The organism is Bacillus sp. PPSBB_11 (assembly GCF_038023285.1).
GTDB classification, from domain to species: Bacteria; Bacillota; Bacilli; order Bacillales; family Bacillaceae; genus Bacillus; species Bacillus altitudinis.
This window is the reverse complement of sequence record NZ_CP150633.1, coordinates 229,377-287,047: the sequence shown is the minus strand read 5'-3', so window position 1 is coordinate 287,047 and position 57,671 is coordinate 229,377. Positions and strand designations below refer to the sequence as shown.

53 protein-coding genes (1 of these 53 only partly in view) are annotated in these 57,671 nt (G+C 41.2%); 37 read left to right on the top strand and 16 right to left on the bottom strand.

Going from position 1 to position 57,671, the window contains the following annotated elements; all coding sequences use genetic code 11:
* From thiI to V7L95_RS01420, 4 genes are all read left to right on the top strand, one after another.
* On the top strand, positions 1-57 hold the end of the coding sequence (thiI, locus tag V7L95_RS01435; protein WP_213406942.1) for a tRNA uracil 4-sulfurtransferase ThiI. Its footprint begins 1,149 nt before the window's first position; the window shows 57 of its 1,206 coding nt (coding positions 1,150-1,206); the start codon falls outside the window, past its left edge; its stop codon occupies positions 55-57.
* A gap of 89 nt (positions 58-146) precedes the next feature.
* A complete protein-coding gene (locus tag V7L95_RS01430) occupies positions 147-359 on the top strand; it encodes an alpha/beta-type small acid-soluble spore protein (RefSeq protein WP_003216385.1) in 213 nt (70 codons plus the stop codon).
* A 221-nt stretch (positions 360-580) separates the two neighbouring features.
* Entirely contained in the window at positions 581-2,161 is a 1,581-nt protein-coding gene (locus V7L95_RS01425; RefSeq protein ID WP_340967833.1) for an acyl--CoA ligase, read from the top strand.
* A 136-nt stretch (positions 2,162-2,297) separates the two neighbouring features.
* Positions 2,298-2,912, top strand: a complete 615-nt coding sequence (locus tag V7L95_RS01420) for a LysE/ArgO family amino acid transporter (protein WP_116307263.1) — start codon at positions 2,298-2,300, stop codon at positions 2,910-2,912.
* 420 nt (positions 2,913-3,332) lie between these two features.
* Here V7L95_RS01420 and V7L95_RS01415 read toward each other — a convergent pair whose 3' ends face one another.
* Positions 3,333-3,767 carry a MarR family transcriptional regulator gene (locus tag V7L95_RS01415; protein WP_223255648.1) on the bottom strand — a complete coding sequence of 145 codons (435 nt, stop codon included), beginning with the start codon at positions 3,765-3,767 and terminating at the stop codon, positions 3,333-3,335.
* A gap of 116 nt (positions 3,768-3,883) precedes the next feature.
* On the opposite strand from V7L95_RS01415, the gene V7L95_RS01410 reads away from it, so the two are divergent.
* A complete protein-coding gene (locus V7L95_RS01410) occupies positions 3,884-4,471 on the top strand; it encodes an NAD(P)H-dependent oxidoreductase (protein ID WP_048002746.1) in 588 nt (195 codons plus the stop codon).
* Between the two features lie 105 nt (positions 4,472-4,576).
* Entirely contained in the window at positions 4,577-5,929 is a 1,353-nt protein-coding gene (locus tag V7L95_RS01405) for an amidohydrolase family protein (protein ID WP_039964107.1), read from the top strand.
* Between the two features lie 39 nt (positions 5,930-5,968).
* Here V7L95_RS01405 and V7L95_RS01400 read toward each other — a convergent pair whose 3' ends face one another.
* Together V7L95_RS01400 and V7L95_RS01395 are read right to left on the bottom strand one after the other, a co-directional pair.
* Positions 5,969-7,936, bottom strand: a complete 1,968-nt coding sequence (locus V7L95_RS01400) for an ABC transporter permease (protein WP_046344210.1) — start codon at positions 7,934-7,936, stop codon at positions 5,969-5,971.
* Positions 7,926-8,687, bottom strand: coding sequence for an ABC transporter ATP-binding protein (locus V7L95_RS01395; protein WP_017358290.1), 762 nt, complete (start codon positions 8,685-8,687; stop codon positions 7,926-7,928). The genes V7L95_RS01400 and V7L95_RS01395 overlap by 11 nt, the downstream gene beginning before the upstream one ends.
* Before the next feature lie 298 nt (positions 8,688-8,985).
* Here V7L95_RS01395 and V7L95_RS01390 point away from each other — a divergent pair, with 298 nt between their 5' ends.
* Together V7L95_RS01390 and V7L95_RS01385 are read left to right on the top strand one after the other, a co-directional pair.
* Positions 8,986-9,330, top strand: a complete 345-nt coding sequence (locus V7L95_RS01390; protein WP_035391131.1) for a PadR family transcriptional regulator — start codon at positions 8,986-8,988, stop codon at positions 9,328-9,330.
* Positions 9,321-10,565, top strand: a complete 1,245-nt coding sequence (locus V7L95_RS01385; RefSeq protein WP_340967829.1) for an FtsW/RodA/SpoVE family cell cycle protein — start codon at positions 9,321-9,323, stop codon at positions 10,563-10,565. The genes V7L95_RS01390 and V7L95_RS01385 overlap by 10 nt, the downstream gene beginning before the upstream one ends.
* A gap of 74 nt (positions 10,566-10,639) precedes the next feature.
* On the opposite strand, the gene V7L95_RS01380 is transcribed toward V7L95_RS01385, so the two are convergent.
* The 8 genes from V7L95_RS01380 to V7L95_RS01345 form a co-directional block, all read right to left on the bottom strand.
* On the bottom strand, positions 10,640-11,644 hold the full coding sequence (locus V7L95_RS01380; protein WP_046526490.1) for a sensor histidine kinase: 1,005 nt from the start codon (positions 11,642-11,644) through the stop codon (positions 10,640-10,642).
* Positions 11,644-12,333: a response regulator transcription factor gene (locus tag V7L95_RS01375; protein ID WP_025207787.1), complete on the bottom strand. Its 690-nt coding sequence runs from the start codon at positions 12,331-12,333 to the stop codon at positions 11,644-11,646. Before V7L95_RS01375 ends, V7L95_RS01380 begins: the two co-directional genes overlap by 1 nt.
* Positions 12,334-12,442: 109 nt before the next feature.
* On the bottom strand, positions 12,443-13,363 hold the full coding sequence (locus V7L95_RS01370) for an iron-hydroxamate ABC transporter substrate-binding protein (protein ID WP_035391137.1): 921 nt from the start codon (positions 13,361-13,363) through the stop codon (positions 12,443-12,445).
* A gap of 190 nt (positions 13,364-13,553) precedes the next feature.
* Complete coding sequence (locus tag V7L95_RS01365) at positions 13,554-14,153, bottom strand: response regulator transcription factor (RefSeq protein WP_035391139.1); 600 nt, start codon at positions 14,151-14,153, stop codon at positions 13,554-13,556.
* Positions 14,150-15,286 (bottom strand): sensor histidine kinase, encoded by a 1,137-nt coding sequence (locus tag V7L95_RS01360; RefSeq protein ID WP_035391140.1) that lies wholly within the window; start codon positions 15,284-15,286, stop codon positions 14,150-14,152. The genes V7L95_RS01365 and V7L95_RS01360 overlap by 4 nt, the downstream gene beginning before the upstream one ends.
* Positions 15,287-15,403: 117 nt before the next feature.
* Entirely contained in the window at positions 15,404-16,459 is a 1,056-nt protein-coding gene (locus tag V7L95_RS01355; protein ID WP_007501745.1) for a fatty acid desaturase, read from the bottom strand.
* Positions 16,460-16,648: 189 nt separating this feature from the next.
* The gene (locus tag V7L95_RS01350; RefSeq protein WP_340967826.1) at positions 16,649-18,091 is read right to left on the bottom strand and encodes a DEAD/DEAH box helicase; all 1,443 of its coding nucleotides are present in this window, start codon (positions 18,089-18,091) and stop codon (positions 16,649-16,651) included.
* 265 nt (positions 18,092-18,356) lie between these two features.
* Entirely contained in the window at positions 18,357-19,160 is an 804-nt protein-coding gene (locus V7L95_RS01345; protein ID WP_017358281.1) for an NAD kinase, read from the bottom strand.
* A gap of 447 nt (positions 19,161-19,607) precedes the next feature.
* On the opposite strand from V7L95_RS01345, the gene sppA reads away from it, so the two are divergent.
* From sppA to V7L95_RS01275, 14 genes are all read left to right on the top strand, one after another.
* Positions 19,608-20,609 (top strand): signal peptide peptidase SppA, encoded by a 1,002-nt coding sequence (gene sppA / locus V7L95_RS01340; RefSeq protein ID WP_340967825.1) that lies wholly within the window; start codon positions 19,608-19,610, stop codon positions 20,607-20,609.
* A 14-nt stretch (positions 20,610-20,623) separates the two neighbouring features.
* Positions 20,624-21,148, top strand: a complete 525-nt coding sequence (locus V7L95_RS01335; protein ID WP_048001848.1) for an RDD family protein — start codon at positions 20,624-20,626, stop codon at positions 21,146-21,148.
* A 100-nt stretch (positions 21,149-21,248) separates the two neighbouring features.
* Positions 21,249-21,956 carry a DUF2953 domain-containing protein gene (locus tag V7L95_RS01330; protein WP_008343138.1) on the top strand — a complete coding sequence of 236 codons (708 nt, stop codon included), beginning with the start codon at positions 21,249-21,251 and terminating at the stop codon, positions 21,954-21,956.
* A gap of 14 nt (positions 21,957-21,970) precedes the next feature.
* The gene (ytfJ, locus tag V7L95_RS01325) at positions 21,971-22,423 is read left to right on the top strand and encodes a GerW family sporulation protein (RefSeq protein ID WP_007501733.1); all 453 of its coding nucleotides are present in this window, start codon (positions 21,971-21,973) and stop codon (positions 22,421-22,423) included.
* Between the two features lie 112 nt (positions 22,424-22,535).
* Entirely contained in the window at positions 22,536-23,036 is a 501-nt protein-coding gene (gene tpx / locus V7L95_RS01320; protein ID WP_007501731.1) for a thiol peroxidase, read from the top strand.
* Positions 23,037-23,124: 88 nt separating this feature from the next.
* A complete protein-coding gene (locus V7L95_RS01315; protein WP_050827548.1) occupies positions 23,125-24,099 on the top strand; it encodes a class I SAM-dependent methyltransferase in 975 nt (324 codons plus the stop codon).
* 229 nt (positions 24,100-24,328) lie between these two features.
* Complete coding sequence (locus V7L95_RS01310; protein ID WP_007501728.1) at positions 24,329-25,513, top strand: acetate kinase; 1,185 nt, start codon at positions 24,329-24,331, stop codon at positions 25,511-25,513.
* A 99-nt stretch (positions 25,514-25,612) separates the two neighbouring features.
* The gene (locus tag V7L95_RS01305) at positions 25,613-26,128 is read left to right on the top strand and encodes a molybdenum cofactor biosynthesis protein B (protein ID WP_025207781.1); all 516 of its coding nucleotides are present in this window, start codon (positions 25,613-25,615) and stop codon (positions 26,126-26,128) included.
* Positions 26,129-26,302: 174 nt separating this feature from the next.
* Complete coding sequence (locus V7L95_RS01300) at positions 26,303-27,514, top strand: argininosuccinate synthase (RefSeq protein WP_008343148.1); 1,212 nt, start codon at positions 26,303-26,305, stop codon at positions 27,512-27,514.
* Entirely contained in the window at positions 27,511-28,884 is a 1,374-nt protein-coding gene (gene argH / locus V7L95_RS01295) for an argininosuccinate lyase (RefSeq protein ID WP_025207780.1), read from the top strand. The genes V7L95_RS01300 and argH overlap by 4 nt, the downstream gene beginning before the upstream one ends.
* 119 nt (positions 28,885-29,003) lie before the next feature.
* Complete coding sequence (locus V7L95_RS01290) at positions 29,004-29,909, top strand: phosphotransferase (RefSeq protein ID WP_340967822.1); 906 nt, start codon at positions 29,004-29,006, stop codon at positions 29,907-29,909.
* 95 nt (positions 29,910-30,004) lie between these two features.
* On the top strand, positions 30,005-30,760 hold the full coding sequence (locus V7L95_RS01285; protein ID WP_035391151.1) for an SDR family oxidoreductase: 756 nt from the start codon (positions 30,005-30,007) through the stop codon (positions 30,758-30,760).
* A 67-nt stretch (positions 30,761-30,827) separates the two neighbouring features.
* Positions 30,828-31,511, top strand: a complete 684-nt coding sequence (locus V7L95_RS01280) for a metal-dependent hydrolase (RefSeq protein WP_035391153.1) — start codon at positions 30,828-30,830, stop codon at positions 31,509-31,511.
* A gap of 144 nt (positions 31,512-31,655) precedes the next feature.
* A complete protein-coding gene (locus V7L95_RS01275) occupies positions 31,656-32,978 on the top strand; it encodes a CBS domain-containing protein (RefSeq protein ID WP_017358275.1) in 1,323 nt (440 codons plus the stop codon).
* Positions 32,979-33,180: 202 nt separating this feature from the next.
* Here V7L95_RS01275 and V7L95_RS01270 read toward each other — a convergent pair whose 3' ends face one another.
* The gene (locus V7L95_RS01270; protein ID WP_008343164.1) at positions 33,181-33,483 is read right to left on the bottom strand and encodes a YtpI family protein; all 303 of its coding nucleotides are present in this window, start codon (positions 33,481-33,483) and stop codon (positions 33,181-33,183) included.
* A 147-nt stretch (positions 33,484-33,630) separates the two neighbouring features.
* Here V7L95_RS01270 and V7L95_RS01265 point away from each other — a divergent pair, with 147 nt between their 5' ends.
* Complete coding sequence (locus V7L95_RS01265; RefSeq protein WP_007501719.1) at positions 33,631-34,572, top strand: bifunctional oligoribonuclease/PAP phosphatase NrnA; 942 nt, start codon at positions 33,631-33,633, stop codon at positions 34,570-34,572.
* Between the two features lie 49 nt (positions 34,573-34,621).
* Here the strand turns inward: V7L95_RS01265 and V7L95_RS01260 are convergent, their stop codons facing one another.
* The 3 genes from V7L95_RS01260 to V7L95_RS01250 all read right to left on the bottom strand — a co-directional run bounded on the left by V7L95_RS01260 (position 34,622) and on the right by V7L95_RS01250 (position 35,757).
* Positions 34,622-34,807: a hypothetical protein gene (locus tag V7L95_RS01260; RefSeq protein ID WP_008346082.1), complete on the bottom strand. Its 186-nt coding sequence runs from the start codon at positions 34,805-34,807 to the stop codon at positions 34,622-34,624.
* A gap of 108 nt (positions 34,808-34,915) precedes the next feature.
* Positions 34,916-35,419: a sporulation membrane protein YtrI gene (ytrI, locus tag V7L95_RS01255; RefSeq protein ID WP_025207775.1), complete on the bottom strand. Its 504-nt coding sequence runs from the start codon at positions 35,417-35,419 to the stop codon at positions 34,916-34,918.
* Positions 35,416-35,757 (bottom strand): YtrH family sporulation protein, encoded by a 342-nt coding sequence (locus tag V7L95_RS01250; protein WP_007501717.1) that lies wholly within the window; start codon positions 35,755-35,757, stop codon positions 35,416-35,418. Before V7L95_RS01250 ends, ytrI begins: the two co-directional genes overlap by 4 nt.
* Positions 35,758-35,894: 137 nt before the next feature.
* On the opposite strand from V7L95_RS01250, the gene dnaE reads away from it, so the two are divergent.
* The 7 genes from dnaE to V7L95_RS01215 all read left to right on the top strand — a co-directional run bounded on the left by dnaE (position 35,895) and on the right by V7L95_RS01215 (position 46,323).
* Positions 35,895-39,230, top strand: a complete 3,336-nt coding sequence (gene dnaE, locus V7L95_RS01245; protein WP_340967821.1) for a DNA polymerase III subunit alpha — start codon at positions 35,895-35,897, stop codon at positions 39,228-39,230.
* Between the two features lie 141 nt (positions 39,231-39,371).
* Positions 39,372-40,604, top strand: coding sequence for a malic enzyme-like NAD(P)-binding protein (locus V7L95_RS01240; protein ID WP_007501712.1), 1,233 nt, complete (start codon positions 39,372-39,374; stop codon positions 40,602-40,604).
* 305 nt (positions 40,605-40,909) lie between these two features.
* The gene (gene accD / locus V7L95_RS01235; RefSeq protein ID WP_008346077.1) at positions 40,910-41,785 is read left to right on the top strand and encodes an acetyl-CoA carboxylase, carboxyltransferase subunit beta; all 876 of its coding nucleotides are present in this window, start codon (positions 40,910-40,912) and stop codon (positions 41,783-41,785) included.
* Positions 41,770-42,747 (top strand): acetyl-CoA carboxylase carboxyl transferase subunit alpha, encoded by a 978-nt coding sequence (accA, locus tag V7L95_RS01230; protein WP_017358272.1) that lies wholly within the window; start codon positions 41,770-41,772, stop codon positions 42,745-42,747. The genes accD and accA overlap by 16 nt, the downstream gene beginning before the upstream one ends.
* 339 nt (positions 42,748-43,086) lie before the next feature.
* Entirely contained in the window at positions 43,087-44,046 is a 960-nt protein-coding gene (gene pfkA, locus V7L95_RS01225) for a 6-phosphofructokinase (protein WP_017358271.1), read from the top strand.
* A 27-nt stretch (positions 44,047-44,073) separates the two neighbouring features.
* Positions 44,074-45,834 (top strand): pyruvate kinase, encoded by a 1,761-nt coding sequence (gene pyk / locus V7L95_RS01220; RefSeq protein WP_008346071.1) that lies wholly within the window; start codon positions 44,074-44,076, stop codon positions 45,832-45,834.
* A gap of 99 nt (positions 45,835-45,933) precedes the next feature.
* Complete coding sequence (locus V7L95_RS01215) at positions 45,934-46,323, top strand: FxsA family protein (RefSeq protein ID WP_007501703.1); 390 nt, start codon at positions 45,934-45,936, stop codon at positions 46,321-46,323.
* Between the two features lie 24 nt (positions 46,324-46,347).
* Here the strand turns inward: V7L95_RS01215 and ytvI are convergent, their stop codons facing one another.
* On the bottom strand, positions 46,348-47,466 hold the full coding sequence (ytvI, locus tag V7L95_RS01210) for a sporulation integral membrane protein YtvI (RefSeq protein WP_008346068.1): 1,119 nt from the start codon (positions 47,464-47,466) through the stop codon (positions 46,348-46,350).
* Between the two features lie 100 nt (positions 47,467-47,566).
* Here ytvI and V7L95_RS01205 point away from each other — a divergent pair, with 100 nt between their 5' ends.
* From V7L95_RS01205 to polA, 7 genes are all read left to right on the top strand, one after another.
* Complete coding sequence (locus V7L95_RS01205; RefSeq protein WP_007501699.1) at positions 47,567-48,031, top strand: DUF441 domain-containing protein; 465 nt, start codon at positions 47,567-47,569, stop codon at positions 48,029-48,031.
* Positions 48,032-48,406: 375 nt separating this feature from the next.
* On the top strand, positions 48,407-49,525 hold the full coding sequence (gene citZ / locus V7L95_RS01200; RefSeq protein ID WP_008346063.1) for a citrate synthase: 1,119 nt from the start codon (positions 48,407-48,409) through the stop codon (positions 49,523-49,525).
* 146 nt (positions 49,526-49,671) lie between these two features.
* Positions 49,672-50,943, top strand: coding sequence for an NADP-dependent isocitrate dehydrogenase (icd, locus tag V7L95_RS01195; protein WP_008346060.1), 1,272 nt, complete (start codon positions 49,672-49,674; stop codon positions 50,941-50,943).
* A gap of 34 nt (positions 50,944-50,977) precedes the next feature.
* The gene (gene mdh, locus V7L95_RS01190; RefSeq protein WP_007501693.1) at positions 50,978-51,916 is read left to right on the top strand and encodes a malate dehydrogenase; all 939 of its coding nucleotides are present in this window, start codon (positions 50,978-50,980) and stop codon (positions 51,914-51,916) included.
* 392 nt (positions 51,917-52,308) lie between these two features.
* Complete coding sequence (locus V7L95_RS01185) at positions 52,309-53,037, top strand: response regulator transcription factor (RefSeq protein ID WP_340967820.1); 729 nt, start codon at positions 52,309-52,311, stop codon at positions 53,035-53,037.
* Positions 53,030-54,772: an ATP-binding protein gene (locus V7L95_RS01180; protein WP_017358268.1), complete on the top strand. Its 1,743-nt coding sequence runs from the start codon at positions 53,030-53,032 to the stop codon at positions 54,770-54,772. Before V7L95_RS01185 ends, V7L95_RS01180 begins: the two co-directional genes overlap by 8 nt.
* A gap of 254 nt (positions 54,773-55,026) precedes the next feature.
* The gene (gene polA / locus V7L95_RS01175) at positions 55,027-57,666 is read left to right on the top strand and encodes a DNA polymerase I (protein WP_017358267.1); all 2,640 of its coding nucleotides are present in this window, start codon (positions 55,027-55,029) and stop codon (positions 57,664-57,666) included.
* The last annotated feature ends 5 nt before the right edge of the window (positions 57,667-57,671 follow it).

The following is a 57,671-nucleotide window of genomic DNA, read 5'->3' as shown; positions in this document are numbered from 1 at the left end:
ACAATCGTTGTCACAAATGAAAAGAAAGCGGCAGACAAATTCGCTGATTTATTCTAAATAAAAAATTTCATAATAATTACCATAAAATCAATCGCATGAAGTCATGTGTTTCTACACATTCTATATTCACAAGGAGGTGAGAACACATGGCTCAACAAAACAGACAAAGCAGTTCTAATCAATTAGTCGTTCCAGGCGCTGCACAAGCGATCGACCAAATGAAGTACGAAATCGCTTCAGAATTTGGCGTAAACCTTGGACCAGAAACAACAGCTCGCGCTAACGGATCAGTTGGTGGAGAAATCACTAAGCGTCTTGTATCTTACGCTCAACAACATATGGGTGGCGGATCTTTCTAAGACACACAATTAAAAAGCTATGGCTTATGAGCGGGTTTATTCCCGCTCTTTTTTTTGTACATAAATTGTTAGAATATTTTTAAAAAAGAAGACGAAATGAAAAAATTATGGCATAATACTAGGAGTAGGTCCTAATTCAAGCATTTTTCAGTTATGAGTGTTAGAATAGGTAAATTGAAACATGATTCGTTTCATAGAAAGAGGCTAAAAGGAGCTGTACCATGAAAAGAGAAGACTTAATTGCACCAGAACAATATAACTTAGTCAGTGAGATTGAAGCGTTCAGTCATGATCAGGAGAAAATCGCCCTGCATTGGCAGGACGGAAATGGCCATGAAGCGCATGTGACATATGCAGCATTAGTAGAAGAGGCGAATAAAATTGGTCATGTTCTATTAAATGCAGGCTTTAAAAAAGGCGATAAAATCATTGTGATGGTGCCTCGTATGCTAGAGGCATACAGCATTTATTTAGCCATTTTAAAAACAGGAATGGTTGTAATTCCTTGTTCAGAAATGCTTCGCGCTAAAGATATAGATTACCGAATTGAGCATGCAGAAGCAAAAGGAGCAATTGTTTACGCATCATTCATTCAATCATTCGACGGAACCAATCAGCCAAAAGATTTCAAAACATTCTCGATTGGTGAGAATGATCATGGCTGGACAAACATTGTTGCGCAAAAGGAAGAGCAGTCAAGCGAGTTGAAATTGGCAGACACAACAAGTACGGACATGGCGTTTCTCTCTTATACATCAGGCACAACAGGTAACCCAAAAGGGGTTGTTCATACACACGGCTGGGCGTATGCACATTTACGTACTGCGGCCAAAGCATGGCTCTCCATTAATGAAGGGGATAAAGTATGGGCAACAGCAGGACCGGGCTGGCAAAAATGGGTGTGGAGTCCTCTCTTATCTGTTTTAGGAAGCGGAGCAGAAGGTTTTGTTTATGGAGGGAAATTTAATCCGAATACGTACTTAGAGCTGCTTCAAAAAAATGAAATCAATGTTCTATGCTGTACACCAACAGAATATCGATTTATGGCAAAAGTGGATGACCTCAGTCAGTACGAGCTACCCAAATTGCATAGTGCTGTTTCTGCGGGAGAGCCGCTCAACCGTGAAGTCATCGATACGTTCAAAAAACATTTCGATATCGAAGTGCGAGATGGTTACGGGCAAACAGAAAGCACGCTGCTAGTCGGGGTGCTGAAAGGAATGGACATCAAGCCAGGTAGCATGGGCAAACCAACACCTGGCAATGAAGTAGAGATCATTGATGAGAATGGCCAGATCTGTGCTCCAGGAGAAATAGGTGACATTGCCGTTCATCTTGAAACGCCGGCTTTATTCAAGGAATACTACAAAGATGCAGAGCGTACAAAGGCGCAGCGCCGTGGGGATTACTTTATTACTGGTGACCGTGCGAAAAAAGATGAAGACGGGTATTTTTGGTTTGAAAGCCGCAGGGATGACATCATCGTCAGCTCAGGTTATACAATTGGCCCGTTTGAAGTCGAAGATGCACTGATTAAACACCCAGCCGTGAAAGAATGTGCTGTCGTGGCAAGTCCAGATGAAATCAGAGGATCAATCGTGAAAGCATACGTCGTCCTGCGTGATGCATCTACACAAAGCGATGAGCTGATTAAAGAACTGCAAACACACGTGAAAAATACAACAGCACCGTACAAATATCCAAGAGAAATCGAATTCATTGACGAGCTACCAAAAACTCCGTCAGCGAAAATTCGACGTGTCGAGCTGAGAGAAAGAGAGCTTGCACGAAAATCATCATAACAGTAGAAACAATAAGCGTCTGGATGGAAAATCATCCAGCGCTTTTTTTATTGGACAAATCAAATATGTAAAATTCGTTCATGATGTTTTATGTTAAAATGTGTAAGGATGACTTGAAAAGGAGAATGTTCTGAAAATGTCGATTGCGATAGTTCATGGGATTGTGCTTGCTTTTGGTCTTATTTTACCTTTGGGCGCACAAAATGTATTTGTATTTCAGCAAGGAGCCCTTCAGCCTCGATTATATCGCGTGCTGCCTGTGGTCATTACAGCTGCTCTCTGCGACACACTTTTAATTACTTTAGCTATCATTGGGGTTTCGGTTGTTGTACTCACCATTCCTATCTTGCAAATGGGTCTTTTTATCATTGGATTTTTCTTTTTACTTTATATGGGGTGGTCAGTTTGGAACACGAGCTCCGCAACAGGTAATCAAGAAAAGATGGACTTGATGCCTATGAGAAAACAAATCGTATTTGCCTGTTCCGTTTCACTTTTAAATCCTCACGCGATTCTCGATACAATAGGAGTGATAGGAACGAACTCTCTTCAATATCATGGGGCGGAAAAGGTGGCATTTACCGCAGCCTGTATCATTGTCTCGTGGTTATGGTTTATGGGTCTTGCCCTTCTTGGGAAAATGTTAGGTAAGCTAGATACAAACGGCAAGTGGATGAACCGGATCAATAAAGCCTCTGCGGTCATGATCTGGCTGGTTGCATTATATATCGCCTATCAGCTTATTGGATAAAGGATACATAGAGCAAAAGAGACGTGATGCATGAAAATGAGTGCTGAACATGTCATGGGAAAAAGCGTTGGATGGCTTTTTTATTGTCTACCATCTCGGGAGAAGCTTCAGTTACATCCTGTTCATTTTTATCAGACATGCTGACGGTTCAATTACCTGTAGGAAATGATCAAAATAGGATCTATGCTACATTATAAAAATGTAATTTAGAGGTTTTAAATGGCTCATAAAGAACAGCGTAAAGGGGCAGTGCTTGCTGTCTTTGATACATTGACGTTTGGTGTACCAGTTTTGCTGTGAAATTTATATAAGAATACGAATAAAACATAGTAGGTTTCATCACGTATCTTTTAGCATCTCTTTACTAATGTGTTCAAAAATCATTTGCATGAGCGATACGCTCATGCTTTTTTCATTCGATCATTTTTTGAAGATGGTTTGATTTAATAGACGGAGAGCTTGTACGATATCATCCATTTGATTTTGGTCAGAGGAAGAAAGGCTGTCCATGAGCATGGATTCAATTTGTTGAAATGCTTTGTCCATACACTCGCGGCCTTTTTTAGAGAGCATAATGACATGTTTTCGCTTGTCATCTTTATCTTCTTGTCTATCAATGAATTGTTTTTCGTGAAGCTTTTTCAATTCTCTGCTGACATTCGGAAGAGACATGTGCTGACAATCGGCGATTTCGCTAGGTGTTAGCGGCTCACTGACGGCTAACTGCTCCAGAATCAAATATTGTAGAGTGGTTAGATCAGATGGTTTGATCTTGCTCATCATAGCATGTTTCAGCTCAGAAAAAGTAGAAGCAAATGTGACAAACTCTTTGAAAAAATGTGGGTTTTTCATCATGTTTCACCTCCTACGTACCATACCAAATTTATTATCAAAAAACAATTATCATTTGACAACTAAAAAAGAGGGGTGTATGCTTTTTGTTATCAAATGATAACTAAAGGAGATAAGCCATGAATGTACTCATTATTTATACTCACCCCCACCACAATAGTTTAAATGGTGCTTTTTTTAAAGAAATCCTAAAGGGCAGTGAAGAAAATCCAAACGTTCAAGAAGTGAGAATCATAGATTTATACCAAGACAAATTTGATCCTGTACTTATTTTTAATAAAGAGAAAAAAAGACGTGATATGCATAAGGACCCTGAGATTCAAGAATATCAAGAGAAAATCAAATGGGCAGACAACATCGTGTTTGTTTATCCGATTTGGTGGGGTAGGCCGCCAGCTATGTTGCTTGGTTTTATTGATCGCATGTTTGCAGCGAATTTTGCTTACCGTCAAACTGGCGGTCTGCTTCCAGAAGGCTTGTTAAAAGGAAAGAGGGCTGTATGTGTATCGACAATGCAAGGACCGACCCACTACCCTTTCTTCTTTTTGCAGAATGCCCACAAGGTGTTAATGAAACGAGCTCTTTTACAATATGTCGGGATTAAACCGGTGAAGTTCTTTGAATTTGGCATGATGGAAAGTCCAAAAGGGAAGCATGACGTGAAATTAAAACGGATATACAACTATTTTCGGAATATCAGCTCATAAAACCACATTCCTTGAGTCACTTTTCTTCTAATTTGAACCTGTTATGTCTTAAAATGACAGAGAGGGTGAGTGACTCATTCTCTTTATTTGAAAAGGGGGATATGGATGAAGAAAACATTGTTTAAAGATGCGGCTCTTATCACACTTGATCCATCTTTAGGTTTTCTGGAGAAGGGAGATCTATTAATTGAAGGGGCACATATTGTAGAAGTCGGACCTTCGATTGAAGCAAGCGGTGCTGATGTTGTGGATGCGTCTGACATGGTCATCATGCCAGGGCTTGTGGATACCCATCGTCATGTGTGGCAGTCTGTCATACGGGGGATCGGAACAGATTGGTCTTTGCAAACGTATTTGAGCAAAATTTATTATGGCAACTATGGGGCGATGAGACGTCCATCAGATGATCGAATTGCTAATTATTTAGGCGCATTAGAGGCATTAGATGCAGGAGTGACAACGTTTTTCGACTGGACGATGATCAATTCTATGGATCATACAGAAGAACTCATTGGAGGTTTAAAAGATGCGGGTATTCGAGCGGTCTTTGGTTTTGGTACCTCTGGAGATGCAGCGTATTGGGACAGAGAGAGTACGCTCACGAATATGGAAGACGCAGCCCGCGTGAAACAAAAACATTTTCAATCATCGGATCAGCTGTTGACGATGGGACTTGCCATTCGTGGACCTGAATTTTCTTCATGGGAGACGACCGTCTTTGAAATTGAAACAGCGAGATCACTAGATGCATTATGCAGTATGCACATTGGCTTTGGAAATTGGGGAGCGGCGGATCGATCGATTGAGCGGCTTCATCAAGCAGGGCTGCTCGGGCCTGATTTGAATATGGTGCATATCAATGCAATTGATGCAGATCAAATGAAGATGTTAGCTGACAGCGGAAGCTCCATCTCGATTACACCTGAGATTGAAATGATGATGGGACACGGATATCCTGTCACAGGGCTCGCCATTGAAAATGGCGTTCTGCCAACGCTTGGTGTAGATGTGGTGACAGCGACAGGCGGAGATTTATTTACCCAAATGAAATTCGGACTACAGGCGGAGCGGGCGATTCAAAATCAATCTTTATTGATGGAAGGGACGATGCCAGGGCCTGAACTTGGATTGTCTGCACAGCAAATGCTTGAAGCAGCCACAATAAACGGGGCTCGTGCCTTGAAGCTTGATGACAAAATCGGCTCGCTCACACCTAGAAAAGAAGCTGATTTTATCTTGATCGATCGGACAAGCATGAATCTTCTTCCGATGACAGATCCAGCTGGGGCAGTTGTGCAAACGGCACACCCTTCAAATGTTGATTCTGTCTATGTGGCTGGAAAAGCAGTGAAACAAAATGGGAAGCTAGTTGGAGTGAACTTAGAAGAGATCAAACAAAAAGCTTATGCGGCAAGAGATCATATTTTATCGCACAAGTTTGAATCAACGCCATCATAAACAAACAATCCCCATAGGCAGCTGCCTATGGGGATGAGATTACAAGGATTCTTTAATGACTTTTTTGTAATACTGGACAGATAGGAATCCGAAGATAGAATATAGCACCGTATAAATCGACATGACGATGAGCATTGGTGTCCACAGTTCACCGCCGAAGAAAAACCAGCCTGACTGTACTGCAAAGTAGCTGTGAAGCAACCCGACAACGAGCGGAATTCCAAAGTTAAATAGCTGTTTGAGCCGAATACCTTTTAATAGATCTTTCTCAGTAAAACCAAGCTTACGCAAGATCGTGTAAGAGCTTTGTTCTTCTTCACTTTCATTCATCTGCTTAAAGTATAAAATACAGCCTGATGTGACAAGGAAGCTGAGACCTAAAAATCCGACTATAAACATCATCAGTCCTATTGTTTGCTTTTGCTGCTGAGCTGAAGCCAATTGAGACATGCTGTTTTCACCTAGTTTTAAAGAGTTAAACACGTTATTTGCTTTTTCAAGATTTTTTTTATCTTTTATATTGACTGCGATATATAGACTATTCTCAAATTGCAGATATTTCTGTTGGTCTAGCTGTAGCTTAGGATCCTTCTGTTGGTCTAGCTGCTCAAAAACATCTTGACTCACGACGGCAACAGGCAGACCGCCAAAAGTGAAGTTATAGGAAATGAGATAATCTTTTTTCAAATCCAAGACTTTCAAATCGAGCGGTTTCTTGATGAGAAGCTTCACATCGCCTGAGCTTTTAATCGGCATGAATTTCTTTAATAGATCACTGTAGCCGCTTAAAATCACTTCGTTGTTCCCCACATGAATATTTGGTGCGTTTTTCTCACTAATCACAGGCAGTGTCAGTATGCCGGGTTCATTATTCATATTTTTTAACTCTGCATCCATATCCATGAGTTTTTTTGCATCAAATTTTGCTCGAATCACTTTGACCTGCTTTAGATCATAAGCAATATGTTTGTCAGAAAGTGCACGAGTAAAGGTGTTGGCTTCTTTCTCAGATCCCATGACGAAATGTGAAGGGATCTGTTGTTCAGCGGTTTTTTCTGCTGAGTAATAGGAAATGTAGCTTAAAGATAACAACCCGATGGCAAGCGCAGATACCGTTGTAATAATCGTTAAAAGCAGTGCGTTTGATTTTAACCGGAACATAATAGATGACAGAGACAGGACTTCATGAATGGCGAGATAGCCATTTTTTCGTTTGCGTACGATATTGGCAATGAACGAAACAGAGCCTTTATAGAAAAGAAAGGTACCGATAATGACAGAGGCTAGAATATAAATCATCGCTAAAAGTAACGCAAGCATGGACGTATATGTGCCGGTAAAAAGCTTAGAAGAAATATAATAGCCTGAGCTGATGAATGCAATGCCTAGAACCCCAATGATGATTTCAAACACAGAGATTTTTTTCACACGCTGTTCTGTAGAAGACGTGGTTCTAAATAAAGATAAAATCGTCTGTCTATTAATAAACCATCGATTTCTTAACATAATTAATCCATAGATGACGAAAAAGACGATCAGTGTCTGCAAAAGGGCCATGCCTGAAAAATGCAGGTTGGCGATGGCGTTCACGCCGGTTACTTTAAATAGCACCATCAGCATGAGTTTTGAACCGATAAATCCAGCTATGATACCAATAGCCATGGAGACCACATATAGGATAAAGTTTTCTGCATTGAGTAGTTTGGAAATTTTTTGTTTCGTCATGCCAATGAGCTGCAGGAGACCTATTTCTCTCCCTCTTCGTTTAATAAAAATGCTGTTCGCATATAACAGGAAGATTCCAACAATGGCAATGAGTAGTACTGAAGCGGCTTTAATCGACGCACCGCCCTTAATGGACCCCTTTACATCATCAAGTGCTGGTGAGTACTGCAAGGTGACAAAAGAAAAGTAGAGCGCCACACTAAATACAAGTGCAAACACGTATAAATAGTAATTTTTTAAGTTTTTCTTCAGATTGCGGAAGACGAGCTGATTAATGTTCATGCTTCACACCGCCTAAAACACCTTGCGTTTTCATAATATCCTCGAAAAACATCTTTCTCTCTAGAGCGCCTTTATTCAATTGTGTATAGATCTGTCCATCTTTGATAAAAATCACTCGTCTTGAATAACTGGCTGCAACAGGGTCATGCGTCACCATGACAATGGTTGCTTTGCGCTTGTGATTGAATTCTTGCAGCTTGTTCAGTAAGTCAGAAGCAGATTTGGAATCAAGTGCTCCAGTTGGTTCATCAGCAAAAATGAGGCTTGGTTCATGAATAAAGGCACGTACTGCAGATGTCCGTTGCTTTTGTCCACCAGACAGTTCATTTGGATATTTGTCTCTTAGTTCATAAATCCCCATATCCTCTGCAAGCTGTTGAAAGCGTTCAAAAGCTTCTTTTTTAGGCGTTTTGGAGATGGATAATGGCAAGAGGATGTTCTCTTTAACCGTGAGTGTATCAAGTAAGTTGTAATCCTGAAAAACAAAGCCAAGCTGTTTCTTTCTAAATTCAGCGAGCTGCTGATCTTTCATTTGCGTCATATCTGCATCTGCGATCCGAATCGATCCGCTGGACACATGATCAATCGATGACAATACGTTCAAAAGGGTCGTTTTCCCCGAGCCTGATGGCCCCATGATGCTGACAAATTCTCCAGCTTCTATCGTCAAATCAATGCCTTTCAGCACCTCTTGTTTATTGAATTTATTTCCATAGCTTTTATATAACTTGCGAGCTTCTAAAATGTTCATCTGTCGAACCCCTTTTTTATTTAATTGATATCTCTAGTATAAAAAGAAGCCGATCAGACTTCCTGCGATTTGGCGAACAAAACAGACGAGCATGTGACATTGTTGTCACATGCTTGTTTGATATGTCAAAGCCTTATGTAGAATTCAGATTGTTATTCAATTATTTTATCTGTTTTTCGCTATGATGTATCAAATTTCTTGTTTTTTTCTGATGAACCTTTACAGAGTATTTGATTTCATGTAAGATATGCATATCAAATATATGCATAGTAAATCTATGTATTAGAGGTGACGATGGATGAAAGTGAGTAAAGAGCTTCTAAAGGGGAGTACAGCTACCCTTATTTTAAGCTTGTTAAATGAAAAGCCGATGTATGGATATGAAATGATTAAGGAATTGGAGTCGAAATCCGAAGGGATTTTTAGCTTTAAAGAGGGGACGATATATCCTATTTTGCACACTTTGGAGGGGAAAGGATTCATTGTGTCTTACTGGGGTGAAGGGAATGGCAATCGAAAAAGGAAGTATTATCGGATTAATGAACAGGGCAAAGCGTTTATGAAGGAAAAGAAAGAAGAATGGACTGTGTTTAAAGATGCAGTAGATGGCGTTTTGAACGGGGAGAAAGTCGTATGGGACTAGAGAAAAAGTTTGAACAATATATCAAAAATGTGTGTAAACGAATCAAAAATAAAGACGTACATGCAAGTATAAAGCTTGAGCTTCGTGATCATTTATACACGCTGAAAGAGGAAGCGGTCAGTGCGGGCATGTCAGAAGAAGAGGCGGTAGATCAAGCGCTCGATCAAATTGGAGATGCAGCCATACTCGGAATGCAGCTTCATGAAACACACAAAACTCAAGTTGACTTTAAAACGATACTTCTTGTATTAGCTACTTGTTTATTTGGGCTGTTTGTAATGTATTATTTTCAGTTTCATTCTCATTTACGTCATTTTCAAGACACGAATATCTTTTATAAAAGTCTCATTTACTATGTATTTGGTCTTGCGTTGATGCTTGGACTGTTTGCTTTTGATTATCGGCGCTTTTTACCCTATTCATGGCATTTATACATAGGAACGATTGGAATGCTGATTCTTACAATGATGATTGGGACAAGAGTGAACGGTATTCTCTTTTTAAGCTTAAATAATGGATCGATCAATCTGACTGAAATTTTTCCATTTCTGATGATTATTTCGTTAGCTGGCATTTATCAATCTTGGAATTGGAAGAATGGTTTCAAGTCCTGGCTAGGGTTAGCGATTGTCACTTTACCCATTATTTTATTACATATAGTCGGATCTCTTTCTGCAACCATCACCTTTATGGTCATATGCATAACGATGATGTATGTATCTCATGCAAGAATGAGACAGCTTATTCCGTTTACAGCAGCAGGTATTGTCTATCTCATTGTTCAATTATTTTCTCTGTATCAAGCTGATATGGCCCACTTTTACCAATACTCACTTCATGAATTTAGCTCAAATGGTTTTCAAATAAATCCGTACGCATTGTATGATGTTCACACTGATTGGATGTTGACGTATATCATTTATTCATTCGGATGGTTTGCAGGATTGGCCGTTCTTATGTTGTTTGTGACTTTGATTTATAGAGTAGTTCATACAGCGAAACGAGTTCAATCTGCTTATGGCAAAATATTAATGATTGGTTTGGCAACCACATTTGCAGCAAAATTTATCTTAAGTATTTTCACAAACTTTGGATTATTGCCTATATCAGGAGTTTCCATGCCTTTTATGAGCTATGGGGGATCTCATATTCTTCTAGAAATGATGTCAGTCGGGCTGCTAATGAGTATTTATAGAAGGAAACAGCTAGGAGAAATATGCCGTGAAGTAGCGTGATATGGCTGTATAAAATCACCCAATCTCTTCAATGCATCGTTGGATGAAGAGATTGGGTTTCTTGAACTGTATGTTCACATGCTTGCAATATGCACAAAATCATTCTTTTTCGGAAAAATAAAGGTGAAAGTTGTCCCTTGATCTAATGTGGAGTTGACCTCGATCGTGATATGAAGAGCGTCAGCTCCCTTTTTCGTTAAATAGAGCCCCATGCCTGTGGAGGCCGCGTCATTGTGATGTCTTGTGGAGGTAAAGCCTTTTTCAAAAATACGGGACACGTCTCTTGGGTCAATTCCTCTGCCTTGATCTGTGATGGTGAGCACCACTTGTTCGTTCATTTGTTTGCTTTCGATGATAATGTCAGATGATTGGCTGTACTTGACGGCGTTTGTCAGCACTTGTCTGATCATAAAGGATAACCATTTTGTATCACTTAATACATCTCGCTCTTCTAATAAAAGGTCAAAGCCAATTCCTTTTTGCATACACCACGATTGGAGCGCTTTGATTTCTTTCGTTAGCATGTTTTGGAGATCCAGTTTTTCAATAAATAAATCATTTTCAATATGTTGGATCCTGCTCTGATGCAGCTGTGCATCAAGGAGTAAATGTATTCTAAGCCATTCATATGTCATATTTGTTTTGAGCGGCTGTTCTGTTATGCGGTCAATCATTAAGTGCATCGCCGTGAGCGGCGTTTTCACCTCATGTATCCATGAGAGCAGTTCATCTTTTTCTTCTTCCAGCGCAGTCTTTTGCTTAGTCGTCATCTGGCGGTATCGGTCGATTTGCTCTGACGCTGCCTCCTGTACAATTTGTTCAAAGGGGGAAGAGGGTTTGAGACGCATTTGATGGTCTATATTTTCATCCCATTCTTTCAGTTGCATGTAATAAGCAGTTTCTTTCCGGTAACGAAAAAAAAGAAAAACAATGAAGAGTAATGTAGACAAAAGCACGATATAAAAAAGAGAAGCGAGTGGAATCGTTGTATCCAAATATGCAACAAAGAGAATGAGAAGCTGCAAACTAAGAAAGAACAAGATCCAGCTTCTTCGTTCTTTTAGAAATGCTTGCAGCATCATTGATCATCCTTTTCTTTTGCAAGATAACCTTGACCCACCTTTGTTTCAATGAAGGCGCCAAGGGAGATTTCGTCTAGTTTTTTTCTAAGGCGGTTGACGTTTACAGTGAGTGTATTGTCACTCACGAATCGTTCATCGTCCCATAAAGCTTGGATGAGTGATTCCCTTTTGACGATATGGTTTTTATGCTGAATTAATTCTTTTAGAATAAAAAACTCATTTTTTGTTAATTCAATCTCACCGTTTTCATTTGTCACTGTATTATTTTCGAGGTCAAGGGTAGCGCCGCACCAGACTTTTAAGTTGGCTGGTTCCGCATTATAATCATGGACTCGGCGAAGAACAGCACTTACTTTGGCGATGAGAACGTCAAAGTGAAAGGGCTTTTGTACAAAATCATCAGCTCCAAGCTGCATCGACATGACCATATCAGCAGGATGATCACGAGAGGAAAGAAAGATGATGGGCACATTAGAATGATGCCGAATCATCCGGCACCAATGAAAGCCATCGTACTTTGGTAGCTGAATATCAATAATGACTAAATCAGGCTGGATGGAAGTGAACTCCTGCATGACCTGTTGAAAATTGTTGATCCCATACACATCATAAGACCAGTTGACTAAACGTTCTTTGATTTCTTGGAAGAGGGTTGTATCATCCTCAATCAGCAAAATTTTAAACAAAACGAGCACCACACTTTTTGAATTACTTGTACATCATTGTAGCGGAAAACAGGCACTCCCGCTAGAAGCAGACAGTAAAAAAGCAAGGGAAGAGATCCCTTGCTTCGGTTTATTTACCTAAAAAGTGCTTTTTAAAGAATGATAATTGATATTCAAGTGTGAGCGGGTCATTAAAGTAAAACTCTTCCGCATTTGCTTCATACACACGATGTTTTTTCACAGCAGGAATGGACTTATAGATTTCACTGTTTTGATAGGAATTGTCCATTTCGCTGTTTTTGCTAATGATCATATAGTCTCCGGCAAATTCAGGGATGACCTCTTGTGATACCGCATAATAACCAGCTTTTAATGCTTTTTCTTTTACTTTTTCAGGCATTTTTAGTTTCATTGCTTGGTAGAGGATTTCTGTTCCGCGACCCCATGCATCTCCAAAGACGTAAAGGTCTTTTGTGCCGCTTTCAAAGACAGATACGGTTGCATCTTCACCAATTTTTGCTTTGATTTCTTTGCCAGTTTCAGCTGCGCGTTTTTTGAAATCCTTGACCCATGCTTCTGCTTCTTTTTCTTTGTTTAAGACTTTTCCAATTTCAATATGCTGCTGAAGGTAATCGACTTTGTTATACGTGAATAAAACAGTTGGGGCGATTTTTTTCAGTTTTTCTACATTTTTTGCACCGCTTAAACCGATGATGACATCAGGCTTTAGCTTCATGATTTTTTCCACATTTTCATCGGATACTTCTTCCACATTTTTTAATTTCTTTTTGAAACGTGGGTTCTTTTTTGACCAAGAGTCAACGCCCACAAGGTTCACACCAAGTGACAAGACATTTCCTGTATAAGAGGCGAGAACAACAACACGTTTTGGATTTGCTGGCAGCTTCACAGGTCCATTTTCAGATTGATATGTAATCGTGTCTGACGTTGATTGATTTTTTCCTTTATTTGAGGAAGAGTTGTTGCTATTGCCACATGCGCTCAACGCAAGTACGAAGATGAGCATCAGAGGGAACAATATTTTCTTCATGAATGTAGACTCCTTTGAAATCGGCACATAAGCCGTGTATTTGGTTGTATGAGTGATAATGATAATTATTATCACTCAGATATCATACCATAGATGTGAGGTTTGTTGTCAATGATATTTTAGCTGTGGATAGAGGAATTCTGATAGAAAGAAAAAAAGATCAAGGCAGTGTATGACCTGATCTTTTTTCTTATTTAAACCAGCCTTTTTCTTTGGAACGAGTAATGGCCTCAATTCGGTTTTTGACTTCTAGTTTATCTAAAATAACGGATATGTAGTTTCGGACAGTGCCGCTTTTTATGCTGAGTTCCTTGGCGATTTCTTTTGTGTTTTTTCCGTCTGCGACGAGTTCTAGAACCGACTTTTCTCGTTCAGTTAAAGGATTTTCGTCGCTATACAAGTCTTCCATTAATTCAGGGGCGTACACCTTTTTCCCTTTCATCACGCTGCGGATGGCACTTGCCAAATCCTCGCTTGGGCTGTCTTTCAGCATGTAGCCGCTAACGCCAGCTTTCAGCGCTCTTTGAAAATAGCCAGAACGGGCAAAGGTAGTTAAAATGATGATCTTCACATCAGACTTTTTGAGTTCTTCAGCGGCATCGAGCCCAGATTTTCCTGGCATCTCAATATCCATTAAACAAATGTCGACCGGGTGTTTTTTAGCAAAATCTATGGCGTCCTGGCCGTTTGTGCCTTTTCCAACAACCGTCATATCGTCTTCTAAATCGAGAAGCGATCCAAGAGCACCGAGCAGCATTTGCTGATCCTCTGCGATAAAGATGTTAATCATTTTATTTCCTCCTTATCTTTCGCTGCTGAATCATTTGGAATGCTCATGATCAGCTTCGTCCCGTTTTTTGTCTCAATGTGCAGGCGTCCATTTGCAAATTCCAATCTTTCTCTAATCCCTGCAAGGCCATGTCCCTTCGTTTGAGAGGATGGATGACTGCCTTTAAATGTGCCGTTATCCTCAACTGTAATGACAGCTTCCTTTGACTTTTGATGAATCGTGATTTGACAGACAGTGGCGTCGCTATGCTTGACGACATTCGTCACGGCCTCTTTGATGCACATGCTCACAATGTTTTCGTTAAGAAGAGAGATGTGTTTCGGCGCTTCCTTTTCATCATAAATCATGTCAATATCCGCGGCTTCAAGGATTTGCTTGATGTTCAATATTTCATCTTTGATCCGAATGCCTTTCATGGAAGAAACAATTTTCCGCACTTCATTTAGAGACGTTCTAGCTGTCTGCTGGACACTCTTTAGTTCGGCACGAGCCTGTTCAGGGTCTTTATACACGAGTTTACGGGCAAGGTCACTCTTTAATCCAATGAGAGAGAGTTTTTGTCCAAGTGTGTCATGCAGATCGCGAGCAATTCGCTGTCTTTCTTCAAGTTTGACAAGATCGGCGATCCGTTCATTGGCATATTCTAATTTCTCTTCTAGCCGTTCACGTTCCTTCCTGCTTCGAATGCTAAGAGGGAGGAGGATGGCGCTGATCAGTGTAATTACGACAAACGGAATTTGTGTGAGAAACCATCCCTTTTTTAAAATCAAGCTAAAGTTCACTGCTACGGCGGCGCTCCCTAGATGAATATAGTATAAGATATAGAAAGGGACTTTTCTTTTGATATGCCCGTTGAAATAGGCGATACAAAAAGCAAAATAAATGTAGCTGTAGAGCATCACATAACCAGTTGAAATGGCGATTAATACAAGGCCGAATACATATAACGACCAGCCCTTTGAGACAAAGGCAAAACGGTAGACCGCAAAAAAGACGACGTTTAAAATAATGCCGATCACAATGCCTAAAGTCGAAGGGGTCTTAAAGATAAAATAAAAGGGCAGGATGAAAAAAATCGCCCAAATATATGGGGAAATCCCATGCAGTTTTTGAATTTTCAGTTGTTTTTTCATCCGTGATTCACCTTTTTCATTTTTTCAGTCTTTTTCACTACTTTATCAAATTGAACAGGTGAGCGCATCCTGCAAATACAACAAGCTCCTTCTATTGTAAGAAAGAGCTTGCGCCAATTATGCATTCTTCTTCAGAATGTCTCCTTTAATGACAGGTGCGGGCATCTTCTTAGATTGCCGTGCTTCTTTAAAGGTAACGAATGCTTTCGTTTCTTCATCCCAAAGTCTAAATTTCATTGATTCGATACTTGTTTTTAAAGTGATGGTTGGCACATTTTGAAGCGGCTCACTATGATCATGTGCATGCTCCAAGTGATAATTCGGTACCCTCGGACTTAAATGATGAACATGGTGATAGCCGATATTGCCTGTTAACCATTGAAGAAGCTTTGGCAATTTGTAAAAAGAACTGCCTTCTACAGCTGCCTGCACGTAATTCCAATGTTCATCTGCTTCAAAGTAAGAATCTTCAAATGTATGCTGCACGTAAAACAGCCATACGCCGATTGATCCTGAGATCAGGAAGATTGGACCTTGGACAAGCAGGAACTCCTGCCAGCCAAAAAGAAGACACGTTGCAGTTGCTAGCGCAATGATGCTCACGTTTGTGAAATACGTGTTCCAGCGCTCTTTTTTACGAGCATTTTTGACGTTGAAACGGTTTTTTAAGAGAAAAACAAAGATCGGTCCTAAAATAAACATCACAAAAGGATTACGGTAAAATCTGTAGCGAAACTTCGTCCAAGCTGATGCCTCTTGATATTCTTTGACTGTCAGTAGCCAAATGTCGCCAGTACCTCGTTTGTCTAGATTACTGCTTGTGGCATGGTGAATTGAATGATCTCTTTGCCATTGAAGATAAGGGAAAAGGGTGAGTACGCCCGTTACAAATCCGAACAGGTGATTTAGCGGCTTCTGTTTAAAAAAGGATTGATGGCAGCAGTCGTGAAAAATAATAAAGACACGTACTAAAAAACCAGCTGCAATCACCGCAAAGAAGAGGGTTAAAAGGTAGGAGATGTTCAGGCTATAATAGGCAAGAAACCAAAGCCCCAAAAATGGAATGAATGTATTAAAGAGTTGAATGATACTTTTTTTCGAATTAGCACCAGAGAATTGGCCAACTTGTTTTCTTAAAGTGGCTTGCTGCTGTGTGTTTGTTGAAGTCGTCATGAACGTTCAAGTCCTTTCCGTTTCTTTCTACTTCAAAGTATAGAAGGAAAGGTGTCATGCTCATAGTAGCACCCATCATGTATTCAATATGACATTTGTCATGTTGGACGCGGGAAAGGCTGATGGTTCAAGGGTTGTAAGCTTATTTTATTTTAAATAAAAAAAGTAAAGGCGCTTAGCCTTCACTTTTTATGCACGTGCTTCATGTACTTTTAACTGCTTGCCTTTAATCGTTGTGTGCCGCATGGCTTTTAGCACAAGAGGGCCTTTGCCATTTAAAATATCTACATATGTTTTCGTTTCCTGAATGGTAATAATCCCAATGTCATCAAACGCAACGCCGTCTATTTTGGCGATCGTTCCAACGAAATCAACTGCCCGGAGTTTCTTTTTCTTCCCGCCATTAAAATACAGCTTCATAATATCTTTTTCTATGCCGGCCTGCTTATTTTCCTTTTGAATCGGTGTTTCAATTTTTTCTTCAAAGCTTGCCACATGCTGTTCTGCTTCTTCTTTTGTAGGATAAGGCTGAATTTGAAAATGAATGCCAGCTTCCTCTTTTAATTCTTCAATGAGCGGCTGCCCGTGCCTTGTCATAAACGCAATCGTTTTTCCGCTTTTACCCGCTCTGCCAGTTCTTCCAGTCCGGTGAATGTAGCGTTCTTTTTCATATGGCAAGTCGTAATGAATGACATGTGTCATATCACTGACATCAATTCCTCGGGCTGCAATATCTGTTGCGATCAAATAACGGAATTCCCCGTTTTTAAATTCATCCATGACGGCAAAGCGGTCTTCCTGCCTCATCCCGCCATGAATCTTATCGCAAGGAACATCCCACTCATCTAGCTTCATCGTCAGCTCATTCACTCGCTCCTGCGTATTGCAAAAAATGATACAGCTATCTGGATTTTCAATGACAATCGTTCGTTGAAGTAATGAAAACTTGCCTTCTTCCTCGGTTTCAATCAACGTGTGGGTGATTTGCTGCTTCGTCGTTTCCTCCCGAGCAATCTCTATCACTTTTGGCGATTGTAAAAACTGCTCACTCAAATCCTTCATTTCATCAGACATCGTCGCTGAAAATAACATCGACATCCGCTTTGGCGGCAGATGCTGAATAATAGAAGAGACTTGATCAATAAATCCCATGTTCAGCATTTCGTCTGCTTCATCTAACACGAAAAATGACAGATTGTCTAAAGAAAGTGTCCCTTTTTCGAGGTGATCCAATATTCGTCCTGGCGTTCCGCACACAATGTGGTTCTTTTGTGCAAGCTCTATTTTTTGTGCTTGAAATGGAGCTTTTCCATAAATGGCGGCCGCTTTGATTCGTTTAAATCGTCCGAGGCTGGTCAGATCCTGTTTGACCTGCATGGCAAGTTCTCTTGTTGGGACGAGGATGAGGGCTTGAGGTTTATTCTCAGCCCAATCCACCATTTCACAAATTGGCAGACCGTAGGCTGCTGTTTTGCCACTGCCTGTCTGAGATTTGACAATGAGGTCCTGCTTTGAAAAAGCAACGGATAATGTCTTGTGCTGGACGGGTGTAGGTGTATGGAAATGAAGCGCTTCTAGCGCTTGTTTCAATTCATCGCTTAATGGATATTGATCAAAATGTTGTAATGGCATCGTGTTCTCCTTTTCGTACATGTATACTTGTGACATCATACCATATCTTTTCAAAGACACCATGACCTTGAATGAAAAGGCATGAAAAAAAGCCCCGTAAAGGAGCTTTCAGCGTGTAGACAAACCCTCGCATTCGGTGTCAGATTTGCGCTCCGGTACTCACGAATGTCAAATTCGCTCCGTTCCGGTGCTCACTCTTCCTAGACTTCAAAGGTTTTCTATCACGCTGAAAAGAAAACAAAAGCCCCTTAAAGGAGCTTTTTGATTAAAGGAATCTGCGTTTTACTTTTTCCCAATAGGAGTTATCTTTTAATTTGACCGTTTTGATCACTTTACCAGAAAGGCCAATGTCAATTTGTTTGACATGTTTTGTACCTAGCGCTTCGTTATCAAGACCGATAATCGGATGGTCGTTACCGTCCTGAACAACCTTTAGTGTCAGCTTGCGATCACTGCTTAAAATGAAAGGAGCTCCAAGTGTACGGTATGAGTTGTTATTCAGCGATGCCAGCTCGGTTACTTGCATACACGGAAGCATCGGATCCACCACAGCGCCGTTGACAGATTTATTGTAGGCCGTTGAACCGGTTGGAGTGGAAATAATCATCCCGTCGCCTCTAAAGGTTTCAAAATGGAAATCATCTATATACACATCGATGACAAATGTTTTAATGATGCTAGAGCGGATCGACAGTTCGTTTAAGCAATGGAACTGGTTTGTACTGTCAACGCTTACATCGATGATCGGATATTTTCTCACTTCAATTTGTTCAGTGTTCATGGCATCAATCATTTGATCAAAATGTTCTAACGAAAAATCGCAGTATAGGTGCGAATTCTCTGTTTTTGATACCCCTACATACAAGCAGTCATCCCGGAAGTTCGTTTTGCGAACCGCTTGAAGAAATGTACCATCTCCACCAATTGAAGCAATGATATGGGCATCTTCTGCACGCTTTACGACGTGAAAGCCTTGATCGGTAGCGAGCTTCTCCAGAGAAGAAATGTGTCCATCCAATTCATGATCTTTTTTGTAAAAGAAAAATACATTGCGACGATTGTCTGTCATTGACGTTCTCCCCTTTGTTGTCAAAAATAGATTTCGAGTAGTAAAGGGCTTACATAAAAACCCTTGTTCACATTTTACACTTTTTTCATATGAAAGTAAAAATATTAGAAAGACGCTTCATCATGATAGAGGCTTCCATTTAAGAAATGAGTCATTGTAAGTGATTAGACAACGCTGACTTTGAGCATAATTTAATAGCTCATTTTGGAAGAAAGAGAGGTCTGGGCGTTTCGTTGTGAAGATGCTCTGAGCTATTAGATATAGGAAGAGGATAAAATAACCAATTTTTCGTCGTGATGAGCAAATGATAGAAGATGTAAAGTTGATCGTCATTTCACATCGGTGCTATCATATGTTGAAATGAAATGTAAAAAAACCACAGTTCCTGTGAAACATTTCATGTGTGTATTCGTATGAACGAAGTGAGACAAAAAGGAGGAGAAAGAAATGAATGCGAAAAGATGGGTAGCCTTAATCATTGCACTTGGTGTTTTCGGCTTTTCGATTGTGATTAGTATCACGACGGCCTTGTTTGAAAGCTTCAATGATAATAAGATGAGCTATCAATTCGGGGACGAAATCGAAGAAAAGGTACTAGAGGATGGCAGCGGAGCGAGTAAAATTGCTGTACTTGAGATTAATGGTACGATTCAAGATAACGGTGGTGCATCCAGCCTTTTAGGCGGGGAAGCATATGATCATCGTGCGTTCTTAAAAGAATTAGATAAAGCAAAAGACGATGCGTCTGTGAAAGGTGTCTTGCTGCGCGTTAACTCTCCTGGCGGCGGTGTCTATGAAAGTGCTGAAATACATAAAAAATTAGAAGAAGTAAAGAAAGCGAAGAAGCCAATTTATGTTTCTATGGGTTCAATGGCGGCTTCTGGTGGCTATTATGTATCCACTCCAGCGAAAAAAATCTTTGCTTCACCTGAAACGTTAACAGGCTCTCTCGGGGTCATCATGCAAAGTTTGAATTATGCAAAGCTGGCAGATAATTTAGGCATTAAATATGAAACCATTAAAAGTGGAAAATTCAAAGACATCATGTCACCAAATCGTGATATGACAAAAGATGAGCGCGACATCATGCAAAGCATGGTTGACAACTCTTATGAAGGTTTTGTGAAAGTCATCTCAGAAGGACGCGGCATGTCTAAGCAGGACGTCAAGAAAATTGCTGACGGCCGGGTCTATGACGGAACACAGGCGAAATCGAACGGATTAGTGGATGAGCTTGGGTACTATGAAGATGCACTAAAAGCAATGAAGAAAAATGAAAAAGGCCTAAAAGGAGCAAAGGTTATCAGCTATTCACAAAGCTTTGGCTGGAACTCTCTTTTCAATATGAGTGCAAGCAAGCTCTTTAAAAGCGAAATTGATTTTCTGAACTTAAAAGAAACACTGGCTGGCTCAAATGGGTCTAAACCGATGTATCTCTATTCAAAATAAAGGAGGGATCATAGATGGATTCTACATTCGATGAAGTAACGGAAAGTCGCAGCCAAGAGGAAGAATCAAGGCCGACTCTTGCGAAGCGCACTTCAATTGAAGCGCAGGCCTTTGCAGGTTTCTGGATTAGATTTTGGGCATTTATCCTAGATTGGCTCGTCGTATGGGGTGTTAACCATTTGACGGTTTCTCCAATCTTTAGTCTCTTTGGCTGGTCAAAAGGTGGAGGCTGGTTTTCCCCATTTTCCGTCACAACCACAATTGTCTTTCTGCTTTATTTTGCGATCATGACGAAGATTTTCCAACAAACACTTGGAAAGATGGTGTTTGGAATCAAAGTCGTCTCACTTCAGCCGGAGAAGAAGCTGCCATGGGATGTCATTTTCTTTAGAGAAATTGTGGGGCGATATATTAATACGCTTTTTGTTCTCTATGCTGTGGTTGGGTTTACGCCGAAAAAGCAGGGGGTTCATGACTACTTTGCAGATACGGTGGTTGTTCATGAACATTTATATGAAAAAACAGAATCAAACGCATAATCAAAGAGAGTTTGGCCGGGTACCGGTCAAACTCTTTTTTGTGTGATTGGGTATAAAATCCAGAAGGAGAGCCATAATCGTAGAGGAAGCATCATTTGTTATGGAGGAAGTGAGCACAGTGCTGTACGTTTGGATCGCAGCTTTTTTGTTCCTTGTGATCTTATTGATCTTTATGAAAGTGACCATTTCACTGGACTATTCACATGCAAATGACAATGACCATATTGCGGTGAAGATCATCACGTTATATGGAATCGTCAGACTGAAGAAAGACATTCCGATGGTGAAAGTGAATACGGAAGATCAAACGATTGATATTCGTGAAAAGAAAATGGCCAGCACCAAAACGCCTAATCAAGAAAAAGAAACCATGCATAAAAAAGTGGGAAAACGTGATGTAAAGGAAATCCTTCATCAAATGGAGCGTATTACAAAAGAGATTGTCGATCTAAACCGGATCATGCGAAAGTTCTTCATTCATATAAAAATCGTCTCATTTCACTGGTCCACATGGATTGGTTTTCATGACGCAGCTTTAACAGGTGTAGCAGCCGGCGGTGTGTGGTCAGTCAAAGGAGCACTTCTTGCCTTTATGCAGGAGCATCTCACCTTTAAGCACAAACCCGTCTATGAAGTGATTCCCGCTTTTCAGCACAATGTATCACAGACACACTTTGCATGTATAGCTTATTTTCGGATTGGACATGCTATGCTTGCAGCCATTCGATTACTTGTCCATTGGTTAAAAGGGAGAAAGGCGAGAAAAAATGCCTCTCTTCAAGCAACGAAGAATGAATCATCTGTTTAAGGAGGAACCTGAAAATGGCAGATCATCCAATCCAAGGTCTGATGAAGACAGCGATGGAAAACTTAAAAGAAATGATTGATGTGAACACGATCATCGGCGATCCAGTCGAAACCCCTGACGGCAGTGTCATTCTCACTGTGTCAAAGGTTGGTTTTGGATTTGCAGCCGGCGGCAGTGAATTCAACGGTAACCAAAAGAAAGAAAAACGGTCTGATGAACAAGAACGAAAAGAACCGAGACTCCCATTTGGAGGCGGAAGCGGTGGGGGAGTATCGATTACACCAATCGCCTTTTTAATTGTGGGAACAAATGGCGTACGAATGCTTCATTTGGATGAACACACACATCTGCTCGATAAAATATTGGATTCTGCTCCTCAAGCAATTGAACGTCTTCAGCACATGTTTAAGAAGGATGAACGGGAACATCGTCACAAAGAACGAAAACTAGATGACATAGACCTTTAAAAAGTTAGCTGCCCTGCAGTTAACTTTTTTTTCAAAATGGACGATTAGGCTTTGCAGTTTTTTGCTTTCTCTACTATGATAGAACCATACATTTGATAAGGGAGGAATTGTTTTGGCATCGATCACATTTAAAGGGAGCCCAGTAACGCTTGTAGGAAATGAAGTGAAAGTAGGCGAGCAGGCTCCAGATTTCACGGTATTAACGAACTCACTAGGGGAAGTTTCACTTTCTGATTTAACAGGAAAAGTGACGATTATCTCAGTGATTCCTTCTATTGATACAGGTGTGTGTGACGCACAAACAAGACGTTTCAATGAAGAGGCAGCCGGCTTAGGTCCGGTCAATATTTATACCATTAGTGCAGACCTACCATTTGCACAAGCACGCTGGTGCGGAGCAAACGGAATTGAAAATGTCGAAACATTATCTGATCATAGAGATATGTCATTTGGTGAAGCGTTTGGTTTATATATGAAAGAATTGCGTTTATTGGCGCGTGCGGTCTTCGTATTAGACCCAAGCGGAAAAGTGGTTTACACTGAGTATGTAAGCGAAGCAACCAATCATCCAAATTATGAAAAAGCCATTGAGGCTGCGAAATCACTGTTATAAAAGCAGCATCGACAAGAGCTCCGGCTTCATACTGGGGCTCTTTTCAATGAGAACATCTAGCTTTTAACAAAGCGAGGAGAGAAAAGCATTGCAGAAAGATCAAGTGAGTACGATTTTTGAGCTGCTCGATACAGCTTCAATTCGTTTAAAAAAGGAACAGAACATTTCCTATATTGAAGCATTGGCAGAAGCAGGAGAAGCCTTTTTCCAGGCAAATGATCGAAATGGTTTACTAAAAGATTTAATAGAGAAAGCAGATTTCGCCTCTTATGATCATGAGCAGATTCGTAAAGCGTTTCAGCTCGCCGTATTAAAAGGACAAAAGGATATTTCACATCCAAACCGGCAGATGACACCTGATACAATTGGTCTGTTTGTCAGCTATTTGGTCAATAAATTTTTAGAAGGACAAAAAGAGCTGGTTGTCTTTGATCCAGCAGCGGGAACAGGGAATTTACTGCTTGCGGTCCTCAACAATGTAACAGCAGAAACAACACGCGGTTTTGCCTCTGAAATTGATGACGTGCTCATTAAAATTGCGTGGGCACAAGCGAACTTAGAAGAAAAAGAAGTAGAGCTTTTCCACCAGGACAGCCTTGAGCCGCTTCTTATCTCACCAGCAGATGTTGCTGTATGCAGTCTTCCTGTCGGGTATTATCCAAATGATGAGCGCGCTAAAGACTATGAATTAAAGGCAAAAGAAGGTCATTCCTTTGCGCATTATTTATTCATTGAGCAAAGTCTTCGTTACACGAAAGAAGGCGGCTTCTTATTCTTCATCATTCCAAACGATTTGTTTGAAGGAAAAGAAAGCGTACAATTAAAGGATTTCATCAAAGAACATGCATATATGAATGCGTTAATTCAGCTGCCAGTCTCTATGTTCAAAGACAAAAAGCATGCCAAAAGCTTATTTGTGATGCAAAAGAAAAAAGAGGGGCTCGAAGCACCGAAACGTATGCTATTTGCCAATCTGCCATCTTTCTCACAGAAGGAAGCAATGGTTGGCGTCATGAGAAAATTAGACCAATGGTTTATAGAAGAAAAAGAAACGAAAGAATAGCCAGAGTGATGTCTGGCTATTTTATTATTCAGAAAATAACGACTTATTGATGTAAGCGGTAACAGTTCGAAGGTGTACTTGAAATGCAAAGTTTTCAATGTTTAAATGAAAAAGTCAGATATTTTTCGGACTTATCGTTAAACTATAAAAGACCCGTTCAAACAGGTTGAATATAGCACCGAAAAAACGTGAAACCTTATATAACAACTGAGTAAAAGGAGCGACAGTAATGTCCAAAATTATTGCAATCAACGCAGGAAGCTCATCTCTTAAATTCCAATTGTTCGACATGCCAGAAGAAACCGTTTTAACAAAAGGTCTTGTTGAAAGAATCGGAATGGACAACAGTATCTTCACGATTTCTGTAGATGGAGAAAAGAAAACAGAAGTCACAGATATTCCAGATCATGCAGTAGCGGTTAAAATGCTACTTGAAAAACTAATTGAATTTAACATCATCAAAGACTTTAATGAAATTGATGGCGTAGGACACCGCGTCGTTCACGGCGGAGAAAAATTCAGCGATTCTGTTGTTTTAACAGATGAAGTCATCAATGACATTGATCAGCTTTCAGAGCTTGCACCACTTCACAACCCTGCAAACGTTGTAGGAATCAAAGCATTCAAACAAATTCTGCCTGACGTACCAGCGATTGCTGTGTTCGATACAGCGTTCCACCAAACAATGCCAGAGCAGTCTTACCTATACAGCCTTCCGTACGACTACTACAAAAACTTTGGTATTCGTAAATACGGATTCCACGGGACAAGCCATAAGTTCGTAACAGAGCGTGCAGCAGAGCTATTAGGCCGTCCTCTTGAAGAGCTTCGTTTGATTTCTTGCCACCTTGGAAATGGTGCAAGTATCGCAGCAGTTGAAGGCGGAAAATCAATCGATACGTCAATGGGCTTCACACCACTTGCGGGTGTTGCAATGGGAACACGTTCAGGTAACATTGACCCTGCCCTTATTCCATTTATTATGGAGAAAACAGGACATACAGCGGAAGAAGTACTTTCTACTTTGAATAAGAAGAGTGGTCTTTTAGGTGTGTCTGGTCTTTCAAGTGATCTTCGTGATATCGAAGAAGCGACAGAAGAAGGAAACGACCGTGCAGAAGTAGCACTAGATATTTTTGCAAGCCGTATTCATAAATACATCGGTTCTTATGCAGCGAGAATGAATGGTGTAGATGCCATCATCTTCACAGCTGGAATCGGTGAAAACAGCTCAGAAGTGAGAGCACGTGTACTTCGTGGTCTAGAATTCATGGGCGTATATTGGGATCCATCTCTTAACAACATGAGAGGCGAAGAAGCATTCATCAGCTACCCTCACTCTCCTGTAAAAGTCATCGTGATTCCAACGAACGAAGAAGTCATGATTGCAAGAGACGTTATGCGTTTAGCGTAACATCCTTTTAAAGCTCTTTTCCTCAGCGGAAAAGGGCTTTTTTCTATTGAAATCAGCATGCTATAATGTGAGGCAATATGAAAGGAGCGGTGTGAAGAGATGAGCGCCCAAGAACATAAACGCGAAGCGAAAACGAGGCTTCATGTAAAAGTCATTACCGTCAGTGATACAAGGACAAAAGAAACAGATAAAAGCGGCCGTCTGATGATTGATTTGCTCAAAGAACAAGGGCATCTTATTCTTGCATACGATATTGTGAAAGATCACATTGGAGCGATTCAAGACGCCGTCTTAGAAGGAACAAGTGAAGCGAAGATTGATGCCGTCTTGTTAAACGGGGGAACTGGTATTGCAACAAGGGACGTCACGATTGAATCCATTACACCTCTTTTCTCAAAAGAGCTGCCGGGCTTTGGAGAAATTTTTCGCATGCTGAGCTATACAGAAGATATTGGATCAGCCGCTATCTTATCTAGAGCGACGGCAGGGGTGATTAACCAAAAAGCCGTTTTTGCCACACCAGGCTCTACCGGAGCAGTTCGGTTAGCCATGACCAAACTCATTATTCCAGAGCTTCCTCATGTCTTGCGAGAGCTTGAAAAAGATCAAAAATAGCCCAAAATGACTCTGCCAAGAAAATTTGGCAGAGTTTTTTTCATAAAGGGGTTGAAAAAACAATTTTTCCTTGTTACAGTGTATACATACTAAATGCATGTTTATAAATTAAAACTTATTTTTATGCAAAAAAACATTCACAGAATCAAAACAAGCGAGAGGAGCTTTTCAAACATGTCACAAAATAAAAAAGTCGTATTAGCATATTCCGGAGGTCTTGATACCTCTGTTGCAGTTAAATGGTTACAGGAGCAAGGTTACGAAGTTGTTGCTTGCTGCCTGGACGTAGGTGAAGGAAAAGATTTAGCATTCGTTCAACAAAAAGCACTTCAAGTCGGAGCTGTTCAATCTTACATGATCGACGCAAAAGAAGAGTTTGCTGAAGAATTTGCACTTGCAGCACTGCAAGCACACACGATGTATGAAGGGAAATACCCGTTAGTATCTGCACTATCTCGTCCGCTCATTGCCAAAAAATTAGTGGAAGTCGCAGAGAAAGAAAATGCCGTAGCCGTTGCACACGGATGTACAGGGAAAGGAAACGACCAAGTTCGTTTTGAAGTATCAATCAAAGCATTGAATCCAGACCTAGAAGTTCTTGCACCAGTGCGTGAATGGAAATGGTCTCGTGATGAAGAAATCGACTATGCACAAAAGCACGGTATTCCAATTCCGATTAACTTAGATAGCCCATATTCAATTGACCAAAACCTTTGGGGCAGAAGTAACGAATGTGGTATTTTAGAAGATCCTTGGGCAGCGCCGCCAGAAGGTGCTTATGATCTGACAAATCCACTTGAAAAAACACCTGACACACCTGAAATCATTGAAATCACGTTTGAAAAAGGAAAACCAACAGCGATTGACGGAATCCAGTATTCATTATCTGATCTCATCCTTCATTTAAATGAAGTCGCTGGCCAGCATGGTGTAGGCAGAATCGATCATGTTGAAAACCGTCTTGTTGGAATCAAATCTCGTGAAGTATATGAGTGCCCAGGTGCAGTTACCCTATTAAAAGCACACAAAGAACTTGAAGACTTAACGCTTGTCAAAGAAGTAGCACACTTTAAGCCAATCGTTGAACAAAAAATGGCTGAATTAATATACAACGGCTTATGGTTCTCACCACTTAAATCAGCACTAGATGCATTCTTACAAGAAACGCAAAAGAACGTAACAGGTGTTGTACGTGTGAAACTATTTAAAGGCCATGCCATTGTAGAAGGACGTAAATCACCATATTCACTTTATGATGAAAATCTAGCAACTTACACAAAAGCAGATGAATTCGATCATGATGCAGCTGTAGGATTTATTAACCTTTGGGGTTTACCAACAAAAGTAAACAGCATCGTGAACAAAAAGGAGCAGGTTAAAGCATGAAAAAGCTTTGGGGAGGCCGATTTCAAAAAACACCAGAAAAATGGGTCGATGAGTTTGGTGCATCCATTCATTTCGACAAACAATTAGTCAAAGAAGATCTGACCGGCTCCCTTGCCCATGCAAGTATGCTGAATAAATGCGGTATCATCGGCGATGAGGAGGCCGCTGCAATCAAAGACGGACTGAATACGCTCATGAAAAAGGCAGAGGCGGATGAACTTGAATTCTCAGTGGATTATGAGGACATTCATTTAAACCTTGAAAAAATGCTCATTGATGAGATTGGTCCGCTTGGCGGCAAATTGCACACAGCGAGAAGCCGGAATGATCAGGTCGCAACCGATATGCATTTATATTTGAATAACCAAGTAGAGCATATCATTGAGCTGATCTCTTCTTTTCAAACAGTGCTTGTAGAAAAAGCTGAACAGCACGTTGAAACAATTTTTCCAGGATATACGCACTTACAGCGTGCACAGCCTATTTCCTTTGCCCATCATATGCTTGCCTACTTTTGGATGCTTGAGCGGGACAAAGCGCGTTTTCAAGATTCATTGAAGCGGATTAATGTGTCACCACTTGGATGCGGGGCGTTAGCAGGAACGACATTCCCAATTGATCGTGAATATACAGCAGAGCTTCTTGGCTTTGACCATATTTACGAGAACAGCCTTGATGGCGTGAGTGATCGTGATTTCATTTTAGAGTTCTTGTCTAATAGCAGTCTTGTGATGATGCACCTCTCACGTCTTTGTGAAGAAATCATTTTATGGTGCTCTCAAGAATTCAAATTCATTGAGCTTGATGACACGTACGCAACAGGCAGCAGCATGATGCCGCAAAAGAAAAACCCGGATATGGCTGAATTGATCCGCGGAAAAACAGGGCGGGTATATGGCAACCTGATGGGGCTGCTCACGATTATGAAAGGCTTGCCGCTTACGTATAACAAAGACTTGCAAGAAGATAAAGAAGGCATGTTTGATACGGTGAAAACGATCGCTGGCAGCCTGCAAATCTTCACAGGCATGATTCAAACAATGACAGTGAACGAAGACGTTATGAAAAAAGCAACAAAAGAAGATTTCTCAAATGCGACCGAAGTGGCAGACTACCTTGCGAAAAAAGGTATGCCATTCCGTGAAGCACACGAAATCGTTGGGAAGCTTGTGTATACATGCATTCAAAAAGGCATCTATTTAAGTGACCTTCCATTTGAAACATTTACAGAAGCAAGCGGCCTCTTTGAACAAGACATTTACACTGTTCTTGATCCGTATGTTGCTGTTGAAAAAAGAACAAGTGCAGGTGGAACTGGATTTAAACAAATTCAGCTCGCTTTAGAAAAAGCAAAAGCCTGCCTAGCATAATTCGCCAAAACCATTCGTTTATACGGATGGTTTTTTGTCATGGGAAAAAGGAGATTGATCTTCACTGGAGAAAAGGAAAGCATACCAGTGTCAAGCTGAATAAGGAGTGACAACATTTCATGAAGAGAACGCTTCAGGCTTTGTTTGATCAGCCTATCGTATCAGTGAAAACGTTAGGAGAACCATACGACGGCAGGGCTAATGATGTGTGGCTGATTTCCTTACAAGACCAAACGGAATATGTAGTGAAATCTCCAAAAACTGCAAGAGAAGAAAGTGAATTTGTGTATGGGATCAACATGATTTATGGAGTAGATGCCCGTACTGTACAAGAGCATCTTGATGAAATCAATGAAAAGCTGGCTCATACGAATTCCTTTCATATTCCGAAAGTTGTTCGTAAAGTGAAGAAGGCGGGGAAACACTTTTATGTCATGGAAAAAGTAGAAGGAATCCCTTTAACATCTTTTGAGGGCCGTTCAGCACAATTCTATAGGGATTACGGGAGGAAACTAGCGCATCTTCATTCATATCAAACAACCTTTTTCGGTGCAGTATACGGGGGAGAAAAGAGACATTTGAGAGAATTCCATGCGCTGTTAAAAAAGACAGTCTCCAAACTCATCAGCCGCTATTACACTCATCAGCCTGAATTTCAGGATTATGCAGAAAAGGTGCAGCAAAAGCTTGAAACGCTAAGTCCTCCTGATGCAGCCAGTCTCATTTTAATTGATTTAGACCCATCGCAATATATTGAAGACGATGATCAAGTGGCGAGTCTAGTTGATACGGAATATGTGGTATTTGGACCAGCTGCGTTTGATTTTATTGCACTCGAATACCTTTTGACGAAAGAAGCTGCACAAGCGGTTCAATTAGGATATGAAGAGATTTGCCCGCTTCCTCGTCAGCTTCATGAGGTGAGAGAATGCTACCGGTTTGTTTCGCTGCTTCTCGATATCCATGGTTCATGGGATATGAAAAAGTGGATGAATCACCCTATACGGTTTTCCCCTCATTGTTAAAGGGTTCAAAAGTGCGAAGGGAGCCGGTTTATAGTAAAGTAAAGATAACAAAAGAAACACATGAACTTGCAACCTTTGCTTTAGGAGGAGATTGTGTGCGACACGCATTAATAACAGCGGGTTCTAAAGGACTTGGCAGGAAAGTCACCGAGTCTTTACTGAATATGGGGTATTCTGTGACAGTGAATTATCGAAGTGATGATGAAGCTGTCCGGCAGATGAAAGAAGAACTGCAAGAATACGAAGAAAAGCTTCAATTTGTCCAAGGCGATGTGACAAACAGAGAAGATTTAAAAAACATGGTCGAGCTGGCAGTAGAACGATTTGGGCGGATTGATGCCTTGATCAATAATGCTGGACCTTATATTTTTGAACGAAAAAAACTCGCGGATTACTCTGAAGACGAATGGTATCAAATGATGGAAGGCAACCTATCCGCAGTGTTCCATTTGTTCCGAATGGTGATCCCTATGATGAGAAAACAAGGCTTTGGCCGGATTATCACATATGGCTTCCAAGGAGCAGACCATGCGCCAGGCTGGATGCACAGATCAGCTTTCGGAGCGGCAAAAGTGGGCCTTGCGTCATTGACGAAAACCATTGCGATTGAAGAAGCCGAAAACGGCATCACCGCTAATATGGTGTGTCCAGGCAAAATCGTTGGAGACATGAAAGAATCAACGATAGAAGAAGCACGTCAGATAAAAGACGATGAAACACCGATTGGTCGGTCTGGGACAGGTGAGGATATCGGTCGTATCATTTCATTTCTATGTGATGACCGTTCAGACCTCATTACAGGAACCGTCATTGAAGCAACAGGTGGTCTTAATGTCATTCACAGGCACTAAGTTTTTCAGCTTTTTATAGAGGGAATAGAAAAAAATGAGATCAAATTCGAAAGGTGGATATATTTACATGAAAGCTACATATCATGGACATTCAGTCGTACACATTGAAACAAACGGATACCATATTTGGATTGATCCATTTTTAAATGGAAATAAGCACACGGATATCAAACCGCAAGATGTCAAAGCAGATGTGATTTTGCTCACGCACGGGCATGGAGATCACGTCGGAGACACGATTGAAATCGCTAAAAACAATGACGCACTCGTGATTGCGCCATTCGAACTTGCCACTTATTTAGGCTGGCAAGGGGTGAAAACACACCCGCTTTCTATAGGCGGCGGCCGTGAATTTGAATTTGGTAAAGTCAAGCTGACGCAAGCGTTCCATGGCTCAGCGGTCATTGATGAAGAATCCAAAACGATTACGTATACAGGTATGCCATCCGGTATTTTATTTACTGCTGAAGGTAAAACAATTTATCATGCTGGAGACACGGCTCTCTTCTCGGATATGAAACTCATTGGTGAGCTGAATCATATTGAGCTCGCCTTCCTGCCAATAGGTGATAACTTCACGATGGGACCAGACGATGCGAGAATCGCAGCAGAGTGGCTTCGTGCGAAACAAGTCGTACCGATTCATTACAGTACATTCCCGCCGATTGAGCAAGATCCTCATGCCTTTGCAGACAGCTTGCATGGCGGCGTGGGTCACGTATTAAACAGCGGAGAATCCATCGATATATAATCATGATAAACAAAAGCCGGCACCCTACCGGCTTTTTTATTTGCCTGTATCGTGCTCGTGTAAAAGACAAATTGCTATTAAAAGCCTCCTGCCTTTATAATGAAATATAGATGAAAACGCTGAAAACAAAAAGGGTGAACGGGATTGGCGACAAAGCATGAGCAAATTTTATCATATATTGATTCATTGGATGTCGGAGAGAAAATTTCTGTCCGGCGTATAGCGAAAGAAATGAAAGTCAGTGAGGGCACGGCTTACCGGGCTATTAAGGATGCTGAAAATAAAGGGTTCGTGAGCACCATTGAACGAGTCGGTACCATTCGAATTGAACAGAAGAAAAAAGAAAATATTGAAAAGCTGACATATGCGGAAGTAGTCAATGTCATTGATGGTCAGGTGCTTGGCGGACGAGCCGGCTTACATAAAACGTTAAATAAATTTGTCATCGGTGCAATGGAACTGGATGCGATGATGCGATACACAGCAGCAGGCAACCTGTTGATCGTCGGAAACCGAATCAATGCTCACCGGCAAGCATTAGAGGCGGGAGCGGCTGTGCTGGTCACGGGCGGATTCTCAACAGATGATGAAATTATTCAGCTCGCAGATGAGCTTGAGCTGCCCATTTTATCAACAAGCTACGATACATTTACCGTAGCGGCTCTCATTAACCGGGCCATTTATGACCAGTTGATTAAAAAAGAAATTGTGCTTGTGGAGGATATTTTAACGCCGATAGAACGGACCGTCTATTTATCGCCAGAAGACAAACTTGAGAAATGGTATGAAAAGAATTATGAAACCGGGCACGGCCGGTTCCCGGTAGCAGACGATCAAATGAAAATTCACGGCATTTTGACCTCAAAAGATATTGCAGGCCATGACCGTTCTACACCGATTGAAAAGGTGATGACAAAAAATCCGCTGACCGTTATTGGCAAAACATCTGTCGCTTCAGCTGCACAAATGATGGTGTGGGAAGGTATTGAGGTGCTGCCAGTTGTAAATGATCATGCGAAGCTGATTGGGATGATTAGCCGTCAGGACGTGCTGAAGGCGCTACAAATGATTCAAAAGCAGCCGCAGGTCGGTGAAAAGCTGGATGATGTCGTGTCACGAGGATTTAAGGAGACTGAGACAGAAAAACCAAAAACAGATGCGGTGTACCAATATGAAGTCTCACCACAAATGACAAATCAGCTCGGCAATATTTCGTATGGTGTGTTTACACAAATTTTAATCGAATCAGCCAACCGCTTCTTAAAGTCTCATAAAAAAGGCGAGCTAATTGTAGAAAGTCTTTCTGTCTATTTCTTAAAACCGGTTCAAATGGAATCCACGATACAGATCAAACCGAATATTTTAGAAGTTGGGCGCAAGTTTGGAAAGCTGGAAGTGGAAGTTTACCACCAGTCAAATATTGTAGGCAAAGCGATGCTGATGGTGCAGCTGATGGAGAGAGGATAATAGGCAAAAAAGGGCGGCATGAATGCGCCCTTTCAGCGTGTAGACAAACCCTCGCATTCGCCCGCAGTCCTGCGTGCTGGTGCTCACGAATGTGACATTCGCTCCGCGCCAGTACTCCTCCTTCCTAGGGCTGCAAAGGTTTTCTATCACGCTGAAAAGAAGAGAAAGGGCTAAAATAAAGTTCATTTTAGCCCTTTCTCTATTATGCGTGGTCTTTTTCGCCTTCCTTTAAAAAGAGCGGAAGATAGTGCTTATAGGCTTTATATCCGGCCCATGTACTGCCGATACCAACTGCAACAAAAACAAACCCAATGACAAATGCGAGTGACGAGCGGTTTAAAAATAATTGATTCACACCGAAGAGCAGGACAAAGCAGCCAAGTGCCATACTTGATTTGGCAGACCAGAATTTCTTTTCGACCGGCCGGTTCGTACGGACATTCTTTGCTTTGTAGTATAAATAAAACATGGCAGAACAAATAATAAACACAATCAAAACAAGCATGTGCCAAGCCTCCATTGTAAGTGGTTACAACCCTATTTTAAACGTAAATAGGCTTGCTTACTAGAATAAATTGTCTATTCCTCACTTTTCTGTCTGGGTAGATTATGATTTAATAATAAAAAGAGTATCGCATAAGAAGGAGTATTTATGAAAAAAGAACTGATTAGAACCATATCATTATATGACACCATCATCATTCATAGACATGTAAGACCTGATCCAGACGCATATGGATCGCAGTGCGGCCTTACGGAAATCTTGCGTGCCACCTATCCAGAAAAAAATATTTATGCGACAGGAACCCCTGAGCCATCCCTTTCATTTTTATATGAATTAGATGAGGTGCCAGATGAAGTGTACAAAGGTGCCCTTGTCATTGTCTGTGACACTGCGAATCAAGCAAGAATTGATGATCAGCGTTATTCAATGGGCGATAAGCTGATGAAAATTGATCATCATCCGAATGAAGATCCGTATGGTGATTTGCTTTGGGTTGATACAGAAGCAAGCTCTGTTAGTGAAATGATTTATGAGCTGTATTTAGAGGGGAAAGAAGAAGGATATCAGCTGAATACAAAGGCGGCAGAACTCATTTATGCCGGCATTGTAGGAGACACAGGCCGTTTCCTTTTCCCAAACACAACGAAAAAGACACTCAAATATGCGGGTGAACTCATCGAATATCCGTTTTCATCATCAGACCTTTTCAATCAATTGTATGAGACAGATTTGAATGTCGTGAAATTAAATGGCTATATTTTTCAACATATCTCCTTATCAGAGAATGGCGTAGCTTCTGTTTTTATTAAACGTGACATTTTGGAGTCATTCCAAACAACAGCGCAGCAAGCCTCACAGCTTGTTGGAACACTTGGAAATATTGCAGGGATTAAGGCATGGGTCTTTTTTGTGGAAGAGAACGATCAGATTCGTGTGAGATTCCGCTCAAAAGGCGTCGTCATTAACACCATTGCTAAAAAATATCATGGCGGAGGTCACCCGCTTGCAGCCGGTGCGTCCATATATGATTGGGCAGTTGCAGATGAGATTTTGCGTGATTTAGAAGAAGTATGTAAATCATCATCGTGAGAGAGGGGCTTCAAGTTCCCCCTCTCTTTTTTGAGCTTTGAGAAAAGGGTTACTTGGATACAGGGATAAACCAGCAGCCGATGTCAGTTGAATCTTCATAGGCTTGGAGATTTTGATGCTTTAATTCTTTTTTAATTAAATGGGCCATCATTTCTGTCTCAGCATAAGCACACATGCCGTCTTTAATCCGGCTTGCTTTGTCTCGTGCCATTTGACGATAGCTGTAAACCTCCATTGTTCTCACCTCTTTCTTTGATCATCTCGTTCTTCTTTTAGTGTATAAAAATAACAAGTGAAAAGCGATCATTGAGTGCAGAAATTCATAAAAATTCCACATCATCTATTATTCAGCAAAGGAAATACGCACTTCAAGCGAAAGTTTTGTATAGATGGTCAGCTCTGTGACTTTGGCGCGGTATGCCTTTTCTCTAATCGTATATTCTTTATTTTCCACGGTCCGTTTTAAGAGCTCTTTTGTTTTATAGACACTTTCAATATCCTTTGTGATCACCTCTGAGATATCCTCTTTCACCTGATCTTCAAATTTCAAGGTATCTGGCTCCGGGATTTTGTACTGCTCACGGTTGACGAGGTGAACGTCTACGCTCTGAATAAGCAGACGCTGCTTATTGTCTTCATTTAATTTATGCAAATCTTCCCGATAGAGTGTGATTTGTTCTTTCAGACTGTCCATATGGTGCTGCTGGCTTCTGAGCAGTGTCACTTGTTTCTCCTGAAAGGTGCCGTACGTAAAGAGAAAAATCAGCCAGCTGATAACTGCGCCGAACATCATCCCAGCAAAAAAACGCTGCCAGCCTGGACGTTTATACAGTTCAGGCACCCTCATGATGATACATGCTCCTGAGTGAGCCACGTAATCAGGAGATACCCCGTTTGCGCACCGCCCATAGCAGAGATAATGAGCAAGATCTGCTTGAAAATATCACGTGTGTTCCCTTCGAAAATCCCTCTTTCAAAACTATAGACCGCATCAAAAGTTCCACCGATAGCCGCAACAAGTGCCCAAATTTTTAAGCGGTTGGCAAGACTTGAAATAATTGATAGCGGTGGCTGACCAGATAAATATGCACCTACCCCGCCGATAATGGCACCGCCCAAAATAACCCCCAGTGCGATAAAATAACAGCTAATAAAGTTTGGAATAAAGGCTTCCTTCACATCCATTTTTCCCACCTCACTCTATTCAATATATGGCGTGTGCTGGACAAGTATGAACGAGCGAAAAAGAAAGAACATTTGTTTCTCACCGCATCGCGTTTTATAATGAAAGAATGAATTTAGACGAAAGGAGTGGATTAAGCATGTCCTATGTTCATCTTCAGGTCCACAGTGGATACAGCTTATTGAGCAGTGCAGCGAAGGTCAAGGAGCTCGTATTAAAGGCGAAAGAACTTGGCTATCAAGCGCTCGCTCTTACCGATGACCATGTGATGTATGGAACGGTTGAATTTTATAAGGAATGTAAAACACATGGCATCAAGCCGATTATCGGTTTAACAGCTTCTGTCTTCATAGATGAACAAGAGACAGAGGCTTATCCTTTGATCCTCCTTGCTAAAAACAATGAAGGCTATCAAAACTTGATCAAAATTAGCAGTGTCTTGAAATCAAAGTCAAAAACCGGCCTGAAAGAGAAATGGCTGAAAGCCTATCATCATGGCCTTATTGCCATCACACCAGGCGTATCCGGCTATATTGAAACGCTGCTGCAACATGATCAGCTAGATGAAGCAAGGGATGCAGCGAGCCATTTAAAAGATCTTTTTGGTGAGGAACATGTGTATTTAGCCGTTCAGCCGTTTCAGCAGGACGAAGAGCTGTCTCATAAGCTCAGGGAACTCTCAAAAAGGGCGAACATCCCGCTTGTGGCAACAGGTGACGTCCACTATATCCATCAAGAGGACAAAACCGCATATACATGTTTAAAAGCCATTAAAGCAGGCCAGCAGTTATCAGAAATAGAGGAAGACCAAGGAGACAAGCATTTCAGATCGATCGAAGAAATGATGAAGTGGTATGGTGATGATCCAGAATTGCTGGCAAGAACGGTTGAGATTGCAAACCGCTGCGAGGTCGATTTAAATCTTGGTCAGACGAAACTGCCAACTTATCCGACGCCTGATCAATCAACAGCTGATCAGTTTTTACGAAGAGTGTGCCAAGAAGGCATGAACCGAAGACAGATTGCTTCAAATGACACATATATCAAAAGGCTTGAGTATGAGCTGAGCATCATTCAAAAAATGAATTTCAGTGATTATTTCCTCATTGTGTGGGATTTTATGAAGTATGCTCATGATCATGGCATTGTCACAGGTCCTGGCCGGGGATCAGCAGCAGGCTCTTTAGTTGCGTATGTTCTGTTTATTACAGATGTCGATCCGATCCGTCACGGGCTTTTATTTGAGCGTTTTTTAAATCCTGAACGAATCAGCATGCCGGATATAGATATCGATTTTCCTGACACGAGAAGAGATGAAATCATTTCATATGTAAAAGACAAATATGGGGATATGCATGTGGCGCAAATTGTCACGTTTGGAACACTTGCCGCAAAGGCAGCTTTAAGAGATGTCGGACGTGTGATGGGAATTGATTCAAAAGCAGCAGACCACCTTGCAAAGCTCATCCCATCAAAGCCAGGGACGACACTGAAAGAAGCGGTGACAGTCTCCTCAGAATTAAAAACACTGCTCCAGCAATCTGAAGAGCTGCAAAGAGTGTTTCAAATCGCTTTAAAGGTAGAAGGATTACCAAGACATACATCAACACATGCAGCCGGCGTTGTCCTAAGTGAGGAGCCGCTCACACAAGTCGTGCCTATTCAAGAAGGCCATGATGGAGTGTATTTGACACAATATGCGATGAATTATTTAGAAGATCTCGGTCTTTTAAAAATGGATTTTTTAGGTTTGAGAAACTTAACATTAATTGAATCCATTAAAAACCAGATTGAAAGACAGGAAAACGTCCACATTAACTTTAGTGACATTTCATATGAAGATCAGAAAACGTTTGATTTGTTATCAGCGGGAGATACAACGGGGATTTTCCAGCTGGAGTCACAAGGTATGCGTCAGGTGCTGAGACGACTGAAACCTTCTAGTCTAGAAGATATCGTGGCTGTCAATGCCTTATACCGCCCGGGTCCGATGGAGAATATCCCGCTCTTTATCGACCGAAAGCATGGCAGAGTGAAAGTCTCCTACCCGCATCCAGATTTGTATGACATCTTAAAGGATACATATGGGGTCATCGTCTATCAGGAGCAAATCATGCTGATTGCAGCAAAGATGGCAGGCTTTAAGCTGGGCGAGGCTGATTTACTAAGAAGAGCCGTTTCAAAGAAGGATAAAAAGGTGCTTGATGAAGAGCGAAGCCATTTTGTTGAAGGATGCCTAAAAAAGGAGTATCCTGTTAACATTGCAAATGACGTTTATGACCTAATCGTCAAATTTGCAAACTATGGTTTTAATAGAAGCCATGCTGTTGCATATAGCATGATCGGCTTTCAGCTTGCTTATTTAAAAGCGCATTATCCGTTATATTTTATGTGCGGTCTTTTAACGAGTGTGATTGGAAATGAAGACAAAGTGGCTCAATATTTCTATGAGGCAAAGGAAAAAGGGATATCTGTGTTGAAGCCTTCTATTAATAAGAGCGAATTTCCATTCACGGTTGAAAAAGGGGAGATCCGCTACAGCTTAAGAGCGATCAAAAATGTCGGAGTGTCAGCTGTAAAGGATATATACAGAGCAAGGCAGGAAAAGCCATTTGAAGATTTATTTGATTTTTGCGCAAGGGTATCAACAAAGAGTGTCAACCGAAAAACGATTGAAGCCCTCATTTTCTCAGGGGCAATGGATGAGCTTCATCCAAATCGTGCTTCGTTATTAGCATCGATAGATATTGCGTTAGACCATGTGTCATTTTTAACACCTGAGGATCAGCTGGACTTTCTTGGGGATACAACCTTCCCACTTGAGTTAAAATATGCGGAGATAGAAGAAATGCCGCTTGTCGATCTCTTGCAATTTGAGAAAGAAGCACTCGGGTTATATTTATCAAATCACCCAGTACAAGCGTATCGAGATCGTTTGAGAGAGAATGGTGCAGTGGAAATCATCAGACTTTCTTCCTATATAAAGCGAAAGATCTCAATGGGTGGTCTTTTGACAAAGGTGAAATCGATTCGGACAAAAAATGGACAATCGATGGCATTTGTCACATTCGGGGATGAAACGGGAGAAATGGAAGGTGTCGTCTTTCCAGAGCAATTTAGAAAGCTGTCCCCCTTATTTGAGGAGGGCGCAATGCTTTATGTTGAAGGCAGAATAGATGTCAGAAATGAGAGCAGTCAAATCATCGTGCAAGAAGCTGTTCTACTGGAAGAGATGGGCTCTAAAAGAAAAGAATCTGTCTACATTCGAGTCAAAGAAGAGAACCATACGCAGGAGCTGCTAGAACAAGTGAAACGAGTGATCTCCATGCACAGCGGAGAAGCAGATGTCTATTTGTATTATGAAAAGCAAAAAAAGACGATGAGACTTCCAGATGCATACAAAGTTCATGCAGATCATGCGGTCATTTTCCAGTTAAAAGAGCTGCTCGGTGAACAAAACGTTGTGATTAAATGATGACAAATCGTCTGAATATGTTTTACAATTTCACCTATTGTGTTATCATTTTAAAGATTCTGTGTATTTAAACTGCCAAGTATGTGCTTATCAACTTAGCAATTCATTAAATCATTTTCCACTTGAAGGAGTGTTCATCACATGTCATTAAGAGAAGAAGCATTACATATGCACAAAGAGAATCAAGGCAAACTCGAATCAAAATCAAAGGTACAAGTGAAAAATGCGAAAGACTTGAGCTTGGCTTACTCACCAGGTGTGGCAGAGCCATGTAAAGATATTTATGACGACACAAGCAAAGTGTATGATTATACAATGAAAGGCAATATGGTTGCTGTTGTCACAGACGGAAGTGCTGTGTTAGGGCTTGGAAACATTGGGGCAGAAGCATCTCTTCCAGTAATGGAAGGAAAAGCTGTATTATTCAAAAGCTTTGCAGGTGTTGATGCATTCCCAATCGCACTTGCAACAAACGATGTAGACAAAATCGTTGAAACAGTGAAGCTTCTTGAGCCGACGTTTGGCGGCGTGAACCTTGAAGATATTGCAGCACCAAACTGCTTTATCATTGAAGAGCGTTTGAAAAAAGAGACAAACATTCCTGTTTTCCACGATGATCAGCACGGGACAGCGATTGTAACAGTGGCAGGACTTGTGAATGCACTGAAGCTGTCTGGAAAATCAATGTCTTCAATTAAAGTAGTTGCAAACGGCGCTGGAGCAGCAGGAATTGCGATTATCAAACTTCTTTATCATTTCGGTGTACGTGATATCATCATGTGTGATACAAAAGGCGCTATTTATGAAGGCCGTCCGAATGGTATGAATGCAGTGAAAAATGAAGTAGCTAAATTCACGAACCAAGATCGTAAAGAAGGTTCTTTAGAAGAAGTGATTGAAGGCGCAGATGTCTTTATCGGCGTGTCAGTAGCAGGTGCTTTAACTAAAGAAATGGTTGGAAAAATGGCAAAAGATCCTGTCATCTTCGCAATGGCGAATCCAAACCCAGAGATCATGCCAGAAGATGCACATGCAGCAGGTGCAAGTGTTGTAGGAACTGGCCGTTCTGACTTCCCGAACCAAGTGAACAACGTCCTTGCATTCCCAGGAATTTTCCGCGGAGCGCTTGATGTACGTGCGACACATATTAACGAAGAAATGAAAATTGCAGCTGTTGAAGCGATTGCTTCCCTTGTATCAGATGAAGAATTGTCAGCGGAATACGTTATCCCTGCACCATTTGATGCACGAGTAGCGCCAGCGGTAGCCAAAGCAGTGGCAAAAGCAGCAATGGAAACGGGCGTTTCAAGAATCAAAGTAGACCCAGAAGCTGTTGCAGAAAAAACAAGAAAATTAACGATTATCGGCGAGTAATCGAATTGGAAAAGTGTGCACGTTCTTTCTGAATTTGGAGGAAAAACGTGCACCATTTCCTCTCTTACACGAAATTTTTTTCATCCTAAATGAGATTTTTTTGTAGACGTTCACAATTCACATATACCAACTACTCAGCGCCCCAAACCTATACTCATTTCTCATCAATTCCCCACTGAAAAAATTGAATGAAGGATGACAGCGTTTGACAAAAAAAGTACAATAGTTTCGGTACAGTTATGACATGTCCTATAATAGTGGATGTGCGTGTAAAGAAAAAACCCTTCAAAAAGGGAGGTAGTCATTTGTCAATCAAGAATATTTTCAGTAAAAAGAAAAAATATGCATCTGTACCCTCTGAACAGGCAAGTCAAGATGTGCCTGAAGGCATCATGACCAAATGTCCGCAATGTAAAAAAATAATGCTCACCAAAGAACTAGATAAAAATTTACGTGTTTGCATGAATTGCGGCAGACATTTGCAAATGAATGCAAAACAACGTATTGAAAGCCTTGTAGACGAAGGCACATTTGAAGAATTTAACGGTCACCTCATTTCTGAGAATCCGCTCGGTTTCCCAGGCTACGAAGAAAAGCTTCAGAAAGACAGAGAAAAAACATCTTTGAATGAAGCCATCGTAACAGGAAAAGGTGAAATTAAAGGTCAAAGTGCTGTCATTGCTGTCATGGATGCCACGTTCCGTATGGGCAGCATGGGCTCAGTCGTTGGTGAAAAGATTACATTAGCTATTGAGAAAGCAAAAGCGGACAAGGTGCCATTTATCATCTTCACTGCATCTGGAGGAGCAAGAATGCAAGAGGGGATTCTTAGTCTAATGCAGATGGCAAAAACAAGTTCAGCATTAAAGCTGTTCAGCGAGGATCAAGGTCTGATTATCTCTGTGATGACCAATCCGACAACTGGTGGTGTATCAGCTAGTTTTGCGTCTCTCGGTGATTACAACTTTGCTGAGCCTGGTGCATTAATTGGTTTTGCTGGTCGCAGAATCATTGAACAAACCATTCGTGAAGACCTACCAGAGGACTTCCAAACGGCTGAATTTTTAATGAAGCATGGTCAGCTAGATGCTGTGATTCACCGTGCAGAAATGAAAGAAACATTAGGCCAAATCTTAGCATTACACAGCACAGGAGGTGAACGAGAGTGGCTGGAGAACTAGAATTTGAAAAACCTGTCATTGAACTTCGAGCGAAAATTGATGAATTGAAAAAGTTCACACAAAACTCAGAGATGGATTTAAGTGCGGAAATTGAGCGCCTTGAAACGCGTCTGAGTAAGCTTGAAACAGACATTTATACAAATTTAAAGCCGTGGGACAGAGTACAAATTGCTCGTCATGCGATGCGCCCAACAACTCTCGATTACATTCAAGAGCTGTTTGATCACTTTTTCGAATGTCACGGTGATCGTTTTTATGGCGACGATGAAGCCATCGTTGGAGGAATTGCCACGTTTAAAGGACTTCCTGTCACAGTCATTGGTCATCAGCGCGGAAAAGACACAAAAGAAAACTTGCGCCGTAATTTCGGGATGCCGCATCCAGAAGGTTACCGTAAAGCATTGCGCTTGATGAAACAAGCAGATAAATTTAATCGTCCAATCATTTGCTTTATTGATACAAAAGGAGCTTATCCTGGTAAAGCAGCTGAAGAACGCGGGCAAAGTGAAGCAATTGCGAAAAACCTTTTCGAAATGGCAGGACTTCGTGTACCGGTTGTCTGTATTGTCATTGGAGAAGGCGGAAGTGGCGGAGCACTAGGCTTAGGCGTAGGAAACCACCTATTTATGCTAGAGAACTCAACATATTCAGTGATTTCACCTGAAGGTGCAGCAGCACTGCTCTGGAAGGACTCATCACTTGCGAAAAAAGCTGCAGAATCAATGAAAATTACCGCTCCAGACCTAAAAGAATTAGATATTATAGATGATGTTATTAAAGAAGTGCAAGGTGGAGCACACCGAGACGTGAAACAACAAGCAGCCTACATTGAAAAAACATTAAAACAGTCACTTACATCTTTGCTCAAACAATCGCCTGAAGAATTAGTCGAACAAAGATATCAAAAATACAAAGCAATCGGTAAAGTATCGATTGAAAATCAATATATTGGGGTAAACTAAATAAACGTACAGCCTTTTGGCTGGCGTTTATTTTTTTCGTCTTTTTTCATCAAAACGATCTGATGTAAGCGCTATTTGAAAATAATTTTCTTTTGTTTTCATAAAATTTGAAACGTCTGAAAACGTTGATTTGACAAGGTTTAGAGCACTTGAATCAACTGTTTTTTGAACAAAGTGCTTTCATGACTTTCTTAACTTTTGTTTAAAAACATTTTATTTAATTGTATAATAAGTACGGTTTTAGAAATTCGTATTGAAAACATCCGGTTTTGCTCATGATTGTTTTCAAGCAGTGGAAATGGTATGTTTAATTCATATATGGTCTCTGAGGTGAAAAAGATGAAGCGTATAGGAGTTTTAACGAGCGGTGGGGATTCCCCAGGAATGAATGCAGCTGTGCGCGCAGTTGTAAGGAAAGCAATTTACCATAATGTAGAAGTTTACGGTATTTATAATGGATATTCAGGTCTAATTAACGGTAAAATTGAGAAACTCGAAATAGGTTCAGTAGGCGATATCATTCATCGCGGGGGAACAAAACTTTACACGGCAAGATGTCCTGAATTCAAGACAGTTGAAGGTCGTGAAAAAGGGATTGAGAACTTAAAAAAATTCGGTATTGAAGGACTTGTTGTCATCGGTGGAGATGGCTCATTCATGGGAGCGAAGAAGTTAACAGAGCTCGGTTTTCCATGTGTAGGTGTCCCTGGCACGATTGACAATGACATTCCTGGTACTGATTTCACTATTGGCTTTGATACAGCACTAAATACAGTCATTGATGCCATTGATAAAATTCGTGATACAGCCACATCTCATGAACGTACATACGTAGTGGAAGTAATGGGAAGACATGCAGGGGATATTGCCCTTTGGTCAGGTCTTGCAGGCGGAGCTGAATCGATTTTGATTCCTGAAGCAGACTATGACATGGACGAAATTATTGCCAGATTGAGAAGAGGACATGAGCGCGGCAAGAAACACAGTATCATCATCGTCGCAGAAGGCGTAGGCAGCGGTGTCGAATTTGGTAAGAGAATTGAAGAGGAGACAAGCCTTGAAACGCGTGTATCTGTCTTAGGACATATTCAGCGTGGAGGTTCTCCAAGTGCGTTTGACCGAGTGCTCGCAAGTCGCTTAGGAGCGTATGCAGTAGAACTTCTTCTTGAAGGAAGAGGCGGACGCTGTGTAGGCATTCAAAGCAACGAACTCGTTCATCACGATATTTTAGACATCTTAGATAAAAAGCATACAGTCGATCAAAATATGTACCGACTTTCACAAGAGCTCTCTATATAAAACGAGAAGACCTTAGGAGGAACAGTAATGAGAAAGACAAAAATCGTTTGTACAATCGGTCCAGCAAGTGAAAGCATTGAAAAGCTGACTGAATTGATTGAAGCAGGAATGAATGTAGCCAGACTAAACTTCTCTCATGGAGATTTTGAAGAGCATGGTGCACGTATTGAAAACATTCGCAAAGCAGGTAAAACTTTAGGCAAGGACATTGCGATCCTTCTTGATACAAAAGGTCCAGAGATCCGTACACGCACAGTTGAAAACGGCTCAATTGAGTTAGTTGCTGGTGCTGATCTTATCGTGAGTATGGAAGACATTGTGGGAAACACTGAAAAAATCAGTGTGACGTACGAAGATTTAATTCATGATGTAGAAGTGGGCTCAACCATCTTATTAGATGATGGTCTGATTGGTCTAGAAGTAAAAGAGTTAAATAAGGACCGAAAAGAAATCGTCACAAAAGTGATGAATACAGGTACACTGAAAAACAAAAAAGGTGTCAACGTACCGGGTGTGAGTGTGAACTTGCCGGGTATTACAGAAAAGGATGCCAATGATATTCTGTTTGGAATTGAACAAGGTGTCGATTTCATCGCAGCTTCTTTTGTGAGACGAGCTTCTGATGTTCTTGAAATTCGTGAGCTGCTTGAAAAGAACAACGCAGCTGACATTCAAATCATTCCGAAGATTGAAAACCAAGAGGGCGTTGATAACATCGATGAAATCCTTGAGGTATCAGATGGACTGATGGTCGCGCGTGGAGATCTTGGTGTAGAGATTCCGGCAGAAGAAGTACCACTTGTTCAAAAAATGCTGATCAAAAAATGCAACCGTTTAGGCAAGCCTGTCATCACAGCAACTCAAATGCTGGACAGCATGCAGCGTAACCCGCGTCCAACTCGTGCGGAAGCAAGTGACGTGGCAAATGCTATTTTTGACGGTACAGATGCGATCATGCTATCTGGTGAAACAGCAGCAGGAACATATCCAGTTGAAGCTGTGCAAACGATGCACAACATTGCCTCACGTTCAGAGGAAGCACTTAACTATAAAGCAATCCTTTCTCGCAGAAGCGAAGAAGTAGAGGTCAGCATTACAGATGCGATCGGTCAATCTGTTGCGCACACAGCTATGAAGCTTGATGTGGCAGCGATTGTGACACCTACTGAGAGCGGTCATACTGCAAGAATGATTTCAAAATATAGACCAAAAGCACCAATCGTAGCAGTCACAGCAAACGAATCAGTGGCAAGAAAACTTTCACTCGTATTCGGTGTATTTGCAAAGAGCGGTTCAAAAACGACATCTACTGATGAAATGCTTGAGAATGCAGTAGAAAAGTCAATTGAAACAGGCTATGTAAGACATGGTGATTTAATCGTGATTACAGCTGGTGTGCCAGTTGGTGAAACAGGTACAACCAACTTAATGAAAGTGTATGTTGTCGGTGACATCATTGCGAAGGGTCAAGGAATTGGCCGCAAATCTGCATTTGGACCGGTTGTTATTGCACAAAGCGGAAAAGAAGCAGAGGAAAAAATGTACGATGGTGCGATACTTGTCGCAAACTGCACAGATCGTGATATGATGGGTGCTTTAGAAAAAGCGTCTGCCCTTATCACGGAAGAAGGCGGTTTAACAAGCCATGCAGCAGTCGTTGGGCTCAGTCTTGGCATTCCAGTCATTGTTGGTCTTGACAGTGCCACAACACTTCTAAAAGAAGGCGAAGAGATTACAGTAGATCCAGCACGCGGAGCGATCTACAAAGGCCGTGCAAGCGTCCTTTAAATCACACACGAGGGGAGTTATCTGACTCCTCTCTTTTTTTATGTTACACTAAAAAAAGTAAACAGCTTTCGATGAAAGAGACCCCATGAGGTGATATGGTTGAAAAAATATTTTCTACTATTATTGATTCTGTTCCCAGCAGTGGAAATTAGTTTATTTTTAATCTCAAGTAACATCATTGGTATTTTACCAACGATGCTAGTCATTGTGCTGACAAGTGCACTAGGTGCTTACTTTGCAAGAAAACAAGGAATAGAAGCATTTCAGAAAGTACAGCGAGATTTACAATATGGCAAAATGCCAGGGGCCACCATTGTCGATGGCTTCTGCATTCTGATCGGTGGTTTGCTGCTGCTCATACCTGGATTCCTTTCTGATCTGATTGGGGCTGTTCTGCTCATTCCCATGACAAGAAAACGGATCAAACCGCTCTTTGAGCGCTGGCTTAGAAACATGTCCAATCGCAAACGCTATACGATTATACGATAAAGAGACCTTCGCATCAGGTCTCTTTTACTTTTGCGCACCATACCGAATGTACTGATAAAGGTCTCTGAAAACCCCTGCATTACGAAACGCCTGCCAAACGACAAGAGAAGCGGGACCGAGTGCAAGTCCAAGAAAACCAAAGCATTTTAACCCGACAAACAGTGCCACGAGTGTTGCTAAAGGATTAAGACCGATTGATTTACTTAAGACTTTTGGCTCTGATATTTGTCTTTGAATGAGCACCACAATATACAAAATGCCCAGTCCAATGGCGAGTGAAAGATTTCCTGTCATGGCGGAGTAAATGATCCACGGAAGAAAAACCGTGCCACTCCCGATGTAAGGAAGTAAATCAACTAGACCAATACATAGAGCGATCACAATCGCATGCTCGACCTTTAAGATGAAAAGTCCAATCAGCACGATACCAATGGTCATGGCAACAAGGAGAAGCTGGGCTTTCATAAAGCCAGAAATGGCTTTTTTGATTTCAGATAAAATGGCACGTGTATGAAGCATCCATTTGGCGGGAAAGATACGAGAACCATATTTTTTTAACGTAAACCAATCTTTTGTGATAAAAAAAGTCGCTAGTGCGGAAAATAAAAGCGTCGCTGCTGCATCAGGCAAAAGACCTAAAAAAGCTGGAATGAATTCAAGAGTTTTTGAAAGGAAAGTCCCGATTTTTGCCGCTGCTTCGTCACCAAGTGCTTGGATTTGTCCTAAAATCGATTCCTTTTGACCTGCTTGAAGTGTATTAAATTGAGCAGTCAAATCATGATATAAAGGCAAAATCTGATCTGTGAAAAAACGTTCCACAATCCCAATCATTTGATCAAGATGACCTGGCAGTACCTTTGCTAAATAAGCACTTCCTGAAATGATTTCCGCCACTAAAAGTGTCATGAATCCAGCTGCTACCACTAAAAAGAGTAATAACACAATGATAACAACAAAACCTCTTGGCATCCCGGTCATGTTTTCGATTTTGCATACGGCTGGATGAATCAAACACGACACGGCAAATGCAATCCAAAATGGATATAAAAACGGAAAAGACTGATATAAAAAAACAACCGCACAAACGGCGATGCTGAAAATCATCAAACTTCGCAAAAAAATGGCCACATACGTGTGATTCACACAATCCCCTCCAAAAAACAAGCATGTCCGATACTTCATTTTATTCAAAAAGATTAGTAATATGAAAAGGTCGCAATAAAAAGAAAGAAAGGAGCGGCGTATGTTTACTCAAGCAAATTTGTTTTTGGTTCTTTTACTCGTTATTGCACTTATTGCAAAAAACAATTCGTTAATTTTAGCGGTCTCTGTGCTGATTGCAATTAAGCTGATTGGCCTGGATCAAAAAATATTCCCGGTTCTGCAATCAAAAGGTATTAATTGGGGTGTGACGGTCATCACGATCGCTGTGCTTGTACCGATCGCAACAGGGGACATTGGATTTAAACAGCTTGGAGAAGCGATGAAATCTTCCTATGCTTGGATAGCTCTTGGAGCGGGTATATTAGTAGCATTAATTGCAAAAAACGGCATTGTGCTACTCGAAAACGATCCGCATATCACCGCAGCACTTGTATTCGGTACGATTTTGGCAGTCAGCTTATTCAAAGGTGTGGCTGTTGGTCCGCTGATTGGTGCTGGAATTGCCTATTTAGCGATGCAAGCAGTGAAATTTTTCAGCGGTTAAAAAGAGAGTGGCTCATGCCACTTTCTTTTGATATTTTTTCTGACGTGAGCTTTTGCAAAAAAACATAATTAAATATATTAAAAGAAGCAAAATCCCTTTATTCCATGCCCGAACCGGAAGGCTGGAAAAAAAAATATCAAAAAAAATTATAGTTAAACATTTAACAAATGTCTGATTATTGTTTATAATGGGAATAGGCTTAATTTTGAACTCATTGATCAAACACGAGATATGAGGCTAAAAGCGCTCTAACCGTATAGGTAAATGTAAGCATTTTCTTTTCTAAACCTGCCAGCCTATTTTGGTTGGATAGCGCTTTCAAAAAGCGAGAATTTTGCAACGAAGGGGAATCTTTTTAAAAAGGGGAGATTGAACATGACAGCAACAAGAGGTCTTGAAGGTATCGTGGCAACAACTTCATCCGTAAGCTCAATTATTGATGATACTCTTACTTATGTAGGGTACAATATCGATGATTTAACTGAAAAAGCGACTTTCGAAGAAATTGTCTACCTGTTATGGCACTTAAAGCTGCCGAATGAGCAGGAGCTAAGCGAGTTAAAGCAGCAGCTCAATGAAAATGCTCATATTCCGCAAGAGATCATTGAGCACTTTAAATCTTATTCGCTGGATGGGGTTCATCCAATGTCTGCGATTCGTACAGCGGTATCCTTATTAGGTTTGCTTGATGACGAATCAGAGATTATGGACAAAGAAGCGAATTACAGAAAAGCCATTCGCTTACAAGCGAAAATTTCTGGACTTGTCGCTGCATTTTCACGCATTCGAAAGGGACTTGAGCCTGTACAGCCAAAAGAAGAATACAGCTATGCTGCAAACTTCTTATATATGCTAAACGGCGAAGAGCCTTCACCAGTAGAAATTGAAGCGATTGATAAAGCGCTCATTCTACATGCGGATCACGAATTAAACGCATCGACATTTACAGCACGTGTATGTGTTGCTACACTATCAGATATCTACTCTGGTGTAACAGCAGCTATCGGCGCATTGAAAGGACCACTTCATGGCGGCGCAAATGAAGGCGTAATGAAGATGTTGTCAGAAATTGGCGAAGTTGAAAACGTAGATTCCTATATTCATGGTAAGCTAGAGAAGAAAGAGAAAATTATGGGCTTTGGCCACCGCGTTTACCGCCAAGGTGACCCGCGTGCAAAACATTTAAAAGAAATGAGCCAGCGCTTAACAAATCTCACAGGCGAGCCAAAATGGTATGAAATGTCTGTACGCGCAGAGGAAATCGTGACATCAGAGAAAAATCTTCCACCAAATGTTGATTTTTATTCTGCTTCTGTCTATCACAGTCTTGGGATTGATCATGACTTGTTTACACCAATTTTCGTGATCAGCCGATTCTCTGGATGGATTGCTCACATTTTAGAGCAATATGATAACAACCGTCTGATCCGTCCAAGAGCTGACTATATTGGACCAGACCTTCAAACGTTTGTTCCGATCAGTGAAAGAGACTAATGTTTATAGAATAGTGGAGGCTGATCCATCTAAACCAATCAGCCTCCATATCAACAAAAAACGAATCACGTGAAAAACTTCTTGGCTTGCAGACATCAAGCTTGGAAGTTTCAAATATTCACTACATAACCTGGGAGGTAATATCATTGTCACAAGGCGAAAAAATTACAGTTACTGGCGGCGTATTGAATGTACCAAATAATCCAATTATCCCGTTTATCGAAGGGGACGGAATCGGTCCTGACATTTGGAAAGCAGCATCAAGAGTTCTTGAAGCAGCTGTAGAAAAAGCATATAAAGGTGAAAAGCAAATCACTTGGAAAGAAGTATATGCAGGTGAAAAAGCTTATAATAAAACGGGCGAGTGGCTTCCAGAGCAAACACTTGAAGACATTCGTGAATATTTAATCGCGATCAAAGGACCACTGACAACACCAATTGGCGGAGGAATTCGTTCATTGAACGTGGCACTAAGACAAGAGCTTGATTTATTCACATGCTTACGTCCAGTTCGCTGGTTCCAAGGCGTACCATCTCCTGTGAAACGTCCAGAAGACACAGACATGGTCATCTTCCGTGAAAACACTGAAGATATCTATGCAGGAATCGAGTATGCAAAAGGATCAGACGAAGTGAAGAAGTTAATCGACTTCTTGAAAAACGAATTAGGTGTGAATAAAATCCGTTTCCCAGAAACATCAGGTATCGGAATCAAACCAGTTTCTGAAGAAGGAACATCTCGTCTTGTCAGAGCAGCGATCCAATATGCGATTGACCAAGGCCGTAAATCTGTGACACTTGTTCACAAAGGAAACATCATGAAATTTACAGAAGGAGCCTTCAAAAACTGGGGCTACGAAGTGGCTGAAAAAGAGTTTGGCGACAAAGTCTTTACATGGGCACAATATGATCGTATTGTAGAACAAGATGGAAAAGATGCGGCAAACAAAGCGCAAAGTGAAGCAGAAGCTGCTGGCAAAATCATTGTCAAAGACAGCATTGCAGATATTTTCCTTCAACAAATTTTAACTCGTCCAGCTGAGTTCGATGTTGTCGCAACAATGAACTTAAACGGAGACTACATCTCTGATGCACTTGCAGCACAAGTTGGTGGAATTGGTATCGCACCTGGTGCAAACATCAACTACGAAACAGGACACGCTATTTTTGAAGCGACTCACGGAACAGCACCGAAATATGCTGGTCTTGATAAAGTGAATCCATCTTCTGTTCTTCTATCAGGCGTGCTTTTACTTGAGCACCTTGGATGGCAAGAAGCTGCTGATCTAGTGATTCAATCTGTTGAAAAAACAATTGCATCTAAAGTCGTCACGTACGATTTTGCTAGATTAATGGACGGTGCAACAGAAGTGAAATGTTCTGAGTTTGCTGACGAGCTCATCAAAAACTTGTCTTGATTCTTAAACTTTAAAGTTAAAGGGGAAAAAGGAAATGGCAAACAAGCGTAAAAAAGTATCTGTCATCGGAGCAGGCTTTACTGGAGCAACTACAGCATTTCTAACAGCTCAAAAAGAATTAGCGGATGTCGTATTAGTGGATATCCCTCAGCTTGAGAACCCGACAAAAGGGAAAGCACTTGACATGCTGGAAGCAAGCCCTGTTCAAGGCTTCGATGCGAATATTACAGGAACTTCTAACTACGAAGATACAGCCGGTTCTGATGTCGTGGTCATTACGGCAGGAATTGCAAGAAAGCCGGGAATGAGCCGTGACGACCTCGTGTCAACAAATGAAAAAATCATGCGCAGTGTGACACGTGAAATCGTTAAATATTCTCCAGAAGCGATCATTGTTGTGTTAACAAACCCTGTTGATGCAATGACATATGCAGTTTATAAAGAATCAGGATTACCAAAAGAAAAAGTCATCGGACAATCAGGAATTCTTGATACAGCACGTTTCCGTACGTTCGTTGCTCAGGAATTAAACCTATCTGTGAAAGATGTGACGGGCTTTGTTCTTGGCGGACATGGGGACGACATGGTTCCTCTCGTACGTTACTCTTACGCAGGCGGTATCCCGCTGGAAACATTAATTCCTAAAGAGCGAATTGATGCAATTGTTGAAAGAACAAGAAAAGGCGGCGGTGAAATCGTCAACCTATTAGGTAACGGTAGTGCGTATTATGCACCTGCTGCTTCACTCGTTGAAATGGTTGAGGCGATCTTAAAAGATCAACGCCGCGTCATGCCGACGATTGCATACCTTGAAGGTGAATATGGCTACGAAGGCATTTACCTTGGAGTTCCAACAATCGTAGGTGGAAACGGCCTTGAGCAGATCATCGAGCTTGAGCTGACAGAAGAAGAAAGAAGTCAGCTTGACCGTTCTGTTGAATCTGTAAAGAACGTCATGAAAGTATTGTCTTAATATGAATAAAAAAGAAGGCTTCTCGTAAGAGAAGTCTTCTTTCAGATTGTTGACAAAGGGCTAAAATGTTGTTTATTTTAGCCCTTTGTCTTCTTTTCAGCGTGATAGAAAACCTTTGCAGTCTAGGAAGGGCGAGTACTGGCGCGGAGCGAATTTGACATTCGTGAGCACCAGCGCGCAGGACTGACACCGAATGCGAGGGTTTGTCTACACGCTGAGAAGGCTTCTCGTATGAGGAGTCTTCTTTTTGTTTACAAAGCCAATCTTGTCGAAATTTTAAATTGTTCTCTTGTTAAGCTTTCGTTAAAATGAAAGAGAAAGCATGACTTCTCGCTTTTCACATAAGATACAAAAAAACGGATGCAGGGGAAATCACTAATTGGAGGCACAACATGAATAAAAAAATATTAGTTGTGGATGATGAAGAATCAATTGTAACACTTCTAAGCTATAACCTTGAAAGGGCGGGCTACGATGTCGTCACAGCAAGAGACGGAGAAGAAGCGCTTGAAAAAGCAGCAAGTGAACAGCCTGATCTGATTGTGCTTGATTTAATGCTTCCGAAAATGGACGGCATTGAAGTGTGCAAACAACTGAGAATTCAAAAAATGATGTTCCCTATTTTAATGCTGACAGCAAAGGACGATGAATTTGATAAGGTGCTCGGTCTTGAACTTGGAGCCGATGATTACATGACAAAACCTTTCAGTCCTAGAGAAGTGGGTGCTCGGGTAAAAGCCATTTTGAGAAGAGCACAGCAATCTCAGCCGGCTCCCGTGCAAGAAGAGAAGGAAGAGATCATTGCAGACCAAATCAAAATTGGAGAGCTGCGCATTTTACCTGAACATTACGAAGTCTATTTCCAAGAAGAACGTCTAGAGCTCACGCCAAAGGAATTTGAACTGCTTCTTTATTTGGCTAAGCATAAAGGCCGTGTCCTTACGCGTGATCTATTGTTAAGTGCGGTTTGGAATTATGACTTTGCAGGTGATACTCGTATTGTGGATGTGCATATCAGCCACTTGCGGGACAAAATTGAAAAGAACACGAAAAAACCAACATATATTAAAACCATTCGAGGCTTAGGCTACAAATTGGAGGAGCCAAAGCCAAATGAGTAAAGTGAGAACCCGCCTTTTTTCTGGGCTCATTTTTCTCCTGTTTATTGTGTTTGTTGCGCTTGGTCTTTTCTTGGATCATATGTTTCATATTTTCTATGAAACAAAATTAACCGAACGAATGGAAAAGGAATCGAGTTTTCTCCTTTCTTCAATGAATGTGGAAGATTTGAATGCGGAGCAAAACAAGAAGATTCTCAATCAAGCAAAGCAGCATCTCGATATGAATGCGTCGATTGTGGACGTGAAGGGGAATATCATACATACAACGGGTCAAGCAGAACAAAGGGCTGTCATTTTAAACACACTGAAAAGTGAGCAGCTCCAAACAAAAGGAACGTTCATTGAGGATGAGAAGGATGCGCTGTTTCATTATGCAGTTCCAATGATGAAACAAAACGAACCGGCGGGATATTTATTTCTTCATGCTTCATTCCAGCCTTTGAATGAGATTGATGGTCAGCTCTGGCTTGCATTAGCCTTTTGTCTTGGTTCAGCCATCATTATCATCGTCTTTTTTGGCTATCGCATGTCGATGAAGTATGTAAAGCCGATTGATTATGCCACAAAGGTGGCCAAACAGCTTGAACGAGGGAACTATGATACAAATAACTATGAAGAGCTGATCATTGAAACAAGTGAACTCAATACATCAATGAAGCGTCTGGCAGAAAGTCTTCAAGACATGACAAGCGCTGGCGAAATGCAGCGAGATCGTCTGCAAACAGTCATTGAAAACATTGGAGCGGGGATTATTTTGATTGATAAAATGGGCTATATCCACTTAGTCAATCGAACATTCCGCAAGCAATTCAAAGTGCAAAAACACATTTACATGCACAAGCTGTATCATGAAGCCTTTACCCATGAAGAGATTATTGAATTAATAGACGAAATTTTCATGACAGAAACCAAGGTCCGAAAGTTCTTACGTCTCGCTGTTGACATCGAGCGGCGTTATTTCCAAGTCGATGGTGTCCCGATCTTAAGTACAGACGATGAATGGAAAGGGATTGTTCTTGTCTTTCATGATGTGACAGAAACAAAGCAGCTAGAACAGATGCGAAAAGACTTTGTCGCTAACGTGTCACACGAATTAAAGACACCGATCACGTCCATTAAAGGCTTTTCTGAAACACTTCTGGATGGTGCTATTGACGACAAAGAAGCGCTGACACAATTTTTGTCCATCATCCTAAAAGAGAGTATTCGTTTAGAAACGCTCATCCAAGACTTACTTGATCTCTCGAAAATTGAACAGCAGCATTTTAAGCTGAATATTCAAGAAGCCAATGCGACAGAAATCATTCAAGAGATTGAAGTGCTGCTAAAACAAAAGGCTGCTGAAAAAGGCATTGACCTACAAGTGCGTGTCCCGAAAGAGCCGGTCTATGTCATGGCAGATCCGCTGAGATTAAAACAAATTTTCCTCAACCTGATCAATAATGCCCTCACCTATACACCAGAGGGAGGAAGTGTCACGATCACAGCAAGACAGAGGAAAGACAGCTATGAATTTGATGTAGCAGATACAGGGATCGGTATGAAAAAGAGTGAGATTCCAAGAATATTCGAGAGATTTTATCGAATTGATAAAGATAGAAGTAGAAACTCAGGCGGTACAGGGCTTGGTCTTGCCATTGTCAAACACCTTGTCGAAGCACATGAAGGAACGATTTCTGTTCATAGCAAACAAGGCAAAGGAACGACGTTTACCGTGAGTTTAAAGTCAAAATAGAGAAGAATGGAAAGTGGCGTTAAAATTTACATGATCTTTACAATGAATTCATGTTTTGTTAATCAATCATTGGTAGGATGAATAGGAACCCCTTCATCCAAGGAGCCAATTTTGGAAGGACGAAAACACTTGTTGTTTTCGTCCCTTTTTTATGCAGGCTCGTCTATTTTCTTTTCAAAATAAACTTTGATAAAATGAACATACAATGTGCGAAAGAGACGGCTGAGCCGGCTCAGTCGATGGAGGATTAAAAGATGACAGATCAAAAGAAATTAGTACTTGTGGATGGAAACAGTCTCGCTTATCGAGCTTTTTTTGCTTTACCGCTATTATCAAATGATAAAGGCGTACATACAAATGCCATTTATGGCTTTGCGATGATCTTAATGAAGATGCTGGAAGACGAGAAGCCGACTCATATGCTCGTAGCATTTGATGCGGGTAAAACCACCTTCCGTCACGAGACCTTTAAGGAATATAAAGGCGGAAGACAAAAAACTCCGCCAGAACTATCAGAACAAATGCCGTTCATCCGTGAGCTATTAGATGCTTATCAAGTGAAAAGGTACGAGCTTCCGCAATACGAGGCAGATGACATTATCGGCACACTGGCTGTAGAGGCAGAAAAGGACGGCTTTGAGGTCAAAATCTTCTCAGGAGATAAAGACTTAACGCAGCTTTCAACAGACCATACAACAGTAGCCATTACGAAAAAAGGGATCACAGAAGTAGAATATTACACACCGGCACATATTGAAGAGAAATACGGACTCAGGCCAGATCAAATCATCGACATGAAAGGGCTGATGGGAGACTCATCAGACAATATCCCGGGCGTGCCTGGTGTCGGTGAAAAAACAGCGATCAAATTACTAAAGCAGTTTGAAACGGTTGAAAATCTGCTTGATCATATTGACGAAGTCAGCGGGAAAAAGCTAAAAGAAAAGCTTGAAGAATATAAAGAACAAGCGGTGATGAGTAAAAAGCTGGCGACGATTCTCGTAGAAGCACCAATAGATGTATCAAGCAAAGAGCTCGCCTATGAAGGTCCTCACATGGAGCAGGTCATCTCGCTTTATAAAGAACTGGGCTTTCAAACACTGCTAGAGCGTTTAGGAGAAGCGCCAGAATCAGATGAACCAGTAGAAATAGACGAACTAGACGTGAAGAAAATGACAGATGTCACGGAGGACATGCTGACAGATCACGCTGCACTTGTGGTAGAACAGCTAGGAGACAATTATCACGAAGCCGATTTGATAGGGTTTGCGATCCATAATGAGAACGGTGCATTTTTTATGACAAAAGAAGATGCTCTGCAATCTGAAGCGTTTAAACAATGGGTACAGGATGAAACGAAGAAGAAATGGGTCTTTGATTCCAAAAGAGCGGTTGTTGCCCTCAGATGGCATGATGTCGATCTTAAAGGTGTCGATAACGATGTCCTGCTCGCTTCCTATGTGGTCAATCCGCAGAAATCCTATGAGGACGTTGCAAGTGTGGCGAAGGAATATGGCCTGAACATAGCCCTTTCCGATGAAAAAGTATACGGAAAAGGAGCGAAACAGGCAATTCCACCTGAAGAAGAGCTAAAAGACCATCTTGGAAGAAAAGCAGCAGCGATCTCAGCGCTGCATGATTTGACCCTTGAAGCGTTAGAAAAGAATGACCAGCATGAGCTGTATGAAGATTTAGAGTTGCCACTTGCCCTCATCTTAGGTGAAATGGAATCTCTTGGGGTAAAAGTGGATGTTGAACGTCTTCAGAAAATGGGTGAAGAACTCACGAAGAAGCTGAAGGAATATGAAGAAACCATTCATCGGTTAGCAGGAGAAACATTTAACATCAATTCACCGAAGCAACTTGGTGTGATTTTATTTGAAAAATTAGGACTGCCTGTTATCAAAAAAACCAAAACAGGCTACTCTACGTCTGCGGATGTCCTTGAAAAGCTTGAAGACAAGCACGAAATTATTCGGTCCATTCTGCATTACCGTCAAATAGGAAAGCTGCAATCTACTTATGTGGAAGGCTTAATGAAAGTGACGCGCAAAGATACGCATAAAGTGCACACAAGATTTAATCAGGCACTTACACAAACAGGAAGACTAAGCTCAACAGACCCAAACCTTCAAAACATCCCGATTCGTTTAGAAGAAGGCCGAAAAATTCGTCAAGCGTTCGTTCCGTCAAAAGAAGGCTGGCTCATGTTTGCAGCTGACTATTCTCAAATTGAGCTGCGTGTACTCGCGCACATTTCTCAAGATGAGAACTTGATTGAAGCCTTTACGCAAGATATGGATATTCACACGAAAACAGCAATGGATGTGTTCCATGTCTCAGAAGAAGAAGTGACTTCCTCTATGAGAAGACAGGCCAAAGCTGTCAACTTCGGAATCGTGTATGGAATTAGTGATTATGGACTGTCTCAAAACCTTGGGATTACAAGAAAAGAAGCAGCGGCCTTCATTGAACGTTATTTAACAAGCTTTAAAGGCGTGAAAACTTATATGGAAGACATCGTGCAGGAAGCAAAACAAAAAGGGTATGTGACCACGCTTCTTAAACGTAGACGATATATTCCAGATATCACAAGCCGTAATTTTAATGTGAAAAGCTTTGCGGAAAGAACGGCAATGAACACACCGATCCAAGGCAGTGCCGCCGATATCATCAAAAAAGCGATGATTGATATGGCACGAAAGTTAAAAGAAGAGAATCTGCAGGCAAATCTGTTATTGCAAGTGCACGATGAACTGATCTTTGAAGCGCCAAAAGAAGAAATCGCCATATTAGAAAAAATCGTCCCTGAAGTCATGGAAAGCGCACTTCAGCTCGATGTGCCGCTAAAAGTCGATTTCGCTTCAGGTCCATCTTGGTACGACGCAAAATAAAGAAT

Excerpts from the sequence above, each read along its gene's own strand:
- V7L95_RS01430 (WP_003216385.1), top strand. The coding sequence starts at position 147 with ATGGCTCAACAAAACAGACAAAGCAGTTCTAATCAATTAGTCGTTCCA.
- V7L95_RS01425 (WP_340967833.1), top strand. The coding sequence starts at position 581 with ATGAAAAGAGAAGACTTAATTGCACCAGAACAATATAACTTAGTCAGT.
- V7L95_RS01420 (WP_116307263.1), top strand. The coding sequence starts at position 2,298 with ATGTCGATTGCGATAGTTCATGGGATTGTGCTTGCTTTTGGTCTTATT.
- V7L95_RS01415 (WP_223255648.1), bottom strand. The coding sequence starts at position 3,767 with ATGATGAAAAACCCACATTTTTTCAAAGAGTTTGTCACATTTGCTTCT.
- V7L95_RS01410 (WP_048002746.1), top strand. The coding sequence starts at position 3,884 with ATGAATGTACTCATTATTTATACTCACCCCCACCACAATAGTTTAAAT.
- V7L95_RS01405 (WP_039964107.1), top strand. The coding sequence starts at position 4,577 with ATGAAGAAAACATTGTTTAAAGATGCGGCTCTTATCACACTTGATCCA.
- V7L95_RS01400 (WP_046344210.1), bottom strand. The coding sequence starts at position 7,936 with ATGAACATTAATCAGCTCGTCTTCCGCAATCTGAAGAAAAACTTAAAA.
- V7L95_RS01395 (WP_017358290.1), bottom strand. The coding sequence starts at position 8,687 with ATGAACATTTTAGAAGCTCGCAAGTTATATAAAAGCTATGGAAATAAA.
- V7L95_RS01390 (WP_035391131.1), top strand. The coding sequence starts at position 8,986 with ATGAAAGTGAGTAAAGAGCTTCTAAAGGGGAGTACAGCTACCCTTATT.
- V7L95_RS01385 (WP_340967829.1), top strand. The coding sequence starts at position 9,321 with ATGGGACTAGAGAAAAAGTTTGAACAATATATCAAAAATGTGTGTAAA.
- V7L95_RS01380 (WP_046526490.1), bottom strand. The coding sequence starts at position 11,644 with ATGCTGCAAGCATTTCTAAAAGAACGAAGAAGCTGGATCTTGTTCTTT.
- V7L95_RS01370 (WP_035391137.1), bottom strand. The coding sequence starts at position 13,363 with ATGAAGAAAATATTGTTCCCTCTGATGCTCATCTTCGTACTTGCGTTG.
- V7L95_RS01365 (WP_035391139.1), bottom strand. The coding sequence starts at position 14,153 with ATGATTAACATCTTTATCGCAGAGGATCAGCAAATGCTGCTCGGTGCT.
- V7L95_RS01360 (WP_035391140.1), bottom strand. The coding sequence starts at position 15,286 with ATGAAAAAACAACTGAAAATTCAAAAACTGCATGGGATTTCCCCATAT.
- V7L95_RS01355 (WP_007501745.1), bottom strand. The coding sequence starts at position 16,459 with ATGACGACTTCAACAAACACACAGCAGCAAGCCACTTTAAGAAAACAA.
- V7L95_RS01350 (WP_340967826.1), bottom strand. The coding sequence starts at position 18,091 with ATGCCATTACAACATTTTGATCAATATCCATTAAGCGATGAATTGAAA.
- V7L95_RS01345 (WP_017358281.1), bottom strand. The coding sequence starts at position 19,160 with ATGACAGACAATCGTCGCAATGTATTTTTCTTTTACAAAAAAGATCAT.
- sppA (WP_340967825.1), top strand. The coding sequence starts at position 19,608 with ATGAATGCGAAAAGATGGGTAGCCTTAATCATTGCACTTGGTGTTTTC.
- V7L95_RS01335 (WP_048001848.1), top strand. The coding sequence starts at position 20,624 with ATGGATTCTACATTCGATGAAGTAACGGAAAGTCGCAGCCAAGAGGAA.
- V7L95_RS01330 (WP_008343138.1), top strand. The coding sequence starts at position 21,249 with ATGGAGGAAGTGAGCACAGTGCTGTACGTTTGGATCGCAGCTTTTTTG.
- ytfJ (WP_007501733.1), top strand. The coding sequence starts at position 21,971 with ATGGCAGATCATCCAATCCAAGGTCTGATGAAGACAGCGATGGAAAAC.
- V7L95_RS01310 (WP_007501728.1), top strand. The coding sequence starts at position 24,329 with ATGTCCAAAATTATTGCAATCAACGCAGGAAGCTCATCTCTTAAATTC.
- V7L95_RS01305 (WP_025207781.1), top strand. The coding sequence starts at position 25,613 with ATGAGCGCCCAAGAACATAAACGCGAAGCGAAAACGAGGCTTCATGTA.
- V7L95_RS01300 (WP_008343148.1), top strand. The coding sequence starts at position 26,303 with ATGTCACAAAATAAAAAAGTCGTATTAGCATATTCCGGAGGTCTTGAT.
- argH (WP_025207780.1), top strand. The coding sequence starts at position 27,511 with ATGAAAAAGCTTTGGGGAGGCCGATTTCAAAAAACACCAGAAAAATGG.
- V7L95_RS01290 (WP_340967822.1), top strand. The coding sequence starts at position 29,004 with ATGAAGAGAACGCTTCAGGCTTTGTTTGATCAGCCTATCGTATCAGTG.
- V7L95_RS01280 (WP_035391153.1), top strand. The coding sequence starts at position 30,828 with ATGAAAGCTACATATCATGGACATTCAGTCGTACACATTGAAACAAAC.
- V7L95_RS01270 (WP_008343164.1), bottom strand. The coding sequence starts at position 33,483 with ATGCTTGTTTTGATTGTGTTTATTATTTGTTCTGCCATGTTTTATTTA.
- V7L95_RS01265 (WP_007501719.1), top strand. The coding sequence starts at position 33,631 with ATGAAAAAAGAACTGATTAGAACCATATCATTATATGACACCATCATC.
- V7L95_RS01260 (WP_008346082.1), bottom strand. The coding sequence starts at position 34,807 with ATGGAGGTTTACAGCTATCGTCAAATGGCACGAGACAAAGCAAGCCGG.
- ytrI (WP_025207775.1), bottom strand. The coding sequence starts at position 35,419 with ATGAGGGTGCCTGAACTGTATAAACGTCCAGGCTGGCAGCGTTTTTTT.
- V7L95_RS01250 (WP_007501717.1), bottom strand. The coding sequence starts at position 35,757 with ATGGATGTGAAGGAAGCCTTTATTCCAAACTTTATTAGCTGTTATTTT.
- dnaE (WP_340967821.1), top strand. The coding sequence starts at position 35,895 with ATGTCCTATGTTCATCTTCAGGTCCACAGTGGATACAGCTTATTGAGC.
- V7L95_RS01240 (WP_007501712.1), top strand. The coding sequence starts at position 39,372 with ATGTCATTAAGAGAAGAAGCATTACATATGCACAAAGAGAATCAAGGC.
- pfkA (WP_017358271.1), top strand. The coding sequence starts at position 43,087 with ATGAAGCGTATAGGAGTTTTAACGAGCGGTGGGGATTCCCCAGGAATG.
- pyk (WP_008346071.1), top strand. The coding sequence starts at position 44,074 with ATGAGAAAGACAAAAATCGTTTGTACAATCGGTCCAGCAAGTGAAAGC.
- V7L95_RS01205 (WP_007501699.1), top strand. The coding sequence starts at position 47,567 with ATGTTTACTCAAGCAAATTTGTTTTTGGTTCTTTTACTCGTTATTGCA.
- citZ (WP_008346063.1), top strand. The coding sequence starts at position 48,407 with ATGACAGCAACAAGAGGTCTTGAAGGTATCGTGGCAACAACTTCATCC.
- mdh (WP_007501693.1), top strand. The coding sequence starts at position 50,978 with ATGGCAAACAAGCGTAAAAAAGTATCTGTCATCGGAGCAGGCTTTACT.
- V7L95_RS01185 (WP_340967820.1), top strand. The coding sequence starts at position 52,309 with ATGAATAAAAAAATATTAGTTGTGGATGATGAAGAATCAATTGTAACA.
- V7L95_RS01180 (WP_017358268.1), top strand. The coding sequence starts at position 53,030 with ATGAGTAAAGTGAGAACCCGCCTTTTTTCTGGGCTCATTTTTCTCCTG.
- polA (WP_017358267.1), top strand. The coding sequence starts at position 55,027 with ATGACAGATCAAAAGAAATTAGTACTTGTGGATGGAAACAGTCTCGCT.